This window comes from Paenarthrobacter nitroguajacolicus (assembly GCF_031455195.1).
Classification (GTDB): domain Bacteria; phylum Actinomycetota; class Actinomycetes; order Actinomycetales; family Micrococcaceae; genus Arthrobacter; species Arthrobacter nitroguajacolicus_D.
The window spans coordinates 57,672-103,827 of record NZ_JAVDSH010000014.1 but is presented as its reverse complement, the minus strand read 5'-3'; the positions used below and the strand labels follow the sequence as shown (position 1 = coordinate 103,827).

The window sequence follows — 46,156 nt, the reverse complement described above, 5'->3', positions numbered from 1 at the left end:
ACGGGGGTGCGCAATGATCCAGCCATAATTTCAACCAATCAATAAAACAATCGGTATCAACAAACTTGGCACACTATTGAGTTCTCAAACAACAGGTCACTATTCCAAAGCACTACCACCAGCCTCAACTGGATCGCTCCGGAGCAACTTTTCAAACTTACCCGATCAACCAGATCTTGGCAAATCAACGTTTCCGTGATTTCTGATCCAGTCTTCGGCCCCACCCAACTCAGGCACGCTCGGAAGCGCACCATATTTCAGGCTGTTTTGAAGGAGGTTGGCCTCCGCGGTTCTCAGCTCCAAGCTGTCTCACTCGCGGCGACTCAGAAGACATTACACGTCAACGACCCCGCACACAAATCGCCCCCAACACCCAGCTCTTCCCCTGCAAACAAGGGCCAAAACCCCCCAAACCTCCTCCCCACCACCAAAAACAACCCCGCATCAGGAGGAGTGAGGCCCGTCACAACAGTCTCCACCCACCACACCGCACGCCAACAGCGAACCACCCCACCGCCGTCGAACGCCAAAGGACCTGAGCGAGCGCCGGGCCCAACCCGGCGGGACCTGAGCGAGCGCCGGGCCCAACCCGGCGGGACCTGAGAGAGCGTCGGAAGGCGGCGGCGGTTATCCGGCAGCGCGCATCCTGGGGAGGAACGACCGAGCGCGCCGAGGATCACCGCCCCCGGCACCACTCACCACGCAACCGCCTCCCTCCGCCACACCCGGAAAGCACGCTTAAACACAAAAAGGGCCGGCAACCATAACGGTTGCCGGCCCTTTCAGAGCTTCGTGATTACCAGGAAGACTTGGTGATGCCCGGGAGCTCACCACGGTGAGCCATGTCGCGGAAGCGAACACGGGAGATACCGAACTTCTGGAGCGTGCCACGGGGACGGCCGTCGATCTGGTCGCGGTTACGCAGACGGATCGGGGAGGCGTTGCGGGGCAGCTTCTGCAGGCCGAGGCGTGCAGCTTCGCGTGCTTCGTCAGTCGCGTTGGGGTCAACCAGGGTCTTCTTCAGTTCGAGACGCTTGGCAGCGTAACGCTCAACAATGACCTTGCGCTGCTCGTTGCGAGCAATCTTGGACTTCTTTGCCATGTGTTTAGCGCTCCTCTCGGAATTCGACGTGCTGGCGGATCTTGGGGTCGTACTTCTTCAAGACCAGGCGGTCAGGGTCGTTACGACGGTTCTTGCGGGTTACGTAGGTGTAACCGGTGCCCGCGGTGGACTTCAGCTTGATGATCGGACGTACGTCCTTGTCCTTTGCCATTAGAGCTTTACTCCTCGTGCCAGGATGTCAGCAACGACTGAGTCGATGCCGCGTACGTCGATGGTCTTGATGCCACGGGCTGACAGGGTCAGCGTGACATTACGGCGCAGGGACGGAACCCAGTAGCGCTTCTTCTGAATGTTCGGGTCGAACCGACGCTTGTTGCGACGGTGCGAGTGCGAAATGCTGTGTCCAAAGCCCGGCTCGGCTCCGGTCACTTGGCAGTGTGCTGCCATGACTCTCCTCCAAAGTTTGAATGTAACGGCGTGCAGATGTTCCTGCGTTACCGTGCGACAGGCAGCGTCCGCATCCGGCCCAAACCATTTCGGTAGTTTCCGCAACTGGTGCGGCGAAGAAGGTTGGCCTCAGGACAGAGCAGTGGAAACCACTGAAACATGTCCTGGGATACCGGGCGAATACAGGAATGCACGCAACTTGAGCCCCTAACTACCGGCCATCGGGAGGTCAGTAGACTGACACTCACCGCCGACCGGAGCAATTGCACACGATCCGCACTACCTAGCGCCTAACTATTCTACGGGCCAAGCCAAATTAAGACCAATCAGGCATCATACGCCCCCTAAAGCTCTTTCACAGCAGAACCAAAGGATGCTTGGCGAGTCTTGAGTCATGACCTCGTTATTGAACCCTGATACGTCAGCGGACAGCATGCCGGCGCCGCCACCGGCGGGGCGGCCACCCGCCGTCGACCGCTTCCGTACCCAATCACGACGGCGGCTGGCCCGGGCAGATTTACTCGGGGCCGCGGGTTGGTTGTCGGGTGCTGCGGCGGTGGCTCTTTGGCTGGCCGATGGCGGGGCCAGCGGCTTCTCGAGCTTCGCTGGAACCATGACTGCCCTTGGTATCGTCGCTGGACTGATCGGCATGGACCTTGTTCTTTTGATGCTGTTACTGGCGGCAAGGATTCCTGTGGTCGACAACGCGATCGGACATGATCGTGCCTTGGAGATCCATAAATCCCTCGGGAAGCCGGCACTCTATCTTCTCCTGGCGCACGGGCTGTTCGTAGCTATTGGATACGGCGCCGCAGAAGGACTTGACCCGTTGAGCGAGTCCATCTCGCTCTGGATCAACGTTCCTGACATGTGGCTGGCTTTTGTGTCCATGGCACTGTTCATCGCTGTCGTGGTGACGTCCCTGGTGGCGGTCCGCCGCAAGTTCCCTTACGAGTTCTGGTATGTGGTGCATCTGCTGACGTACGCGGCTGTTGGTACTGCCATCCCCCACCAGTTCAGTGTGGGCGGGCTGTTTGCCGAAGGGACGTGGCAACGCTGGTATTGGCTGGCGCTGTGCATCGGCACGGGGTTGGCACTGGCCTGGTTCCGCGTATACCAGCCCCTAGCAGCAAGCTTCAGGCACCAACTCACTGTCAGTCGCGTGGTCCGGGTTTCACCGGATGTCTTCAGCATCGAAATGACGGGCAGGAATCTGGAGCGCCTATCCGGGGCTGGCGGCCGGTTCTTCTTGTGGCGCTTCCTGGCACCTGGCCAGTGGTGGCAGTCGCACCCGTTCAGCCTTTCCGCGGAACCAGTCCCCGGAGACCGAAACCGACCCGGCAAACTGCGTATCACTGTCCGCAACCTGGGCGAGGGTTCTGCCCGCCTGGCACGCATCAGGCCGGGAACCAAGGTGGCGATCGAGGGACCTTACGGCTTGTTCAGCACCGCAGCCCGATCCCGCGATGACGTGGTGATGATCGGTGCCGGCATCGGGATCACGCCACTGCGGTCGCTGTTGGAAACCACGCCGTTCGAACCTGGTCACGCGACCGTCCTGATCCGCGGCCATGACGAATCCGAACTCTTTCTTGGGCAGGAAATCATGGCGCTTTGCCAAGCCCGGGGCGTCACCCTCTTCCACCTGCTGGGGCCACGTTCGCACGGCGATCACGCGTGGCTTCCGCGGGAGGTGGCCCAGGCCGGTTTTGGACTCCACTCCTATGTTCAGGGCATCGCGGACGCCGATGTGTATGTTTGCGGCCCGTCCCCTTGGGCGGCGTCCGTTATCCGGGACGTCGAATTGGCAGGCGTCCCCGCGGAGCAACTCCACTACGAAAGGTTCGACTGGTGAGAATTCGAGCAGCCTTGGCAACCGCCGTCGCATTGGCAGGCATTCTTCTGGCCGGCTGGCAGTCCGGCTCGCATATCGCCGAAACCGGCGCGGCGACCACCACCAGCCTCAGTAGCAGCGCAACGAGCGGCGGCACAAGTTCCGGCGGAGGCACCAACACCGGGTCCTCCTCCTCAGGAACCGGCAGCAGTTCCGGTAACACCGGAACCGGCAGCAGTTCCGGCACCAACACGGGAAGTACGACGGCGGCAACTTTCGACGGCACGCAGGTCCAGACCCGCTTCGGGACCGTGCAGGTTCGGGTCACCATCCAGGACGGCAAGATTACCGAAGTCACACCCCTCCAGCTCACGGATGCGGAACGGAAATCCGCGCAGATCAGCAGCCGGGCCGCGCCTGTGCTGAGGTCTGAAGTACTGCAAGCCCAATCAGCCAACGTCCAAACCATCGGCGGCGCGACTGTCACCAGCGACGCTTACCTCACTTCCCTCCAGGCGGCCCTCGATGCAGCAAACTTCTAAAGTGCAGCGGCTCCGGGCCCGTACGTTCCCCAGCATGGGCACCGTGGTGAGCCTGACCGTGGCAAGCACAGCGCCGGCCGAGACCGCCGTCGACGAGGTCGAGTCCGCCGTCGAGGTCGTGGAAGGAATTTTCACCCACCTGGACCTGACGTTCAGCCTTTACAGGGCAGGATCGGAGGCGAGCCGTTTGGACCGCGGTGAGCTGACCCTGGCGTACGCCTCCGAATCAATGCAGGAGCTTTACGCCGAAGCATCCGAGTGGCGGCTCGCGACGGAAGGGGCCTTCACGGCAGAGCGGCCTGATGGCGGTCTGGACCTGTCCGGGATCGTGAAAGCACATGCCATGCGCGAAGCGGCGTTATCGCTGAGGGCACTTGGGTTGCGGGACTGGTGCGTCAACGCCGGCGGGGACGTGCTGGTGAGTGGGTCGCCCGATCCCGGCCACTCAGCCCCGGACACCAAGGAACCGTGGCTTGCCGGCATCGTGGATCCTTTGGACCGGCAGGCGCTATTGGGAGCTTTCCCCTTGAAATCCATGAGCGCCCTGGCAACGTCGGGGTCAGCGGAACGTGGGGAACATATCTGGGCGGTTGGCTCGAACAGGCCGGAATTCGCGCAGGTGTCCGTTGCCGCATCGGACATAGTGACTGCCGACGTCCTTGCAACGGCCATCGTTGCCGGTGGCGCGGGCGCCTTGGATCGGGCCGTGGACAGGTGGGGCGTTGAGGTGCTCGCGGTTCGCCGGGACGGAACCCTTCTTTCGACGCCCGGTTTCAGGAAAGCCGCTTAGAGCGGCCTGACCAGTTGGGCGTACTTCGGGCTCAGGCCGTCCCCCGAAGAGACCCCCCGCAGGCGGCGCGATACCCAGGGTGCAGCAGATTCCCGCAGCCATCGGGCGTTGGCCTTGAGGGACTCCACCCGGTTCGCCAGCCGCAACGGGGCCAGTTCCGGCACCTCGATCACGTGCTCGTGCTCAAGGACGTCCAGCACCCGCTTTGCCATATTGACGTGACCGGCAGTGGACATGTGCATCCGGTCCTCGCCCCACATGCGCCAGTCGTCGTATTCGTCGAATCGCCAGTAGTCCACCAGCAAGGCGCCGTGGTTTTCTGCGATTTCACGGACCAGTTCGTTGTAGATCGCCGTACGCCCGCGCATGGCGCTGAAGACTTTTGAGCCTTTCGCATCAAAGCCAGTGAAGAGGACTACGGTGGCGCCCGTCGCGCTCAACTTAGCGATGCCGGCGTCGTACTCCTCCAAGAGCGAATCGATATCAATCTTGGGCCGCAGGATGTCGTTGGCCCCCGCGTACAGCGTCACCAGGGTTGGATTCATGGCGACGGCGGCATCCACTTGCTCTGCCATGATCTGGCGGAGTTTCCGGCCGCGGATGGCGAGGTTAGCGTAGCCGAAGCCCGCGTTGCTGTGGGCGAGCTGCTGGGCCACAACATCGGCCCAGCCGCGAACGCCGTTGGGACGGGTGGGGTCGTCGTCGCCGACACCCTCTGTGAACGAGTCCCCCAGTGCAACATAACGGGCAGAAAAATCCATGCCGTCAGTTTGCCACTTCACCTGTCACGGCCACAAAGCAGCGTTTATTCGTCCGCTTAGGAGTCCCGAAGGATCCAGTGGTTGTTGTCCAGCCGGGCCACGATCTTTTCACCGATGCGCGCGAGGTCGGCGACGTCGTCCGGGCTCAGCGAATCCAGCATCAACGTGCGCACGGATTCCACGTGTCCCGGGGCAAGGGACACGATGGTGGACATTCCTGCGTCGGTCAGGTGCGCGACCGTGACGCGGGCATCGCCGGGGTGCGCCTGCCGTTCGACCCAGCCGCGTTTCTGCAACTTGGTGACCACATGCGAGAGCCGCGACAAAGAGGCACTTGTCCGCGCAGCGAGCTCGCTCATGGGGAGGTAACGGCCTTCAGTTTCGGAAAGCATGGCCAGCACGTTGTAGTCGAAAAGGGAGAGCTTACCGGCCGACTGCAGCTGGGTGTCCAACGCCGAGGGGAGCAGGGTGTTGATGCTGAGCAGCGCCAGCCAGGCGCGGCGTTCGTCGGCGTTGAGCCAGCGGGGTTGAGTCATGCACCCATCTTATGAGAATCCACAGCTTCCTTAGGTCTCCTTGGCGGCCCAACAGATAGGCTGTGCGCATGTTCGTTGTCTCATTGACCTACAAGGTTCCCGACGAAATTGTCGACTTTCACCGACCCGGCCACATGGCCTGGCTTAAGGAAGCGTTCGACGGCGGGATCTTCCTCGCGTCGGGCCGTCGCGTCCCAGCCACGGGAGGCGTGCTTCTGTCCAAAGTTGACCGGGCCACGCTGGACGCGTCCTTGGCCGAGGACCCGTTCTACAGCAATGGCGTGGCCGACTTCGAGATCATCGAATTCACCGCCACCAGCGTCGCTGAAGGCTACGAAAACCTGCTCGACAGCTGAACTTCCCGGGCTTTTGCGGTACCCAGCCGTTCGGGCAGCACCACGGGCATCAGCTCCGGCCAACGCGCACCCAAGTGGTCGCCGCTTGAGACGCCCCGGAGCCGACGCGAGAACCACGGTCCGACGTCGCGCTTCAGCCAGGCGACGTCGTCGACGATGTTCTTAGCCAAGGACCCCTGACGGGGAACGGCGAGCGCTGGCGGCTGGAGCGAGTGCGGCGCACGCAGGACCTCAAGGACCTTTTTGGCCATATAACTGTGGCCGGGAGAGGCCATGTGCAGGCGGTCCGGAGCCCACATACCAGCGTCCTGGAACTTCTCGAAGCACCAGTAGTCCACCAGGAGCGTCTGGTATTTCGCGGCCAGCCGTCGAATGCTGCGGTTGTAGATAGCCGTGCGGACCTTGAGGGGCTCAAGCAAAGGAGACAAGGGGACGTTGTAGCCCGTGAATAGCAGCAGGGTAGCTCCACTGGCTTTGAGGCGGCTCACGGCATGCTCGTAGTCCCGCATGAGCTGGGCCATGTTCAGCCTTGCCATCAAGAGGTCGTTGCCGCCTGCGTAGAAGCTGACCAACGTTGGACTCATGGCCAGGGCGGGCTCGATTTGTTCGTCGATGATCCGCTGAAGCCGGCGCCCTCGGATGGCAAGGTTGGCGTACTGTGTGCGGTCATCGTGCCGGGCGAGTTCCTCGGCCACCCGGTCCGCCCAGCCACGGCAATTGTTCGGCAGCCTAAGGTCGATGTCGCCAACCCCCTCTGTGAAGGAGTCTCCGAGTGCCACGAACCTGGTCTGTTCCTTCACTGCATTGCCTCCCGGTCTTGCACCAGCTTCTTCAGCCCGCCTTTGCGTGGGACCTTCACAGGCTGCGGCCAGCGTGGGCTGAGGGTGTCCCCCAGCGTGATGCCCCGCAGTTTGCGTCCGAACAAAGGCACCACCCAGTCGTTGACCCAACGGCGCTGCCGGCGTTCCCATTCGCGCACTGACATGCGGGTAGGCGGGTCCCACTCCTTGGGCGAGATCTTGTGCGGCACGTTGAGGTGGTCCAGGACCTGGGCGGCCAGGTATTTGTGGCCGGCCTTGGACATGTGGAGCCGGTCCGGGGCCCACATCCGTGAATCCTTGTAGGCGTCGAAGCACCAGTAATCAACCAGGACGGCATCGTATTTGGCTGCGATGTCGCGAACGCGTTGGTTATAGAGGGTGTTGCGCTTCTTGAAGGGCTCCAGCACGGCGGACACCTTCACATCAAAGCCGGTGAACAGCACCAACGTAGCGCCTGTTCCGCTCAACCGCGCGACCAACAGTTCGTAGTCATTCAGGAGCGCATCCATGTCGGTTCCGAAGTCGAGGATGTCGTTACCGCCGGCGTACAGCGTGATCAGCGTCGGTTCCATGGACAGCGCGGGCTCGAGCTGTTCGTCGATGATGTGCCGGAGCCTCTTGCTGCGCACGGCCAGGTTGGCGTACTCCCAGCCCGGCTCGGCCTTGGCCAACTTCTCGGCCACCCGATCGGCCCAGCCACGGACCCCATTGGGCAGGATCTTACTCGGGTCCCCCACGCCTTCGGTGAAGGAATCCCCCAAGGCGACAAACCGCCGTCGTACGTTCTCCCCAGCCACCACCTGCCCGACGCTACCGCCGCGCGGTTAAGTGCGAGCCAACCCCAAGTGAACTCGGGAAACGGGATGTGAGAGAGCGTCAGCGGGAAGCAGGAGGCATGTGAGAGAGCGTCGGAAGTGGGCCGGTTGGCGGGCATCCGGCAGCGCGCGTCTAAGGGAGGAACGACCGAGCGCGCAGAGGATGGCTGCCAAGCGGCCACCCAGCGGAGAGGATCAGCCCTCGGCTTTGCCCCGCCGCCAGTACCCCATGAACGCAACTTGCTTGCGGTCGATGCCCACATCCCGCACCAGGTACCGCCGCATTTCCTTGATGACGAACGCCTCGCCTGCAATCCAGGCGTAGAACGGCAGCGCGCCGGCGGGCAGCGTGGGGTTCTTGGTGGCTTCGATGGCTGCGGCGTCCATGCGTTGGGGGGTCTCCCAGAGGATGTCCTGGTCCACGTTGACGTCTTCGGGCTCGGGGCCGGCGGCCGTCCCGGTCCCTTTGAGGCCTACCCAGCCGGGCACTGGTACGGCTTTGGCCACGGCTTCTTTGAGGAGCTCGCCGTGCGGACGGGATCGTCCGATGGCCGCACCTCGGGCCAGCCACGTGATTTCGATGTCGGCGGCCGTGGAGATGTCCTGGAAATCTGCCGCCGAGGGTACTTCGAGGAACGCGTGGCCGGTCATGTCGGCGGGGAGGCTTTCCAAAATGGCGCTGATGGCGGGCACCGCGGTTTCGTCGCCCGCGAGGAGGACACGCTGGGCGAGGCCGGGTCGCCATTCGATGCCACCGTAGGCGCCGGCCGTGGTGCACTGTGCTGCGCGGTTGTTGGGTCCGATGATGGTGAGCGCGTCACCGGGTTTCGCGGCTACGGCCCAGTTGGCTGCGGGCCCGCCGTGGCCGTCGTCGTCGAAATGCATGACGAAATCGATGTCGATTTCGGGGTACACGGCGTCGAGTCTTTCGGAGCGGACCGTGTAGGTGCGCATGTCCCCGCGGACGGCGGGATCCATGGCCAGCCATTCCCGGTACCAGCCGGCTTCTTCCATCTTGAAGGGTGGCAGCGGAATCTGCTGCCCGGAGGCGTCGAAGGAGGGAATCATCAGCTTCACCCGCAGGTCCAGGGTGTCCCCTGCTACGCCAAAGTCGCGCAGGGAGTAACCGCCAAACGTGATCCGGCGGAAGTTGGGGCTCAGCTCCTGCACGGCCGTAACGGTGACGTCGAAGGCGAGGGTCATGGGTTCCACTGCGGCACTTGCCTTAGCCTGGGTGGGTTGTGCACTCATGAGGCGATCTCCAGTTCGTTGGTTGAAGCGGGGCGAGCATGGTGGCGTCCGATGGGGACGATCAGCGGTGTACCTGAAATTGGGTCCGGAACCACACGGGATTCCAAGCCGAAGACGTTGAACACGAGTTCCTCGGTCACCACTTCCGGGGCGGGACCTTCGGCTACGATGCACCCGCCCTTCATGGCGATGACGTGGTCTGCATAGCGGGCGGCGAGGTTGAGGTCGTGAAGCACAATGGCCACCGTGGTGCCGCGGCTACGGTTGAGGTCGGTAATCAGGTCCAGGACTTCAACCTGGTGCGCGAGGTCCAGGTAGGTAGTGGGTTCGTCCAGGAGCAAGACGTCGGTTTCCTGGGCCAGGGCCATGGCGATCCACACACGCTGGCGCTGCCCGCCGGACAGTTCGTCGATGCTTCGCTCAGCGAGTCCAAGCGTGTCGGTGGCGTCGAGCGCGCGCTGCACTGCGGCGTCGTCCCTCGCGCTCCAGCTGCGGAAGAAGCCTTGGTGCGGATACCGCCCGCGGCCCACGAGGTCGCGCACGGTGATGCCGTCAGGGGCGGTGGGGTGCTGCGGAAGCAGGCCGAGCGTGCGGGCGAGTTCGCGTGCGGGACGGGTGTGGATGTCCTTGCCGTCGAGCGTCACGGTGCCGCCGGCTGGCTTCAGGAGCCGTGAGAGTCCGCGAAGGAGCGTGGATTTGCCGCAGGCGTTGGCGCCCACGATCATAGTCACTTTGCCCTCGGGGATCTCAGTGGTGAGCCCCTCCACCACCTTGCGTGCCTCGTATTGGAGCGTAAGGTCCTTGGCATTAAGGACGGCCATCTCAGGCCTCCTTTCGGTTCGACGTGACCAGCAGCCACAGCAGGAAGGGTGCACCGAGGGCGCCTGTGATGACGCCGACCGGGAGGACGGTTCCGTCGAGGATGACGGGGGCAATATTGGAAGCGAAGAAATCTGCGAGCAGCACGATCAGCGCACCGGTGAGGGCCGACGCCGGGAGGCTGGGTTTGCGGACGACGCGGCGGGCGATGGGGCCGGCGAGGAACGCGACGAATGCTACCGGGCCGGCCGCGGCGGTTGCGACGGCGGCAAATCCGACGGCGGTCAGCACCAGTCCCAGCCGGGTTGCGTTGACCTTGATGCCAAGTCCGGCTGCAGCGTCATCACCGAGTTCGAGGATCCGCAACGGGCCAGCCAGTGCAATGACAGCAGGGATCAGGACCAGCAACGAGACTGCGAGAACTCCGGCACGGTCCCAGGTGGAGGAGTTCAGGGAGCCGTTGAGCCAGATGAGGGCGTCGGCGGCCGTGCGGATATCTGCGCGGGTCATGAGGAAGTTGACCACCGCGTGGAGGGCTGCGGCGATCCCCACTCCGGCGAGGATGAGGCGGTTGCCTGCCGCGTTGCCCCGGCTGCCACCGCCCGAGCCTGAGCCAGTGCCTCGGGAGATTGCGTAGATGATGGCTGCGACACCGAGCGCTCCGCCCAGCGCAGCCCAGGAAACAACAGCGCCGGACGCGCCGAAGATCACGATCGCCGTCACGGCTGCCGCGCTGGCGCCGTAGCTGATGCCGATGATGTCCGGGCTTGCCAGCGGGTTCCGGAGCATGGTTTGGAACAGCGCCCCGGCAAGGCCGAACGCGATGCCGATCATGGTTCCAACTACGGCGCGTGGCAGTTTGTGCTCCATGACGATGAAGCTAGCGCCGGGGATTTTCTCCCCACCGGTCAAGTGGTTGATGACGATGGTGAAGAAGTCCGGAATGGTCACTGTGTAGCTGCCCAGGAGGACGTACACGGCGAACACGACCACGAGGGCCAGCCCAAGGAAGAAGGTGGGGCTCGGTACTCGCCGAAGTGACAATTGATGAAGGTGTTTGGGGGCAGTAAGTTCCAACTCGGTGGGGAGCTTGTGGACGGTGCTCATAGCCCGGCCCCCTTGCCACGGCGGATGAGCCACACGAAGACAGGCGCGCCGATGATTGCGGTCATGATGCCCGCCGGAACCTCGCCGGGGAGCAAGATCACGCGGCCAATAATGTCGGCGGTGATGAGCAGAATGGGTGCCGAGACCAAGGAGAAGGGAAGGATCCAGCGGTAGTCGGGTCCAGTAAGGGAGCGGACGGCGTGCGGGATGACCAAGCCGAGGAAGCCGATCGGTCCAGCCAGCGCAGTGGCTGATCCGCAGAGGAGCACAATGCCTAGTCCGGTGATTCCGCGGGCCAAGGCGACGTTCTGGCCGAGGCCACGGGCGATGTCGTCACCCAGGGCGAGGCTGTTCAGGACGCGGCCACCCGCGAGGATGATCACTGCCCCGACGGCAAGAAACGGCAATGCGGGGAGGAGGACGGACCAGTCACGACCTCCGATGCTGCCTACCTGCCAAAAGCGGAAACGGTCGAAGGTGTCCTGGCTCGAAACCAGAATGACGTTCATCAGAGAGAACAGGCCGGCGCTCAAGGCCGCACCCGCGAGGGCGAGTTTGACCGGCGTCGCACCGTCACGTCCCAAGGACGCAACGGCATAAACAACGACGGCGGCCGCTGCGGCGCCGATGAAAGCGAACCAGATGTAGCCCGACAGCGAGCCGACACCGAAAACGTAGATACCCACCACCACCGCGAGGGCTGCACCGGCGTTCAGTCCAAGGATGCCGGGGTCGGCCAACGGGTTGCGGGCCACGCCCTGCATGGCTGCGCCGGCCAAGCCAAGTGCGGCTCCGGCCAGGAGTCCAAGGACGGTGCGGGGAATACGGGCGATAACTACCGCGTGGTTGCCGTCTGCGGGATCGAAGTTGGTGAGGGCTTCCCACACGGCGTTAAGGGGAAGTCCGCGTGCGCCGATCGCCAAGGAGGCGGCGCATACTGCGGCGAGTACGACGACGGCCACCAGCAGCCACGCAGAGCGCTTGGCTGTGGCACCCCGGGAACCGGTGACAGCTCCGGTTCCCTTGCCATCAGGGGTGATGCCTCCCGGGCCGGCCGCCACCAAAGTGCCGTCGCCCCGCCCCTGAAGTGCCGTCGTCGTACTCATCTTCATCGCAGTTACTTACCTGCTGCGTCTGCTGCTTTACCCAGCTGCGGCAGGAAGGTGTCCAGCGCCCACGGCAGGCTCAGCGGCGAGGAAGCCGAGATGGAGAGCGTCAGGGTCTGGTCCGAATCGGCAACCAGCGCGCCCTTCTTGATGGCGGGGATCTGGCCGAGCAGCGGGTCGGCCTTGATGGCGTCCGCCGTGGTGGCATCCGGAACCCAGGTCACGAAGACGTCGGACTCGAGCTCGTTGGCCTTCTCAGCGGACCACGGGATGAAGAATTCGGTCTTGCTCTTGGTGTTCTGCTCCACCACCGGAGCGAGTTTCATGCCGATTTCCGAGAGGAAACGGGGACGGTTGTCGATGGCGGTGTAGACGTTGGCGCCGTCACCCTTGGCGGGCTCAAGGTTGCCGTAGATGAAGGTCTTGTCCTTGATCTGCGGGTACTTGGACACCTTGTCCTCGACGGTGGCTTCGGTGTCTTCGATCAGCTTCTTGGCTTCGGCTTCCTTGCCCAGTGCCTTGCCGATCAGCGTGGTGCTTTCCTGCCACGGCGTGCCGTAGGCGAGCTCCGGCTGCGCCACAACGGGGGCGATTTCGCTGAGCTTCTTATAGTCAGCTTCTTCCAGGCCCGAGTAAGCGGCCAGGATAACGTCCGGGTTGAGCTTGGCGATTTCGGTGAAGTTGATGCCGTCTGCCTCGGAGAACTGGACCGGAGCCTTGTCGGTTCCAAAGCCGGCGCCGAGCTTCTCCAGTGCTGCGTCCTTCCACGGGGTGGAGCCCTTGTCGTTATTGCCCCATTCGTTCTTCGGAACGCCAACCGGGACAACGCCCAGGGCGATCGCGACGTCATCGTTGACCCACGAGACAGTGACTACGCGCTTGGGCTGTTCCTTGATGGTGGTCTCACCAAAGACGTTTTTGATGGTTACCGGGAAAGCTGCGGATTCTGCCTGCTCGGTTGCCGGAGTGGAGGTTGCCGGGCCAGTGGAGCAGCCGGTGAGGGTGAGGGCGACGGCGGCAAGCGCGGCCGTCGCGGTACCTGCTGTTTTGAGCAGGGCGCGGCGTGGGAGAAGGGAAGCCACGGGACTCCTTAGGTAAGTGATGCGAACCTAAGTAAGGCTAGCCTAGCCTGACGAGAATTAAGAAACATTTACGTCACCTATTCCCAATTGAGGCGCAGATCACAGCCCCGACGCTCACTCACATCCCACCCCCTGCACCCCGCCCCTCACTCACATTGGGTGGACAGCGCCCCCCGGCTTTTGGGAGGATAGCGGCAGCGGACTACCGCTTCCACGGAAAACGACGAGGGGTTGAGCATGCGCACTGCATCAGTTGCTGCTGCCACGGTTAGCGAGGTGGCCACTTTGGCCTGCTTGGCACTCCCCCATACGTCGGCATCCCTCTAGGCATTTCAGGCATCACGGACCGCCCCGGCTTATAGCGGGCGCGCGTTGCTGTGCCCTTCGCGCTGATGACCGACGTACCGAGCCATCCCGCGCCATCTTCGGCGCGGGCGTCGACCATTTCCAAGGAAGCATTGCCATGCAGAAAATCACTGCCCAACAGGTCCGTTCATCCTTTATCAACGCCAGCCGTTCCGAGGCTGCGAAACTCAACCTCCCCTCCACCTTTGACACCCTCGACTGGGAGAACCTCGAGTTCCTGGGTTGGCGGGACGAGAAGATGCCGCAGCGTGGATACCTTGTAGTTCACCACCAGGGAAAGCTCACCGGAGTGCTGCTCCGGGCGCCTGAGGGTGGATCCGGGAAAAGACGCGTGGTGCTTTGCGAACTGTGCCGCGACGTGTTCTCCAAAGAGGACGTCTACCTGTGGGTCGCCAAGAAGGCCGGGCAATCCGGCAAGGACGGGAACACGGTGGGAACCCTGATTTGTGCTGAGTTCGGCTGCAGCGCCAATGTGCGCAAGGAACCACCCGTCAACGAGATCAACCCGGACCCGGCCGTCGTCGTACTCCGGCAGATCGCCGGGCTGGAGTCCCGGACGGCGCTGTTCCTTGACCGGGTCCGCGGCGACTCAAAGTAGCGCCCAGGAACAACGCGGGGTCACTTTTGGCCCATAAAGGGCCTCCCAAAGGGCCATAAGTGACCCCGCGTTGCTTTTCTAGCGCAGGACGATGTCCACAGGGTTTGCCTCTGACCGCCAGGCCCCAGGCTCGCCGGGTCCGGCGATGACTGGCGCTGTGAGCACACCCGAGCGGTTGGTCCGCTTGTCCCGCAGGATTTCAGTGACGGAGCCAAGGTGCCGGGACAGGTCGATCACGTTTTCAGGAGCAGCCAACAGCAACTGGAAGCCGAACTCGTGAAGGGCCTTGATGCCGGCACCAGCGAACTCCTCCGAGGCCAGCACGAACGCTTCGTCCATCATCACGGTGCCGTACGTCGTGAACCCCTGCTCTGCAATGCCCAGCTGGTAGCTCAGCGCAGCAGCCATGATGAACGCCGTAAAGCGCTGGCGCTCACCGCCGGACATGGAGCCGGTATCAGCATGCATGAAGACTTCGGTCTTCTTCTTGCCGGCCTTGCCGGACTTCGCAGGCACCTCCCGGTGTTCCTTGCATTGGATGAACAAATGCCCGCGAACGTCCAGCACCTCGGCACGCCACCGACGATCCTCCGGCGTCTGCGATCCGAGCCGCTTAACCAGGGTTTCGAGCGACTTATAGCGGGCGGTGAGCTCCGCATCGTCGTCGTTTTCGGTTGTCGGCGAAGCGCCGCGTGACGGCCGGGTGTGCTTGGCCTTCAAAGCGTTCTGGATTGCGTCCTTGAACACCTTGGCGGTCGGGGGGAGGGTCTGCTTGATGTCCAGTTCCAGGAAGCTGCCCTCATGGAAGTTCACCTGCGACAGAATCCCGTTGAGCGGGAGGATGCGGCTGGTGATGCTGCGGCGTTCCTCATCCAGCAAATGCAGCAGCGTGCTGAAAGACTCGTGCGTGCGCTGGTTGAAGAACCGCCGGAACTCGGCTTCCTGCGCCGGCAAACCATCGCTCACGATCGCGTGGTAGCGGGATTCGAAATCGCCGGCAGCGCCGATTGACGTGCCGTGGTCCGCGCTGATGGCACTCCCCCAGTCGCGGACGAAAGCCTCGAACATGCGAGTCAGCCGCTCGGCTGTCGCCTGGCCGCGCGACTCCGCACCGCGAAGCTCATCGAGCAGCGTGTTCCGGACGCTGTTTGCGAGATTGTCCAGCTCGTACAGCTCAGACACCTCCGCGGCACCCGCGAAGTACGGCTCCAGCGCGGTGACAGTAGAGGCCGACGGCGGCGCCTGCTCAAGCTTCAGCCTCGCCGCATCGAGCAGGCCGTCAGCGGTGGTCATCTGATGGTCAAGCGCCTTGTATTCGCTCTGCAGCACAGCGGCCGCACCTGTTGAGGACTGGTGCTTTTCGCGGACTGCCTCGATGGTGGCCCGCAGTGGTTCAAGGTCTGCCTGGGCTGCCAATGCATCCGTCAGGCGCTGTTCGATCCGGGCCAGCTCATCCGCAGCAACTGCCGCGGAAACCTGCTCCCACGGCCGCTCGTCTTCAGCAACCCGGCGGAGCGCTTCGAGCTGGCGGGCCATGCCCTGGTGTGAGTCTTCGCGACTCTGCGCCAACTCCGCAGCCTTGGCCAACTCGTTTTCGAGTTCTCCGACGCGGGCTGCGACAAGTTCGAGTTTCGAAGCGTTGTCGAAGCCGAGCACGTAATCCTGACGGCTGGTGAACCGGTCGTCCTTCTCCACGGTGTGCCGGTTGCGTTTCACCACCCCGCCCAGGCTGAGACCCTTGTCCATTGAGGCCAGTTCGTCCGGATTCTCCACGCACGGGTACGCGAAGTCCAAGGCGATCCGCTCGCGGATCCATTCCCCGGCGTCGGCATTGGCGCCCGAGGTGAGGATGCTCAACTTAGTCAACAGGTCGCCGTCGGACACGTCCTCCACAGCCAGGGCGCCGCCGGCCAGGGGTTTGGACACGTCCACCGCGCGCAGGGCCCCGCGGACGGTGTTGTCGTTCAAGTACCGGGTGACCGCCGCGAAGTGTTCGCCCGGAACCAGCAACGTGGTGGCCAGGTTCCGCAACGCGCGCTCGGCTGCGGGGCGCCACTGATCCTGCCCCTCGGCGAGGTCGATCAGCTCGCCGCCGAACGGCATCCGCTCTTCCGGGACACCAGTCGCCGCTGCGATGGCGGCCCGGTTTTCAATGCTCGACGGCGGCAGCAACGACTTGCGCGACCGCAACGACAGCAGTTCCTGCTGGGCAGCCGCCAGCTCACGCTTCTTGGTGGCATGGCCATCGAAAGCTTCAAAGCGGAGTTCCTTCAAGGCCTCCGAATCATCCTTCAACTCAGCAGACCGGGCGGCTGCCTGCTCATGCGCCTGATCCCAGCCCTCGGCGGACCATTCAAGGTTCAGGCCGGCGTCAGCCAACGCCTTCTTGGCCGAATCCTCCACCTGCTGGCGCAGCTTCAAGCCAACCCTGGCGTTCTCCAGCGACTGCTCTATGGCCGAAATGGCGTTGCCGCCCCGGTTGTTGTAGTCCAGCTCAAGGTCGCGGAGCTCCTTGGAGAGGGCATCCCGGACCGTACGCTCGGCGGCCAGCTCCTGCGCTTTGGACTGCGCAAGCTCCTTGAACCGGGCCAGCGTCTTGGCATGCACTGTGACGGCAAGCTGCTGCTTATATGCCTCAAACTCCTCGCCGGCCAACTCCCGGAGGCGGTTCGCGTCCAGCAACGCCTGTGCGTACTCCTTGTTCAACCCAGGAACCGGTGCCAGCTGGTCACGCTGCTGCCGGACGTCCTCCAGCCGCTGCCGAATGGACATCAGGTTGCTGAACTCTTCCACCACATCGTCCGCGGCCGCCAACGTGGTCGGCGCGTCAAGAACCTGCTCGCGGAAGAACGTGTTCACGCTGCCGCCCAAGCCCTTACCGGCCTGGATCACCCGAAGCAGCGGCAACGCCTGGTCCGAATTGATGCCCAGGAGCCTGCGGAAACGCTCCGCGAACGCCTTGTGGACATCGAACACCTGGCCGTCCGGAAAAATCCCCTCCAGCGCACCCTTGGTGAAGCGCTTCTGCGCTATCCCCTCGATGGCTTCAAGGTCCAAAGGCTTGCTGTCGATGACATAGAAACGCCCCACGCTGGATTCCGTGCCGTTTTTCGGCAGGTCAAACAGCGCGGACACCGTCACCTTCGTGCCGGCTGCGTTATCAAACGTCAGCGCGACGGCGGACCACGTGGCACCCGGCCGCTGGAAGGCACTGGCCGAGCTATCGCCCACCGCCTTATCACCGACCTTGCCGCGCATGTACGTGAACGTGGTCCTCTTGTCCTCCACAGCGCCGCCGGAACGCTGGGCCGCGGCCTCATTGGAGCGCGGGCGGGCATCGAATACGCGAAGCATGGCATCGAAGAGCGTGGACTTGCCAACGCCCGAGTTGCCCGTCAGGAGGGTGCCCTTGCGGTCGACGTGCATGGTGTGGGCGCCATGGAACGTGCCCCAGTTGACCACCTGCACCAACGCCAAACGCATCTGGCCGGGGTTCGTGAGCTCGCCGAGCGGGAGCATGCTTGCGATGGTCACTTGGCTTGTCCTTCAGTTGTTGCGTCCCCGGCGGTACCAGACACATGCTCCTCATGCTCGGTCGTTCCTCCCTTGGACGCATGCTGCCGCATGTCTCCGGCATCGCCGCTTGTGCGGTCCCCTGCCTCGGCGTCGTTCCCAGAGTCGTCGTCGTCGCTGGAGTCGGAGTCAGGGTCCAGGTCCAGGAGGGGTTCTGTGCCTGATTCGTCGGCGGCTACTGCCACGAGCGCTTCGATTTGGGCCGGGATGTCGCCGATGTTTTCGAAGGGCAGTGCCAGGGGCAGCGCGTTGCTGATCGTGTAGCTGTCGTCCAAGGGCGTGGGGAGGAGCAGTTGGCGGGCCAGGAGTTTGGTGATGGTGCGGGTGACCACGTCGGAATCGCGCAGGGCATCCTGTTGGCCGGCGGGGGTGTAGTTGGCCACCAGGTCCGAGATCTCCTCACGGGTGATCGTCGGGTCCGTCTGGGCAGTGACGTGGCGGTCCAGGAGGAGGCGGAGCCTCAACAGCACAATGGTTTCGACGCGGCTCAAGGCACGCTGCTGACGGAGGATGCTGGAGCGGGAGCTTGCGCCGATGATCTCCGGATCGACGGGGCGGAGGACAGCGATTTTGCGGTCGTGGTCCAGCTGCAAGGTGAGGAAGAGTTCCGAGAGTCGGCTGCGGAGAATCAACTGGTTGTCCAGCAGGGTGGTCCACAGCTTCTCCTCCCGGCCGCCATCAATGTACGGGCCTTTGAGGAGCTTCACCAATGCTTGGCGGACCTTCATGGGGAGCACGCCCGTATCGCCCGGGAACAAGGCAGCACCGTCGACGAAGGAGTCGCGCGGGGTGACCCGGAACGGATCGGCATGGCTGGCTTCCACGGTGACCCCCTCCGGTACGGTGACCTCGCCCGCGTCGGTGATATCCGTCGTCGTGATTTCCTCAGTCGTGATTTCCTCAGTCATCAGAATCCTCATTCAGCGTGACGACAGGCAGGTACGCAGTGCGGATGCTGCCGTCGATTTGTTCGAAGTCAATGTGTTCCCAGGCGGCGCGGTCGAAGGCAGCGCCCGACTGGAGTGCAACGGAGAGCAGGGTACGGACAGTGTTGATGTGCCGTTCCTCGGCGGGGAGGTTCTCCCATGCCTCGGCCAAGGTGGCGGATCCCGCCATCGCGGCCCGGACAACCGCGGGTTTGGCCTTGCCGGTGCGGGCCGAGCGAACCCGGTCCGAGTCGCTGAAAGCGATGGGATCGGCCAGGCGCGGAGGCGTGGCGAACTCGTCGGGGTCGAACAGCTTGACCATGGCCAGCGACTCGAACCCGGCGTTGAACAGGACAGGTCCACGGACCAGGCCGGGCCGGTCGCGCTCGTAGGGCAGTGAGCGGATAGCTTGCTCGGCCTCGGCGAGGACCTTGCGCAAGCTGACCGACTGCCGCACGTCGTCGCTTTGAATGTACGTGTTGAGGCTCTCCGAGAGCTTGCCGTAGATCCGCTGGATTTGGCTGTGCTGATACCGCAACTCCGCCACGAGGTTCTTGAGGGTTTCGCGATCCTCAGGGGAAAGGTCGTCCGCGAACTGCCGGCTCAGCACTTCGCCGATTGCCGACCGGAAGCGCAGCTGCTGCTGCGGGTCTTCCAGGAAAGCCGTGAAAGAGCGGAAAGTGCGTCCCTCGGGGCTTTGCCGCAGCCGCTTGTCGGCCTCCAGGACCTGGGCCATGGTGGCACCCTTGCTCAACGACTCCTCGATGATCTGGTTGCGGAGTTCGCCCACCAGTTCCTCGATACGGTCACGCATCTTCTTGTAGTCCGCGGGCAGGCTGGCGGCGAGGTCCAGGATGTTGCCGGCAGCTTCCACGGCTTCCTCGTCGTCAAGCAGGCCATCGAACTCGCCTGAACTGATGTCCTCCACGAGTTGCTGGCGTTCCTGGATCTCCTCTTCGAGGGCTTCCAGTCGGGCGCTCTGATCCGGGTTGGTCTCGTTGGCGAGCTTCTCCACGTCGCCCAACAGGGTGCCCAGCCGCGAACCATTGAGCGTGGACCGCTCGCTCGACAGGCTGTCAAGGAATGCCAGCACGCGGGCCGCAGGTTCTGTGACTTCGTAGACGATCTGGCCCGACTGGTTGCGACGGGTCAGGAATTGCTTGCGGGTCCATTCGTCACCGAACAGCTTGCCGTTCTGCTGGCCGCCCAGCGCCGGGTCCTGCCGGCGGAGCTGCTCAAGGAAGGCGTCGACGTCGGCATGGAACTCTTCGAGCGGAAGCTGCGGCCGGGTGCGGGTGAAGGATGCCTGAAGCACCGCGATCACCCACGGCGCGGACCGCGTCAGAGCCCATGCCGGGCCCTTGGTTAACAGTTCGAGATCACGGAGCCTCGCACCGATGGCGTCCGCTGAGGACATGGCTGAACGGGACAACTACTCTCCTTCAGCTGCTGCGAAACCTGGCTGGCAGCGGAAACTGCCCCGTACAAGGTTAACGCAGAGCGTCGCGGGGGCGTCGGGCGGCACTGAAGTACCGCCGTCGAACGCGCGGCGCGGGCCGCTGTCGCAACCATTCCGTAACCTACCGTCTGGTATGGTTTCGATCCCGTATCAACGCGTCCGCGGCGCGCGTCTGCACTGGCCGGAATGCGCCCCCACCCCTAATGTCAGAGCATCGACGCAGCCACGCCGCGCCGTCCCACGCACCGTCGCCCCGGGGGGAACCATGGATCTCGATGTCACTGCGCTTGAAACTGGCACGTACGTAGTTCTTGGAACACTATTTTTCGCCGTACTTTTGGCCGCTTTCATAGCGGCCGCTGCAATGGCGACCATCATCCTTATTGGGACCATGGGCATGGCCTGGTACGCCGTGAAGGGCGTACTGGGAGGCCTCGTCCATGGCATCAACTTTGCGTGGGACAGCCTGGTCCACCACGCTGGCCAAGTGGAAATTCCGGCCGAATTCCAGCCGCAGATTTCCCCTAGCACGGGTAGCTACTCGCGGGTAGCATTGAGGGACAGCTGAAGGGTTCCCACCCGAGGCGGACCCTGGCTCCATCCGGCACAACCGGCTAGAGGAGTTACCCCATGACGTCCGCCACTGATAACAGTCTCACTGCCGCAAGCGTCAACGCCACCGCGGAAGAAGCCCGCGCCGTCGCTGAGGCCGCGCGTGAAACGGAATGGAACCGGCCCAGCTTCGCGAAGGGCCTCTACCTGGGCAGCTTCGACCTCAGCCTCATCCATCCGTGGCCGCAGGCCAAGGCAGAGGATGTGGACCGGGGCGAAGAGTTCATGGAACGCTTGGTCGCGTTTGCCAAGACCATGTCGGGGCGGGTCATCGAGCACGACGCCCGGATCCCGGACGACTACCTGGCCGGGCTCGCGGATTTGGGCGTCTTTGGCATGAAGATCCCCCGCGAATACGGCGGTCTGGGCCTGTCCCTGGTCTACTACGGACGCGCCCTGGCTTTGCTGGGCTCAGTGCACCCGAGCCTCGGCGCGCTGATCTCGGCACACCAATCCATCGGCGTTCCGGAGCCCGTCAAGGAATTCGGCACAGCCGAGCAGAAAAAAGAGTACCTGCCGCGCTGCGCCGCCGGCGCCATCACCGCGTTCCTCCTGACAGAGCCCGACGTCGGCAGCGACCCGGCGCGCATGGGTGCCACTGCCGTACTGGCCGACGACGGCGGGTCCTACCTTTTGGACGGCGTCAAACTGTGGACCACCAACGGCGTGATCGCCGAACTGGTGGTGGTCATGGCCAGGGTCCCTTCGCACACGGATGCCGATGGAACGGAGCACAAAGGCGGCATCTCCGCCTTCGTTGTTGAGATGGACTCCCCCGGAATCACGGTGGAAAACCGGAACGCCTTCATGGGCCTGCGCGGTATTGAAAACGGTGTGACCCGTTTCCATCAGGTCCGTGTGCCCGCCGCGAACCGCCTGGGCAGGGAGGGCCAAGGACTCAAGATTGCCCTCACCACTTTGAACACCGGCCGGCTTTCCATTCCGGGGCTTTGTGTCGCCGCAGGAAAGTGGAGCCTGAAGATCTCGCGTGAATGGTCCAACGCCCGGACCCAATGGGGCCGCCCGGTTGGTCAGCACGAAGCCGTGAGCAAGAAAATCGCGTTCATTGCCGCAACCACGTTCGCTCTGGAAGCCGTGTTTGAGCTGTCTGCGGAGATGGCCGACGCCGGACTGAAGGACATCCGCATCGAAGCGGCCCTGGCCAAGCTGTGGTCCACGGAACTGAGCTGCCGGATCGCCGACGAACTCGTACAGATCCGTGGCGGCAGGGGTTTCGAAACCGCCGAGTCCTTGGAGGCCCGCGGGGAACGTGCCGTACCTGCCGAGCAGCTGCTCCGAGACCTCCGCATCAACCGCATCTTTGAAGGTTCCAGCGAGATCATGAAACTCCTGATCGCCCGCGAAGCCGTGGATGCGCACCTTGCCGCGGCTGGCGACCTCGCCGCGGCGGACGCGAGCCTGCAGGACAAGGCGAGGGCCGCCGTCGGAGCCTCCGGTTTCTATGCGCGTTGGTTGCCCAAGCTGGTAGCTGGAGCCGGCATGGACCCGCGATCCTTCTCGGAGTTCGGTCGCCTCGGCAAGCATTTGCGATTCGTGGAGCGGTCCTCCCGGCGACTCGCCCGGCAGACCTTTTACGGGATGGGCAGGTGGCAGGCGAAGCTCGAGTTCAAGCAGGCGTTCCTGGGCAGGATCGTTGACATTGGTGCGGAGCTGTTTGCGATGGCCGCCTGCTGTTCACGGGCCGAGATGATCCTCCGAACCAACCCGGCGGAGGGGGCTGGCGCGTTCGAACTCGCTGATGCCTTCTGTGAACAGGCCAGGGTCCGCGTGGACGAGTACTTCGACCAGTTGTGGCGAAACACCGACGACGGTGACCACCATCTCTCCCGCAAAGTGCTCGCCGGCGACTACGTCTGGCTGGAGGAAGGCGTGCTGGACCAGTCGGAGGGCACCGGGCCATGGATTGGTGATGCCGCGCCGGGCGTTTCGACCAAGGAAAACCTGCACCGCAAGTACCGGTGAGTCCCGCACCTTGGCCGGGGCTGTCGGGCAGCGGCGTCAGCGCACGTCGCCGTCAACGTAGAACCAGCGCTTGCCCTCCCGCACAAAACGGCTGAGTTCCCGCTGGAGCCCGCGTTCGCCGTCGTGCCTGTAGTGGGCAGCGAACTCCACGGTGCCCTTCGAGTCCAGGGGACCGCCGCTTGATGTGTCCAGGATGTCCAGGCGCCGCCACTGGATGTCCGGGTCCAGGTCCATGGAGTCGGGGCGGGTGGAGGCGTGCCAGGTCCTGAGCAGGTATTCCGGATCCAGGACAACGAACGCCGAATACCGGGAGCGCATGAGTTGAACGGCCGTCGGTGCATCGGACTCGCCGCGGTGAAAACGCCCGCAGCAATCGTTGTACTGGTCCCCGGAGAGACACGGGCACGCTCCGCTGCGGAGGCGGGTCAAGTCAGGGGTCACGGAGTCCCAATCTGAGGCTGTAAATGAGAGCTGGGCAACATATTTTCCCATGCGAGATAACAGCTTTGAAACAACCCGCCCAGAGTGAGGGGCGGGGCGTGATTCCGTCGGTGCTGGACCTTAGGCTAGGTAAGCAAGCGAGGTGGGCAATGCGCGCATCACAAAACGACAGCCAGGGGGGCTACGTGGAGGATCCGACAACACTCGCCATCAACCTGACGTACTTGGGAACGCTGGGACTCGCTGTCCTGATGTTCCTGGGTCTCGGGTTGATCGTCATTATCACTCTGGTGGTTGCCGGAGTTGGGCGGCTACTGTCGATCATTCTCCTGGCGATGGTTGGAATTTTCCCGAAGAAGGCCACGACCCCCATCGTTCATTTGCCTCCCCACCCTGCCCGGGTCCCGGCTCATGAAGGGGCCGACGTCCTGGAATCGGCCTTTAACACCGCCCCGTCTCCCGTGGCACCAGCCAAAGCCCCGGCTACTGTCTCTGTCCCCACACCCGGAGCTCCCGGGGCACCTAAGCGGGACCTCCTGGGAGACGTCCGACGGCGGCTCTCCGGCGCGTCCGCCGCTGTCTCCGGCGCGTCCGCCGCAGTCAAGGACGGCGCGTGGAAAGCCAAAGTGGACCCCCGCAAGCTGCCCAAGCCCGCGGAAGTGAAGTCCGTGGTGGAACACCAGACCGCTCACCATCCGATGGTTGTGGCTGCCGCCAAGGAACCACCTGTCCTGGCTAAGGATTGGGCAGATGCCGTGGCAGAAGCAGACCGCCGGGCCGCCGCACGCGCGAAAGCCGGTCAACCGCCGGCCATTAAGGTCACCGTCCGGGATCTGGATGACTCCGCCCCGTCGCCCAATGGAAAGACGCCTGCCCCGAAGAACCCGGAATCGCCAGGCGGTGCATCCAAGCCTGAGGCCTCCCCTAAACCGGGCACAGGAAACGGCGCCAAGAAAACGGGCCCGAACACTTCCAAGAATGGAAAGTCTCCGAGCCCGATCCGTAAAGGTTCGTTGAGCGCCAGCCGCAACTCTTAGTTGAGGCCTTAGGCGGCCAGCTGCCGGAAAGCCGCGCCGTGGTAGATCAGCGGCTTTGATTCGTGGTTGATGGTGGTTGCCTTGACCTCCAGGACAACGATTGCGTGGTCCCCGGCCGGTGTCTCGGACACAACTTCGCATTCGAACCCCAGCACCGCACCGTCGATCAGGACTGCGCCCGAGTCACTCACGCTGGTGTCCAGTCCGGCGAAGCGATCGCGCGTTTTCGAGGCCAGCTGGAGTGCGGCACCTTCCTGTCCTTCAGCGAGGACGGAGACTCCCAAACGCTGCGCCTGCCGGAGCTTCGGCCAGGTTGTGGAGGAGTTCTGAACTGCGAACATCACCAACGGCGGCTCGAGCGAAACACCTACAGTGAACGACGATGCCACCAGGGCTTCCGGCGTGAAGTCCACCATCGCGCTGAACGCTGCGACTCCTGACGGGAACTGCGCAAAGGCAGCCTTGATGGCCGCCGTTTCTTCCACTGTGGTTTGTGTCATTCCGCTGTCCCCTTCGTGTGTGGCTTGAGTTCCCTTCCCATAATTCACCTGCGCGGGAGAACGGCAATATTTGTTGATCCGAAAGACATTTGTGTTGCCGCATGTCAAGAAATGTCGCGGAATATGGCTCCTTCCGTTACCTCGCAAGACGAAAAACGAAGAAGTTCTACCGCTTGCGTTTATGCCGTCGACGGCCGTGTGTAGCCTCGATTGAACATCCCAGCACTGCCCCTCCACAGGAAGCCAACATGAGCCTCAACGAGCTACGTACGCTTGGGCGCACTGGCGCCCTGATCAGCCCCCTCACACTGGGCACCCTGAACTTCGGCACCGGCGCCGCGCCCACAGGTCCTGCCGAGAGCATCCGCATCATCAAAGCAGCGCTCGACGCCGGTATCACCAGTGTGGACACCGCGGACATCTACTCCCAAGGCGAGGCCGAGACCGTGGTTGGCCAGGCCATCCACAGCCGGCGCGACGACGTATTCCTTGCCACAAAGTTCCATGGTCAGATGGGTTCCAACCCTGCCCATGCCGGAAATTCCAGGCGATGGATCGTCCGGGCTGTGGAGGACAGCTTGCGGCGCCTGAACACGGACCGGATCGACCTTTATCAGGCGCACCGGCCGGACTACAACACCGACCTCCTTGAAACCATCACTGCGCTGAACGACCTCATCCGGCAGGGCAAGATCCTGTACTACGGCACGTCTGTGTTCAGCCCAGCCCAGCTCGTTGAGGCCCAGTGGATCGCCAACACCAACCACCTGACGCCGCCCGTGGTCGACCAGGTTCCCTATTCGCTGTTGGTGCGTGCCAACGAACGCGACGTCTTCCCCATCACCCAGCAGTACGGCGTCGGGGTTTTGAGTTATGGACCGCTCGACGGCGGCTGGCTGGCAGGTGGTTACCGCGTTGGCTCCGGGCAGCCGGAAAGTTCGCGCTTCTCAGCTCTTCCCGGCCGTTTCGATGTAAACGCTCCGTTCAACCAGGGCAAGCTGCACGCCGCCGATGCTTTGGCCCAGTTGGCAGCACGGCACGGATTGACCCTCATCCAACTCGCTGTTGCGTTCGCACTGAACCACCCTGCCGTGACCAGCGTGATCATCGGGCCGCGCACCGAAGACCATCTGACCGACTACCTCAAGGCAGCGGACGTGGTCCTGAGCGAGACGATCCTCGACGAAATAGACGACATCGTGGCGCCCGCCGTCAATTTCCTGGAACGCGACGCCGGCACCGTCGCGCCGCATCTTGAGTACCCGGAACTACGACGCCGGTAGTCGCCCTTCCGTTGTGAGGCCCGCTCCGCAGAGTATTGGGCTCGTTTACCCTGCAAAGTGGGCCTCACAACGAGCTATTGACGGAGTTCCGCCCGCGGCGTGATCCTTGTCCTAAGTGCTGCGGCACTCCGCAGCGTTTAGCTTCCAGTAGAACGCCGCCGTCCCATGTCCAAGCACCACGTCAAGCAAAAAGCCTCTACTTCCGGCCAACCCACCGACGGTCCGCTGACCCACGAGGAACTGCAACTGTCCGGGCGGAACCACTCCATGCCATTGGAGGCCCTGCACGACGACATCACCCCGGCCGGCCTTCACTACCTGCTCATCCACTTCGACATCCCCCACGTGCCCGCTGAGACCTGGTGTTTGCGGTTGGGTGGAGCTGTTGAGCGCAGTGTTGAACTGAGCCTCGAAGACATCAAAGCCCGGCCTGCCGTCAGCATGCCTGTCACGTTGGAGTGCGCCGGTAATGGGCGGTCGCTCCTGCAACCTCGTCCGCTTAGCCAGCCCTGGGGCTTAGGGGCAGTAGGCACAGCGGAGTGGACGGGAACTCCCTTGGCACCCCTGCTGGAGGAGGCTGGGTTGGCGAGTGACGCCGTCGAGCTTGTCTTTACCGGTGCTGACAGCGGCATTCAAAACGGGGTCGAAGAGCCGTATGCGCGCAGCCTGTCGATAGCCGGGGCCATGCATCCCGAGGTCATGCTGGTGTACGCCATGAACGGAAGTCCGTTGCCACCGCAGCACGGATTTCCCCTGAGGTTGCTCGTGCCGGGTTGGTACGGAATGGCGAGCGTGAAGTGGTTGACGTCGATCGAAGCTGTGACATCCCGGTTCATGGGATTTCAGCAGGCCGTCGCCTATCACTACCTGCAGGGGCCCGACGGGCCCGGCCTGCCCGTGACGCATATCCGCGTGCGCTCCCTGATGGTTCCTCCCGGCATTCCTGATTTCTTCACACGTCGCCGCGTGGTTGATGCCGGACCAGTGATGCTGCACGGCCGGGCATGGTCAGGTCACGGCGAAGTGGAGCGGGTCGAAGTGGGGATCGACGGCGAGTGGATGCCCGCACACGTGGATCCGGCGCTGGGTGATTTTGCATGGCGACACTGGTCCATGGTGTGGGTCGCAAGCCCGGGTGAGCACGTACTGCGGTGCCGGGCGATGGATACAACAGGTGCGCTGCAGCCCACGGAGCAGGTGTGGAATTACCAAGGCATCGGGAACAACATGGCCCAGCGGGTTGAAGTGACGGTGCGGTAGTTTGGGTTGGACAACGCGCTTCAACCGGCGCAGATGGGCAACATGGTTTGGGGAAGCGATTGAGCCAGCACTTGGCAGGCATGGCCCTTCCAGCAATAACTTTGGGCACCGGATTACGCCCACCCGAGGATGTCCAGCGCTTGGTTGGGTGGGCACTGGACATGGGCTACCGCTCGTTCGATACGGCTGCGCTGTACGGTACTGAAGCCGCTATTGGACGTGCCATCCGCGACTCCGGCATCGATCGGCGCGAGCTGTTCATCACGGTGAAAGTGCGCGGAAATGAGTACGGGAGCCGGGAGCGCGTTCATCAGGCAATCGAACGGAGCCTCGACTCGCTCGACACCAGCTTCGCTGACATGGTTGTTCCGCACTGGCCCCTGCCCATGCTCAGGGCCTTGCCCTCCACTTTCACCCAGATGCTGGACGCACGTGAAGAGGGGCTGGTTCGCGGCGTTGGGGTGAGCAACGCTTCCGCAGCAATGGTCCGCGCCGTAAGAACGGAGACAGGCGAGTGGCCGGCTATGAACCAGCTTCACCTATCGCCGATCGTTGGGCAGGCGGATTTCACCCGCTTTGCTGGGACGGTCCCGGTCCGGATTCAGGCCTACCGCGTCTTGGAAGCAGGTTCAGGGCTCATGCAGAGCCGTGTCATTTCGGAGCTCTCGCAGCAGTACGGCTGTTCACCCGCTCAGCTGCTGGTCGGGTGGCAACTCGGACGGGGCCACAAAGTGGTGCTTGGAGCCAGCAACCTAGAGCAACTGCGTGCCAATCTTGACTCCCGTCCGCTGCAGTTAACGCCCGCAGACAGTCATCGCTTAAGCCGGTTGGACCGGTTCTCCTTGGCTAAGCCGGATCCGGTGACTCACTTCGAACTGTAATGAGGCTGCCTGTGGGTTGCTCCATAAAAGGTGAAGTACGCGGGGACGTCCAGCAGCGGCGGCCGATCAGTGCCCATCAGGGCGGCAGCTCCGACGCCGGTGATGGCGGCAGATGCCGACTCAATCCCCCCGATGACATAACGCCACGGGCCCTGTGAAGTCTCGTCCTGGGCAACGTCAATCAAGTTATCCGTGAAATCAATGACGGCCCCCGGATGACCGTCCGATGCGCTGTGCCACAGTTGCCCATAGGTTTCCTGGTCCCCGGTGGCAACTGCCAGGGCGAGACGGGCGGCCTGACCCCTGGAAGGCGCGGTCAAACGTTGTGTCATCATGTTCACGATCCGCGCCGTTTGGATAGCCTCTTCAACGCAGGGCCGGCCAATCACCGCCGGAATGTCGGCTGCGAAAGCCCCCTTCTCCAGGAAAAGGCTGACTGTCTCGCTGGCTTCCGGGAGTATGCCTTCCAAACCCGCAACGTTCACCGCCCCCTCTTTCGGCCATGCGTGCTGCAACGCATGGCCCAGTTCGTGGAGCAAGCTCAGGAGGTTCTGAAACGACAACTCCAAAGCCTTGCCTGCCGAACGCGTCACACCACACGAAATTGCAGAACTGGCAGGAATCCAACCGCCGAAAAGAGACACCCGGTTTCGCACCGGCTGCGTATAGTTCTGCCTGAACCTGCGCGACGTGCCTGCGAACTCTACCCTGATGAGGGCAAGCTGGGTCTCGGCCTTGGACAGCGAGACAGACCAGACCTCGGGGCCCGCGGGCGCAACTGTCAATGAGACATCGGCCGTCACCGCCATAATGTGCTGGGCCACCTGAAATGCCTCTTCGACAGAGAAAAGGCGGGACTTTTCGCCGCGGATTTTCCGCTGAAGTACGTAGGGTACGTCCGCGTACAGATCAGCCGAAGGACCTGTAGCAGCACGGAGAAGCTCCACATCGTGAATCGCAGCCTCGTGAAATTGGGCCAAGACCTCACGAAGTTCCCGGTCTGGAAGCTTGGTCTGGTGGCCTTCTGCCCAAAGGGCACGCTGTAGATCCCCGGCATGATCACGTGCAATCCGGCTCCATGCCTCGACCAACCGTTTCCTGGTCAGGCTGGAATCTATCGTGGCCAAGAGCTGACGGTACGTCACGGCGGGATCATCGGCGCCACCTCCTGAGACCAGCGAACCTACCAGCGTCCGTTGCCGGCTACGGATTTCCCCGATAATGGCAGCCGTCTGCCGTTTGCTGGAAGCCGGTGAACCGGCGTCGTTGACCATCTTCTGTTGCAGCTGATCCCGTAACGTCCTGCGCGCAGCATCCATCGTGGAAGACTCAGGAGCGGCGTCGTCCAACCATTGAATGAACGCCAGGTCATCCTTTGCATTCGAATAGAACAGATCCCTGATGTCCTGCAGTTCTGCCAGGTCTGAGTCCCGGTGTACTTCACGGAGCGCAAGGAACCAGGACTCAACCACATTATTGATGGCAAGGACGTCCGCTATTTCAGCGTCGGATCCGATGCGGGATCCAGCCCGGATGGCACGGAGCGCGTACAGTTGCCGCATCCGTTCAGCGATGGAGTGCCTGTCCGGAAGCGCGAAGGGGTCTAATCCATAAGCCGCGGCCAGCAGGCTGCTATGCGGTGAATCAGCGGAAGGCACCGCCGGAACCTCCGTCCAGGCGGAATGAGCCTCCATTGGCAATGTCGCCCAAATCGAAGCCGCAGGAAATCAGACGGGCGCACTCCGAAGGTTCGATGAACCTTCTGATCCTGGACTCCGGGTTGGCCCGCGCCAACGTTCGTGAGACGAGCTCGCCAATTCCCACCTTGTACTTGACTGACGCAGCCGCGAACTCCTCACCACGCTGTTCACTGTTCAGCGCACCGAAAATCACTTCGAAGACGGCCCCACCACGGGTCCGGCATAGGTCCGTGAGGGCACCCGTTAGAACTTTGAGCGCGGCTTTGCCGGCAGCATAACCAGCCGAGCCGGCATCCGGCGTGTAGATCGCTTCCGATCCAACAACAGCGATGGATAAAGGGCTGTCCGACTTTTCAATCAAAAGCCTGAGAATGTCATATCCACCAGCACCGTTGACCAAGAGCGACTGAGTGATGCCATCCCGTCCGCCTGAAGAAGGGTGATCCGACCTGGGGTCGAAGGCCGCAGCAAAGATGATCTTGGAGGGGACCACATCAAGGGACTCGACAGCCTGCCGGCGCGCTCCGCTCTCCGTTAGGTCACACTCGATCCATCTCATGCCCTCCACGGGTTTGGGCTCGGACGCGCCGGAATGCATGCCAATGACGGCACTGCCCTGCTGGATGAACAACTTGGCCAGGTCAAAGCCCAGGCCGCGGGAAGCACCAATGATGAGTACCTGGTTATTCATCATCACTTCCTTGCTTCACAGCGAGCAGCATCCCGTGCTCCGTGCCGAGGAACGATGCAGTGACCCGCTGTGACTTGGCGAGGGCGCCCACCACTTGACGGATTGATTCCCCCAAGCGGTCATCTTCGCCACCTTCATGGGCTGCGTAGCTTCCACCGGCAAAGGCATCATCGATCAGGAGCGCCCCTCCTGCCCGCAAAAGGGGGAAGGCAGCCTTCACGTATTCGACGTATTCGGTCTTGGCACCATCAATGAAGATCAGATCAGCACTGTCCGGTGCCATGCGGGAAAGGGCCGTCACGGCATCCTCCGTGGATATCCGGACCCTGTCATCCAGCCCGAACCGCGACACATTTTCCCGGGCGATCTCTGCTGATCTCGGATCGATCTCGAAGGAAATAAGCTGGCCACCCTTTTTAAGCCCCCGCGCAAGATGGATGGTCGAGTATCCAAAAAGTGCGCCGATTTCGATGACCAGTTGCGGCCGTGCAAGCAGGGTGAGGCACTCAAGAAGCTTGGCAGCGTTGTCGTCCACTTGGATGGGTGGAAGCTGCTCATCAACTATCGCCTGCCTCAACATGCTGGTCAGTTCCGGGTCCCGGGCTGGAAGCATCGCAGCAATGTAGTCGGAGGGATACTCACGCGTAGAGCTCATCGGGTTTCCTTTGTCAGATGCTAAGGGGTCTTGGGTGTCCGCTCCCACAGCCTGCTCCAGGAAGGAAATCAGCTTCATGGGATCCGGTGCCTGGTGGGGTTCGTTTCCGAGGATCCTTCCGAACCAGGCTGCGGGCGGGGTCTGATCGTGCGACGCAGACCCATGACGTTGCATCCACGTCCCGGCGACCTCCGACATCGCCCAGAACAGTCCATACTCCGCACCGGGACGGGTTACAGGAATCGGCCATGTCAGCCTATGCAAGGCCTCCAGGTACGTTGACGCATGAATGGCCGGGTCGGAATCAGTGACCTGCCGCCACACATCCTGGTAATCAGATTCCGGATGCATCAGCCATTCCCGGTCCAGTTCCATGACCAGTGCACGCAGGGGCAATTCCTTGAGCGCCTCAAGCCGGAGGATGCCCTGCCACTCAACCAGGCCCTTGCCGGACGGTTCCCCAGCCGCAGAAAGAGCGCACGCGCCCCATCCGGCATCGAAGACCGTCCATTCAAGCCAGAGGCTCAGCAGGTCTATTTCGGTTTCTCCAGCCGATTCAAGTCCGTGCCTGAGGGGCTCACGGGAAGCTGTGAGTCCATGATGCATGGCGTGGCCCAGCTCGTGGAGCGTGGCCTTCAAATCCCGGAGGTGCATGACAAGGCGTCCATCAGGGCGCGAAGAACACCGCAGGCCTACATGCGCTGTGGGTACTCCGGGACCGGTCAGCGGGGTGGCTCGCCGTGCCGACTCCTGGAAATCAGGATTGCGGCCGTTCAGAGGCCAGATGACGACGCCGGAAGAGGGCACCTTCCCGTCGGAGGAACCCCCAAAGAGAACTTCCCATCGGTCGCCGGCAAAGGAGGCACGCACCGTCGAATCGGTGGTGACTTCCAGCCGTCGTCGTATTTCTTCGATGACTCTGCCAACGTCAAGCATCGGTTCCCGGGTCCTGAAGGCAAGCGCCATCATCTTGGCTGGCGTTTCCTCCATGGCAAGCTCAGCACAGGAGACCAACGATGAGGATGCGGAAGAACCGTATGTGCCAAAGATCCTGGACGTGGCGTCGATGACTGCTCCGGAAAACGTCTCAACGAAATTGTCTGCCGCTATGCCTCGGGATGAAGGATCAGAGGCTTCCGCCCTCAGGCTGCGGACTGCAACCGCCAAGTCGTGGACGGCCCGTGATTCCACATCCAGTGCGGTGTCCCAAGCAGCGCGGATCGCAATGCGGTGTGAGCGCGTTGGCGCGTGGGCAAGGGACCGTTCCACCGTGACAAACGCGGGCAGCCTGTCGTCTTCGGCGGGAGGAACGCCACCCCCGAAGGTCCAGCGTCGTTCTTCTTCACGGAGCACTCTGGCGGCTTTCTCAACAGCCACCCTGGAATCGGCCGGCCCACCCAGTGACCCGCTCGGTTGTCCGTTGAGCGAGGCACGGAAAGCGTGGTCGAAGAGGTCGTCATTGGCTTCGAGGAACGCCATCAGATATGCGGTGTTGTTGCGCTCCACCAGGCTGTCCCCGGACGCGGACATTCGTGAGTTCCGCTCTTGCAACCAGTTCCGAAGGCCAACCTTGTAGCCGGGCTCAGTCATTGCCGCCACGTTCGTCATGATCATTGCCCACTTTCCGGGTTGTCCAGTCTGGGATGTTCAAAGCGGTAGCAATCGCCGTCGTAGGAAGCCACGTACAGGCTGCCGTCGCCGCAAGGCATGGGTGACGTGTGCACCTCGGTGGGGTGATCGGGCCGCCCAATAATCTGCGACGACTCCCATAAGAACCCTCCGATGGATGCATCGAGACAGCAAACAGTTCCCCTGTCGCTGGTGAAAAGCACCGTCTGGTCCTCACCCATGACCAGGGATGTGTACTCGAAGAGCCCACCACCCGACCATTGCCATTCCTGGATTCCTGCCACTGCGTCCACCGCTACGATTCCCTGGCCCCGGACGGGCACAATGACGAGTTCCCGCGACGATGCGAGGCTGCCATCGATCCGTCCACCCATCCTCAGGTCTGCCAGCGGCTCTCCGTTTCGGGTCCATCGATGGAGGACTCCTTCTGTGGTTGCGCAGACCACCATGTCCTTGCAGATCGTGGGCGACGACCTGATGATCCCGCTGGCCCTGGCACGCCACTGGAGCAAACCGCCCGCTTGCAGGCAGGCCACATCGTCGTGGTCCACCACCACCACGTCTCCGGACTCGAAAACCACGGGCGAGGCGTAGGGCGCACGGCCGTATGCATAAGAGTTCTTATATGTAGCGGACTCTGTGTTGAAGGTCCACTCCACATTTCCCGATGCCACATCGAGGGCCACCAGGCAGTGGCCGAAAACCGGGACATAGGCCTTCCCACCGTCAGGTGAAAAAGCGATGGTGCCCAGGACCGGGCCGGAGAGGGCCACCATCCACACAGCACGGCCCCTGAGATCGAAGCGGACAACCATCCCACCCGTGCTGGCAACCAGGAAATCCACAGTTCCCGGAACAGCAACAGGGGAAGAGTAGATTCCTGCGTCCAGACGGCGAACCCAGAACTCGCGCTGCATGGTCGTGTTCAGGAACCGGACACGGCCGTCCTCTCCTCCGATGACCACACCTATGCCCGCCACAGGGAGGGGGCTCGCATTAAAGGCGACCGGAACGTGGTCATCCGAAAGCAGGCTTTTCTCGATGACGGTGCGGAGCGCAACCACCTGCGGTTCCCGACGGCGGGATCCCGACCAGGTGGTTTGGGCCGTGCATTCCATGGAGGTCTTGCCCATGGCATGCCGTGAATGGAGACCCAGTGTTGCTGATACAGCATCCAGCGTCATCTAGGCCCCTCCAATAATCCGGTATCCGAGCTGCCGGGTCCGCATGCTGTACCTCAGGGCCAGGAGAAGCGACGCGACTGCTGCGGATGCAACGGCCACCAGTGCCGATTCCCAGATCAGGATCCCGACGATTGCAATAGGAATGGTGACCAGGTACGTGACAACCGTCGATGGCAACGAAAGCCATGCAGCCCGTTGTTCCACCGTCAGGATCTCACCGCACAGATTCTCCACGACGTAGGCGGGAACCGCGATGAGATACGCGGCAGTCAGTAACCACACCAGACCGACGTCGACCTCGTCACCGCCCAAAACTTTTGCCAGGACGGGGACGGTCGCTGCCACACCCACAGCGGCGATAAAACTGGGCCACACAACATATTTACGCGAACGTTGCACGACGGCGTGGGCGTCTTGTTGGCTGCGGCCCCTGGAGTATCCGACAAAGACACCGACTGCGCTGAGGGTCGCTTGCGGTACCCGGCAGTAGAGAGTCCAGATCCTCGTTGCCACCGCTGCGGCGGCGACAGTGCCTACATCTAAACGGCTGATAAGCATGAAGGGCACCACGGCAGCCGCGTAGTTATTCATCTGCCTTAGTCCGACGCCGAGGCTCGTCGTGAACATCTCGCGGGTCAACGGAATGATCCGCTCTTGGTCGGTACCGGCAACTCTTTCCCCCCGGACGCGGGAGAAATGCCGTGCGAGGACAACAAACCCACAGGCGGCAGTCAGAACCTGGGCGATCACCGTCGCAATGGCCACTGCCATCACCGGGTTGGCTGCCAGGACTTTCAGCGGGCCGTAAACCAAAGCGGCGTTGAAGGCCGCGTTCAGCACAAACACCGTGGCGATGAGGACTATCGAAGCGCGTTGTCGCCCCACGATTCGGAGGGTGATCGAAACGGCAGCCAGGGCCAACGTGAATGGGATGCCAACCATCCGCACCGTCAAGTAGTCCGTTGCTATGGCAGCCACAGCCGGCTCCGAGCCCACAACGTCAAATATCAGTGGGACAGTCCGGCTGACCAGGATTCCGGCAGCAGTCCAAAGGGCGGCAACCAGAAGCAGGGCGGCAAACAATTTGGGCAACAGCTTGCTGGCGTCTCCACGGCCCTCGGCCCGGGCCAAGTTCACGGCAAAAACGTCGATGATCCCCGCAAAGAACGCCATGAACAGTGCGGTCACCAGATCGCCCAGACCTATACCAGCCACCATAAGTGCCCCAAACGGGGCCACAAAGGCCAAGTCAATGGCTCCATTTCCCGCGCTCAGGAGATCGACGGCGAACATGGTCCCGGCCAAGGAGACAAACGTCCGTGGCGAAAGGATGGTGTGGGACGCAGCGCCCGACGCCGCTGTGTCCTCAGTTGAATTGACCCGCTGCGACATCAGCTCAGCTTGCTGTCAGCTGCTGCCGCACGGCTACCAGCGCCGCATCGGTGCTTTTGTCCAACATGTTATCTACCGTGTCCAACACTTCAGAGGGGTCCGGAAGCATGCTGGCGAGGAGCAGATACCGGGCTATTGCCTTGTCCGCCATTCCTGCCTTGGTGTACTGCTGCGCTGCCTTGCGCAAGTGGTGGGTTACGTAAGGGGCTCCAAGGGAGGTGGCACGATCGTAGGTTTCTGCAGCCAACTCAGCCTTACCGAAAGCTGCGAGCACATCTGCGTACTCACCGGCGCTCACCGACCACAGCGGATCCCAAGCGACCAGGTCCTTGGCAGCCTGAAGCGCCTTCTCCTCGTCACGTGAGACGTATAGATGTTCCTTCACGGAAGATTCAAGGTATGTCTTGTGCAGATTGCGGGCGAAGGGAGCATCGCTGTCTTCCATAGCCCTCTGAGCCGAAACAGCCGCTTCATTCATCAGTGCACGAGTGCGGGAAACGTCACCGATCTCGGCAGGGATCATCGCCACGCCGCGGTACCAAGCTGACGTCGAAACGGCGGGTATCTTCTTTCCTTGCTCCAGAACCACCGTGTTTCCTGTTCTGGCGAACCACTCAAAATCTTCTTTGGTGACTCCGACGCCCTTCAGATACCACACGACGGCGATGCTGCATGCGTCGAGCAAGCGGTGGGGCGGGACCTCTTGGGATGCAGCCGTCCTGCGAACCTCTGACATGAGGTTCACGTCCAGCCCACGTCCTTGGGTGCGGTTTCCAATAATGTAGCGAAGCAAAGCAGCCTCGAACTGGAAACGTGCTCCCCGCTCTCCTGCCCGCGCCAACACGCTATGTGCAAGGTCGAAACGCGACAAGGTGACCAAAGCGCTGGCTAGGACTATAACGTCAGCATCATCCATCGTCTCAACGCGGTCCATACGATCGCGAAGCTCGCTCAGGCGTTCACCTCCATGGGCGCGCAGCGTCTTCACGTCGGAGTAGTTCAGTCCGTGAAGGTCGCACACCTCCCGAACCACGTCCGGCTCGAAAACCTGCCCTATGGGGTAGTAGTAGTCCCCTGGGATGGTGGCCGAGAACGCCGCAACGTTCTCGCGTGAGAATTCCACCACCTCGTCCTGCTGCGAGGGCAAATCAAATTTTATAATTGTCTCCGTGAAAGAGTTCCAATGATCCCATCCATCAATCTCCGAAATATTAAGGGCTTGGCTGATGGATTTCGCCTGGGTGATACGTGATATCAATCTGTGCTCCTCATTTCAGGACGTCAAAAGTGAAATTGCACCCATTAGCAAATCGGCTGCCCGCATGGCATCAGACAACACGGCGGGTTCCCGCGCTCCGCGCTCGGCACTGAACTCCACAACATCCAGGCCAACTATGGGATTGTTGCGCAGGACCACCTCCAAGACCCTGATGAGGTCGGTTGTGTCCATCCCAAGATGCGCAGGGTACCCAGTGGAACCCATTTGGGCCTGTTGAATGACATCCACGTCAATCGACACGTAGGTTGGCATCTCAGATCCGAGCGCCTCAACCAAACCCGCTTCATCCCGAAGCAGTTGGGACGTGGCAGGAATGATGCCCGCACTGACATCCATGCGCCCTGATACCTCTGCCGTCGACGCCGCGCTGATCGCGATAAATGGATCAATTCCCACCTGGAGCACGCTTCGACGACCAAGTTGCTCGCCGACATGGGTGATGACGTTTGTGTTGAACAAAGGGTCCACACGCGTAGAAGTCACCGGTTCCCACAGTTGAATGTCCAGGTGCTGGTCGAACTGAATAACCCGGACTGGTGGAGTTCCCCTGGCTATGAGACCGCCAACGACTCCGGCAGTAATGCTGTGGTCACCCCCAATGACGCAAGGGATAGAGCGCGGATCCAAGCGAGCCACGACGCCGTTGATTTCTTCCGCCACTTCCTGGGCAGAGGAACCCTCCGGAACGATGTCCCCCAGATCAACGGCTGCAAAACCAGTCCGACCGGTTTCCGCGTTCATGAGGCAGCCATCCGGGTAGCCCCAGGTATACCGCCGGGAAGCGGCGCGAAGGAACGCCGGGCCATTTTCCGCGCCGTGATGAGGTGAGCCCACCGAGGACGCCACACCCAGAACCGCCACGCGAGCACTGCCAAGATCACTTGGGTCAGCGCCGACAGGAAGTCCAGCAAACCCGCGGGGAGGTTGTTTAAGCATCACGTTCCGTGTTGGTAGGGCGAAGATGGGCCGGTCGGGCGCTTGCCCAACCGGCCCACTGAATTACTTGGCCAGGATGGCTTCGAGCTCAGCATCAATCGACTGGACGGCCACAAGACCTTCGGTTGCGGATTCGGTACCGAATTCCTCTTCGAAGAAGATGCCCGGAGTTGCTGCACGGAAGAAAGCAGGGCTCTTCTCATAGTTCTTGTCAGTCATTTAATTCCCCTCCAATTAAAAAATCGCCAATCAGATTTTGATTGAACTCCAGCAATACGTACTGATCAGTACGAGAAACACGCTAACACATGATTTGGACTTGAAACAGAGGTTGCGCTGGATTTCTAAATCAACTTTATCGCATAACCCACCTGTATTTTTATTGCAAGTCAAGTTCTTCAATCTACGTCTATTGCTGGCGTATACGAGTTTTTGAATTGCTGCAAGTCAAATCTTCATGTCCGTTTGTCGACGGCGCCCCAAGCGTCCGCCGGCCTGTCGTGTGTCTGCCGCGCGCTCACCCCTGTCATCGGGGACAATTCATGGATGAGTATCCCGTCTTCAGCTCCAGCGAATGTCCGTGTTGACGCGTGGTTGTGGGCAATCCGCGCCTACAAGACCCGGTCAGCGGCAACAGCTGCCTGCCGGGCCGGGCACATCCGGATCAACGGGAACCCGGTGAAGGCCTCGCAAAGCGTCATCGTTGGCGACACCATCCGCGTACGTGAATCCGGCTGGGAACGGATTCTGGAGGTGCGGCGGCTCATCGCGAAGCGCGTCGGAGCCGAAGCAGCGTCGCACTGCTTTACCGACCACACTCCCCCTCGACCCGTAGCCCCCAAGCTCGGCCTGCCCCAGCGCGACCGTGGCGCGGGCCGACCCACCAAGAAGGACCGCCGGGACATGGAGAAGCTGCGGGGATAGCCCTTTCACAGTTTTCCACAGGCCGCTTTTTCTGACATGAAACCCGCACCCACCCCGGCCTAGACTGACCGGCACACCGCCGAACAGCAGCTGGGGAGCTTGTCATGTCTCGCGTTTCATCGTCTACGTTTTCGTCTCCGTACGCCCGGACTTCAGTCATGGGCATCGTCCTTGCACTGCTGCTGGGAGGCTGCGAGTACGGCACGACTCCCAGTGAACCGCCCTCCGCCACCAGTACGACGACGGCGTCACCCACCACCAGCGCGCCGGTTGCCTCGGTTTCGGCTACTCCGTCTTCTTCCGGTGCTTATAAGCCTGCCGATGCGAAGGGGAAGGCCCAGAACGTGCCGGTTCCCGTGATGCCGGAGCTAGCGAAGGAGAACACGAAGGCCGGGCTGGAGGCGTTTATTGGGTACTGGTACGCGACATACTCATATGCAACGGAGACTGGCGATCTGGGGCCTTGGAGTCTTTCAACCGACACGACGACGGTCTCGGGCGCCGCCTATAAGCGAGCTGTGGAGCTCAACTACACATCAGGCCGTTGGGTGGTCGGCGGTCGCATAACTACACCAGTCGTAGAGGTGCTCTGGAAGGACGGTTCAGACCCGCAGTCGGCGAAAGCGCAGGTTGTCCAGGAGCAAATACAATACTTTGACGCCGACGGGAGTCCGGGGCAGCAGACGACACCTGCCTACAACACTGCCGAGGCTGTCATGGTCTCTTATCGACACGGCCTTTGGCAGGTCGTCGACAATGGCTTGATCGTCGGTTAGCTGTGAGAGCGTCTCTACTTGCCCTACTCGGATCAGTTCTTCTGGTGACGCACACTTTGTTGATCGGCGTCCCATCATTTGCGGATGACGACCCGCACGTCAGCATCGGAAAACACGACACAGCCATAGACATCAACGCCAAGTTCACTCTCGATCCAGTCACCGGTGTTCCATCCACGAACATGGGCCCGAATGGTGCCGCCGAGGACCCGAACCAGTACATGGCCGATGTCCATTGCCGCTCGGGTGGTTCGGACACCCCGGACAGGGGTTGCCTCACCCTGGACTGCCCACCGAAAACACCCGGCGGAGAGCAAGGCACGCCCGTGATCTGGCGGCAGGCGCCGAAGTACATCACCAACCCGGTGTGGACAGACTACCCGGCGGTCAGCGGACCAACGTGCCTCTACGACGCCAAACCCGAAGACGTCCTGGCCAACATCGCCGCCCGGATCCTCAACGACTTCCGCCAACTCCCCGTCAACCCAGGAACCCTCGAAGTCCAACCCTTCCCCAACACGCTCAAAGGCGGACCCACCAACTTCTACGCCACACCAGGGCAACAAACCTTCGACCTCACCATCCTCGGCCAAGCAGTCCACCTCACCGCCACCCCCGCAAACTACACCTACGCCTACGGCGACGGCACCAAACTCGGACCCACACCCCTAGCCGGCTACCCCATACCCCAAACCCAATGGCTCACCACCGAGACCCGCAACAGCCACACCTACACCCAAACCGGCAACTACCCAGCCACCCTCACCACCAGCTTCACCGGAACCTACTCCGTCAACAACGGACCACCACTACCCATCAACGGAACCCTCGACCTCACCACACCACCCAAAACCATCCACGTCTGGAAAACCGAAAAAGCACTCGTCGCCGACACCTGCGAGCAAAACCCCACATCCTGGGGCTGCCCCAAAGCAGACCGCTAGCGAACCACCAATTGCTGACGACGGGCCCAGGGGCCTGGTGCCGCCATTCCCTTCGGACCCCGTGTCGACCATCTTCCGCAACCGATCTAAGCCGATCGACCAACCACACAAAACAGCTAGGAGTACCCGAATGATTCGAGACTTTCACCCCCGCAGTAGTACAGCCACGCGTCTTGGTACGGTGGCGATGGCAGTTTCCTGCCTGTTTGTTATCTGTGGGTGCCAAGGCGGCGAAGACCGACCCGGTTCGACAAGTCCAGCACCCCTTTCGACAGAGTTGTCGTCACCTATGCCGGCTTCGGCGCAAGGCGTCATTATTTCTGCCGATGGTTTGTATCAGCTGATGCCGGACTTTCATTGCCGCGATGACGGTCCGGATTCTGAGGACAACCGATGCCTGACGCTGGAGTGCCCGGCCACTACCGACAGCGAGGCCGAGGGGAGACCTGTCATCTGGAAGAAGGCGTTACGAACAGTGGTCAACCCAGGATGGCAGGACTGGGTTCCAGTAAGCGGTCCGACGTGCTTCTACGATCCCAAAGCCTGATCAAGGCTGCAGGAAGTATCCGTATCAGGGGGTAAGAGAACCAGGTATCGGGAGGGCCCATGAACAGCAGGAAGCTGAAGACCGCGCCCACAGCGACAAGAGTGACAACCACTGCGACGATCGGGTTCCTCAAGACCCAAGCTTGGGCTTTCTCAAATCCTCCTTGAGGCGAATCGCCCCCAGCAGCCAAGCGCCAGCCTCCGGCAAGGAGACCGCGACGATCGAGCGACTTCTCCACGGGGATGGTGGCATAAGGAATGACCGCCGAGACGATGGCAAGCAGACCGGTACGTGTGGACCATTTCTGGTTTATCCATGTGAAGGCAGCCGTGGCGGCATAGCAAAGGAACACGAATCCATGGATGCCTCCGGCGATACTCACCCCGACATCGGTGGTGCGAGTGACGTACTTAAGGAAGAGCCCGATCAGCAACAGCGTCCAAGTCACGGCCTCGGCAAAAGCGACGGTACGGAACAGGGTGCGCGGCTGCATGGGAGTCCTCAGGTAGAAAACGGGAGACGCATCATATTCTACGGGCTGTAGAACTTCCCGCGCGTCAACTGCCAACAACAATTCATTTTGCCGAGGGCAGCGCCTGCCCGTTCCGGATCCGGGAATCACCAAACTCGATTGCCACAGGAGCTATTTCGATAGGCTCTTCGTGTCGGGACTTTGCCTTGCCGACGGCAATATGGGGCAGCCACCGCGGTGATCTGTAGCCCAAGGCAGGTGAGCTGAGAATAAAGTCGTCGATGTTGTCGAGGCCAAGTTCGTCCAGAAGCACGTGGAGCCCCTGAACCAAAAGGGCCTGATAATCGTGGACTTCTTGGGGTACGTCCACTTCGAAGCCCATCAGGCGCCCACCGCCCAAGGGGATCAGTCGGTCTGTTTTGCCAAGGAATCCTTCCAGAACCGGCAGTTCGGTCAGCCAGCTCACGATTTCCGGAAGCACCTTATCCGCCGTCGAGAGTCCTCTGGTCCACTTCTCGATGTCCGCCAGAAGATGGTCCAGGATCCCGACGTGAAGGAGTGTCATGTGGAGTCCAGACGGTTTGCGGAGCGAATCGACGTAGCGTCCGAGCCCTTCATAGTCGGCAAGGCCGGCGCCGAGGCTAAGAACCGGCACCTCGACGGTGATGCGAAGCCCTTCCGGTTTGCCGCGAGCGGGTTCACTGGCCGTCATGGATCACATTATGCGCCGGATCCGAAGCGGGCGGGAGGTCGACAGCGTCAGCCGACCGTCCGCCGCCGAACGCTAACCCCTATTTCCGGGCTCGCGCCTGGACGAGGTTGGCGAACGGAAGCCTGCCAAAGGTGGCGATAAAGTCAGCGTGATAGGCGGCTTCGGCCGCATTTACCTCGGACGCGGGGAGTTCCTTCCATGCGATCACCAAGTCGAGGGCGTCCCGCAACTGCCAGATGAGTCGGGCATCCCACACGACGGTCGGACGCCCACGACCGTAGTCCATGAACTCTTGGATCTTCTTACGAAGCCCGCGATTGCCTTGGCTGCCGGCGCCGGCCTTGCCCACGTAAAGTACGGAAGCTTCCGGGAGCCACTCGGTTTCCAGCGCTTCCCGTTTGAGGGAGGGGTCCTTTTTCTTGAACGTCCCGGCAGTGCTCTTACTAAGGAATGCGGGCTCAAAATCTGCTGGGCGAAGGACCACGAAGATGCCGGGTCCCTGGGGAATCCGCATCGGATCGAGTTCGTCGAGCGGCCTGAACCCGGTGAAGCCATCCGCGGTGAGGGACTTTTTGGTGAAGAGCATGGTCCATTGTGACAAGCAGGGGTCACAATATCTCCGCCGGCCATGCTAAACCGGCGGATGGTGAGTTGTAGCTTAAAGTGATTTCGGCTGCTGAGCAGCCAACTCATCACTCCATTCGCATAATAGGGGGACTATTTGCGCGCCCAACCCAGGCTGCCCCACATCCATCATCCATTGCACCTCCCCTTGGGAGGCCCGACATCATGCGGAAACTAATTATTGGAGCAACAGCCGCTGTAGCCGTCGTTACCGGCTCGCTGATTGCTGCGGCCGCTGCGAACGCCGACTCTGGCACTGTCGTCAGGGTAGTTGACGGAGACACGGTGGTGGTTTCCATCAACAACAACGATCAGACGATCCGGCTGCTGAATATCAACACGCCGGAGACCAAGGACCCAAACAAACCCACCGAATGCCTGGGCCCAGAGGCCTCGAAGCATTTGGAGGAGGTACTTCCGGTGGGCAGCAAGGTCCGGTTGGAGTTCGACGTCGAACGCCATGACAAATACGGACGCACCTTGGCGGGTATCTTCAATGCCAAGAATCAGCTGGTCAACGCCGAGATCGCCCGTCGCGGACTGGGCGTTCCGATGGTCGTAGGCGAAAACCGCAAGTTCCTGCCGCCGGTCGAAGCTGCCTTTGAGGAAGCGCGTACTGCCAAGTCCGGGCTCTTCGCAGAGGACATCGAGTGCACCCTCCCTGCACAACTGACAGCTGCCAACGAAGCACTGACAGCGGCCCAAAGTGCGGCGCCAGCAACGACGTCGGCCGAAGCAGGAGCATCCGCTACTGGACTGGCAACTGCGATTCTTGCTGCCAAATCAGCCAAGGACTTGCTGTCCGCGGCGAGGGACACAGAAAACTCGATCCTCTGGGCCGCCTACTCTGCCAGCGAATCAACCGCCAAGATGACCGCCCTGACGGCTGTAATAACCCGGGCTGAGTCTACGCACAACCAGCTCAAGGATCAGGAGAAGACACTCGCAGCGGCCGAGAAGAAGGCCGAAGAGGAACGGGTGGCCGCTGCCGCGCGAGCGGAGGCAGAACGAAAGGCCGCCGCGGAAGCAGAGGCAGCAGCAAAGAAGGCTGCCGATGAGGCCGCCGCAGCAGAACAGGCGCGGGCAGCCGCAGCAGCTGCCGAGGCAGAGCGGATACGCAACCTCCCGGCACCCTATGTGCCTCCTGCCCAGCAGTACGTTCCGCCGGCCCAAAACTACGTGCCGCCGGCGCCACCGGCCCAATCGAATCCCTACCCGGGGTACACGGGTCCACGCTGCTACGCTCCCGGCGGCAAGTCCTGGCGTCCCTGCTGACAAACCCGTAGGCCAGGCCTGGCGCCGCCGGATCCGGCGGTGCCAGGCCTTCGCTGTCGTCGGGCTCAGCGCCTCAAAAAACGCACTAAACTCGCATGAGTGATCACAGGTGAAATCAAGTCCCAAGTAGACAAAGTCTGGAATACGTTCTGGAGCGGCGGTATCTCGAACCCGCTGGAAGTCATCGAGCAGATCACGTACCTTCTGTTCCTCAAGCGCCTGGACGAGAACCAGACTCGGGCGGAGAAGCAGGCCAACATCTTAGGCGAGCCGATCGAGAACGCAGTGTTCCCCGAGGGTGTTGACCCCCAGGGCCGCCCCTATTCGGACCTCCGCTGGTCGAAGTTCAAGGACTTTGGTCAGATTGAGATGTTCACGGTCTTCCAGCAGAACATCTTCCCGTTCCTCCGAACTGAGCTGACCAAGCAGTCCAACGGCGAAGACTCCACTTATAGCCACCACATGAAGGATGCGCAGTTCAAGATTCCGAACGCGGGTGTCTTGAAGCAGGTGGTGGATGTCATCGACTCCATCAACATGGAGGGCCGCGACACCAAGGGCGATCTCTACGAGTACATGTTGTCTAAGCTGGCATCGGCGGGTACCAACGGACAGTTCCGAACCCCACGGCACATCATCGACCTCATGGTCGCGATGACAGCACCCCAGCCGCTCGAAGCCATCTGTGATCCGGCCGCTGGCACCTGCGGCTTCCTGGTTCAGGCCGGCGAATACCTCCGTAAGAACAACAGCAATCTCCTCACCAATGACGAGACCAGTAAGTTCTTCCATCACGAGCAGTTCCATGGCTTCGACTTCGACTCCACCATGCTCCGCATCGGTTCAATGAACATGCTCCTCCATGGTGTCGAGAACCCGGACGTCTCCTACCGCGATTCCCTTGCCGACCTGCACTCTGTCGAGGAAGAAAAGTACAACGTCATCCTCGCCAACCCGCCGTTCGCTGGCAGCTTGGACTACGAGAATGTGTCCAAGGAGTTGCTGAACGTCGTCAAGACGAAGAAGACTGAACTCCTCTTCCTGGCACTGTTCATCAAGCTGCTCAAGCCGGGCGGACGAGCTGCCGTTATCGTCCCTGACGGCGTCCTGTTCGGCTCCACCGGCGCGCACAAGTCCCTCCGCAAGACACTGGTCGAGGGGCACAAGCTCGACGCCGTGGTCAAACTCCCGTCCGGGGTCTTCAAGCCCTACGCCGGAGTCTCCACCGCCATCCTCTTCTTCACTAAAACGAACTCCGGCGGAACCGCCAACGTCTGGTTCTACGACGTAAAATCCGACGGTTTCAGCCTCGACGATAAGCGCACGCCGCTCGGCTCTTCCGACCTTGAGGACGTCCTCTCGCGTTGGAATCAGCGCACGACGACGGAACTTGAGCGGGCGCGCACGGACCAGTCGTTCTGCGTTCCAGTTTCGGAGATTGAGGCGAACGACTACGACCTTTCTCTGAACCGGTACAAGGAGATCGAGCACGAAGAGATCGAGCATGCTGTCCCAGAGGAAATCTTGGCTGCGCTTGACGAGCTCGAAGCTGAGATCACCGAGGGCATGAATGACCTGCGGGAGCTGCTGAAGTGAGCCCGATTTTTGGAGATGTACTTAGCCAAGGCAACAAGACAGAGCGCATTTCCGATCCTTCCAGAGAGCTGTTTGTTACCCTAAAACTAAACGGCAATGGCGCGATCAAGCGTAGGATCGGCGAAGGCAAAACTCCTCAGCCCTTTAGCGGTTATCGGGTAAGGGAAGGCCAATTCATATACTCACGGATTGATGCCCGCAACGGAGCGTTCGCGATCGTCCCTCCTGAACTTGATGGAGCTGTAGTTTCTAAAGATTTTCCAGTGTTCGACCTCGACAGACAGCGGATCGATCCGCAGTTCCTGATTCGTTATGTTTCCACGGATCAGTTCGTCGATGAGATTCGCTCACTGAGCTTCGGCGCAACCAACCGTCAACGCGTCAAGGAAGAGGTATTTCTCAAGCTTCCTCTCTTTCTGCCGCCCATAAACAGGCAGCGACGGATCGCGGCGATTTTGGACAAGGCCGACGAGCTCCGAGCCAAGCGCCGCAAAGCCATCGCCCGCCTTGACGCGCTCACCCAATCGATCTTCCACTCCATGTTCGGGGACCCCACTCGTGATTCGAAATG

44 protein-coding genes and 1 pseudogene (1 of these 45 running past the window's edge) are annotated in these 46,156 nt (G+C 61.8%); 17 read left to right on the top strand and 28 right to left on the bottom strand.

Annotated elements, in window-relative coordinates:
* Positions 1-796: 796 nt before the first annotated feature.
* The 3 genes from rpsN to rpmB are packed head-to-tail and all read right to left on the bottom strand — an operon-like array spanning position 797 to position 1,510.
* A complete protein-coding gene (gene rpsN, locus J2Y68_RS21945; RefSeq protein ID WP_011776360.1) occupies positions 797-1,102 on the bottom strand; it encodes a 30S ribosomal protein S14 in 306 nt (101 codons plus the stop codon).
* A gap of 4 nt (positions 1,103-1,106) precedes the next feature.
* Positions 1,107-1,274, bottom strand: a complete 168-nt coding sequence (rpmG, locus tag J2Y68_RS21940; RefSeq protein ID WP_003798558.1) for a 50S ribosomal protein L33 — start codon at positions 1,272-1,274, stop codon at positions 1,107-1,109.
* Positions 1,274-1,510, bottom strand: a complete 237-nt coding sequence (rpmB, locus tag J2Y68_RS21935) for a 50S ribosomal protein L28 (protein ID WP_011776361.1) — start codon at positions 1,508-1,510, stop codon at positions 1,274-1,276. The genes rpmG and rpmB overlap by 1 nt, the downstream gene beginning before the upstream one ends.
* 394 nt (positions 1,511-1,904) lie before the next feature.
* Here rpmB and J2Y68_RS21930 point away from each other — a divergent pair, with 394 nt between their 5' ends.
* From J2Y68_RS21930 to J2Y68_RS21920, 3 genes are read left to right on the top strand one after another with little or no spacing between them, the layout of a single operon-like run.
* Positions 1,905-3,365, top strand: coding sequence for a ferredoxin reductase family protein (locus J2Y68_RS21930; RefSeq protein WP_309997076.1), 1,461 nt, complete (start codon positions 1,905-1,907; stop codon positions 3,363-3,365).
* Positions 3,362-3,886, top strand: a complete 525-nt coding sequence (locus J2Y68_RS21925; RefSeq protein ID WP_309997074.1) for an FMN-binding protein — start codon at positions 3,362-3,364, stop codon at positions 3,884-3,886. The genes J2Y68_RS21930 and J2Y68_RS21925 overlap by 4 nt, the downstream gene beginning before the upstream one ends.
* A complete protein-coding gene (locus J2Y68_RS21920) occupies positions 3,870-4,676 on the top strand; it encodes an FAD:protein FMN transferase (RefSeq protein WP_309997072.1) in 807 nt (268 codons plus the stop codon). Before J2Y68_RS21925 ends, J2Y68_RS21920 begins: the two co-directional genes overlap by 17 nt.
* Here the strand turns inward: J2Y68_RS21920 and J2Y68_RS21915 are convergent.
* Complete coding sequence (locus J2Y68_RS21915; protein ID WP_309997070.1) at positions 4,673-5,437, bottom strand: SGNH/GDSL hydrolase family protein; 765 nt, start codon at positions 5,435-5,437, stop codon at positions 4,673-4,675. The two genes, J2Y68_RS21920 and J2Y68_RS21915, sit on opposite strands and share 4 nt — an antisense overlap.
* Before the next feature lie 56 nt (positions 5,438-5,493).
* Entirely contained in the window at positions 5,494-5,973 is a 480-nt protein-coding gene (locus J2Y68_RS21910) for a MarR family winged helix-turn-helix transcriptional regulator (RefSeq protein WP_017198795.1), read from the bottom strand.
* A gap of 68 nt (positions 5,974-6,041) precedes the next feature.
* Between J2Y68_RS21910 and J2Y68_RS21905 the strand changes: the two genes are divergently transcribed.
* On the top strand, positions 6,042-6,329 hold the full coding sequence (locus J2Y68_RS21905) for a YciI family protein (protein ID WP_309997067.1): 288 nt from the start codon (positions 6,042-6,044) through the stop codon (positions 6,327-6,329).
* Here J2Y68_RS21905 and J2Y68_RS21900 read toward each other — a convergent pair.
* The 7 genes from J2Y68_RS21900 to J2Y68_RS21870 form a co-directional block, all read right to left on the bottom strand.
* Positions 6,305-7,129, bottom strand: coding sequence for an SGNH/GDSL hydrolase family protein (locus tag J2Y68_RS21900; RefSeq protein ID WP_309997065.1), 825 nt, complete (start codon positions 7,127-7,129; stop codon positions 6,305-6,307). The genes J2Y68_RS21905 and J2Y68_RS21900 overlap by 25 nt on opposite strands.
* A complete protein-coding gene (locus J2Y68_RS21895) occupies positions 7,126-7,947 on the bottom strand; it encodes an SGNH/GDSL hydrolase family protein (protein WP_309997062.1) in 822 nt (273 codons plus the stop codon). Before J2Y68_RS21895 ends, J2Y68_RS21900 begins: the two co-directional genes overlap by 4 nt.
* A 213-nt stretch (positions 7,948-8,160) precedes the next feature.
* Positions 8,161-9,216, bottom strand: a complete 1,056-nt coding sequence (locus tag J2Y68_RS21890) for a siderophore-interacting protein (RefSeq protein ID WP_309997059.1) — start codon at positions 9,214-9,216, stop codon at positions 8,161-8,163.
* Positions 9,213-10,037: an ABC transporter ATP-binding protein gene (locus J2Y68_RS21885; RefSeq protein ID WP_309997057.1), complete on the bottom strand. Its 825-nt coding sequence runs from the start codon at positions 10,035-10,037 to the stop codon at positions 9,213-9,215. Before J2Y68_RS21885 ends, J2Y68_RS21890 begins: the two co-directional genes overlap by 4 nt.
* Position 10,038: 1 nt before the next feature.
* Positions 10,039-11,142, bottom strand: coding sequence for a FecCD family ABC transporter permease (locus J2Y68_RS21880; RefSeq protein ID WP_309997054.1), 1,104 nt, complete (start codon positions 11,140-11,142; stop codon positions 10,039-10,041).
* On the bottom strand, positions 11,139-12,254 hold the full coding sequence (locus tag J2Y68_RS21875; RefSeq protein WP_309997051.1) for a FecCD family ABC transporter permease: 1,116 nt from the start codon (positions 12,252-12,254) through the stop codon (positions 11,139-11,141). The genes J2Y68_RS21880 and J2Y68_RS21875 overlap by 4 nt, the downstream gene beginning before the upstream one ends.
* 5 nt (positions 12,255-12,259) lie before the next feature.
* Positions 12,260-13,330: an iron-siderophore ABC transporter substrate-binding protein gene (locus J2Y68_RS21870; protein ID WP_309997049.1), complete on the bottom strand. Its 1,071-nt coding sequence runs from the start codon at positions 13,328-13,330 to the stop codon at positions 12,260-12,262.
* 463 nt (positions 13,331-13,793) lie between these two features.
* Here J2Y68_RS21870 and J2Y68_RS21865 point away from each other — a divergent pair, with 463 nt between their 5' ends.
* Positions 13,794-14,294, top strand: a complete 501-nt coding sequence (locus J2Y68_RS21865; protein ID WP_309997046.1) for an FBP domain-containing protein — start codon at positions 13,794-13,796, stop codon at positions 14,292-14,294.
* A 78-nt stretch (positions 14,295-14,372) separates the two neighbouring features.
* Here J2Y68_RS21865 and J2Y68_RS21860 read toward each other — a convergent pair whose 3' ends face one another.
* From J2Y68_RS21860 to J2Y68_RS21850, 3 genes are read right to left on the bottom strand one after another with little or no spacing between them, the layout of a single operon-like run.
* Positions 14,373-17,828, bottom strand: coding sequence for an ATP-binding protein (locus tag J2Y68_RS21860; RefSeq protein ID WP_309997043.1), 3,456 nt, complete (start codon positions 17,826-17,828; stop codon positions 14,373-14,375).
* Complete coding sequence (locus tag J2Y68_RS21855) at positions 17,825-18,775, bottom strand: DUF4194 domain-containing protein (protein ID WP_309997042.1); 951 nt, start codon at positions 18,773-18,775, stop codon at positions 17,825-17,827. The genes J2Y68_RS21860 and J2Y68_RS21855 overlap by 4 nt, the downstream gene beginning before the upstream one ends.
* Positions 18,768-20,225 carry a DUF3375 family protein gene (locus J2Y68_RS21850; protein WP_211710654.1) on the bottom strand — a complete coding sequence of 486 codons (1,458 nt, stop codon included), beginning with the start codon at positions 20,223-20,225 and terminating at the stop codon, positions 18,768-18,770. Before J2Y68_RS21850 ends, J2Y68_RS21855 begins: the two co-directional genes overlap by 8 nt.
* A gap of 292 nt (positions 20,226-20,517) precedes the next feature.
* On the opposite strand from J2Y68_RS21850, the gene J2Y68_RS21845 reads away from it, so the two are divergent.
* Together J2Y68_RS21845 and J2Y68_RS21840 are read left to right on the top strand one after the other, a co-directional pair.
* Positions 20,518-20,820 carry a hypothetical protein gene (locus J2Y68_RS21845; RefSeq protein WP_309997040.1) on the top strand — a complete coding sequence of 101 codons (303 nt, stop codon included), beginning with the start codon at positions 20,518-20,520 and terminating at the stop codon, positions 20,818-20,820.
* 62 nt (positions 20,821-20,882) lie between these two features.
* Positions 20,883-22,847, top strand: coding sequence for an acyl-CoA dehydrogenase family protein (locus J2Y68_RS21840; protein WP_309997038.1), 1,965 nt, complete (start codon positions 20,883-20,885; stop codon positions 22,845-22,847).
* A 36-nt stretch (positions 22,848-22,883) separates the two neighbouring features.
* Here J2Y68_RS21840 and J2Y68_RS21835 read toward each other — a convergent pair whose 3' ends face one another.
* On the bottom strand, positions 22,884-23,339 hold the full coding sequence (locus J2Y68_RS21835) for a YchJ family protein (RefSeq protein ID WP_309997037.1): 456 nt from the start codon (positions 23,337-23,339) through the stop codon (positions 22,884-22,886).
* A 98-nt stretch (positions 23,340-23,437) separates the two neighbouring features.
* Here J2Y68_RS21835 and J2Y68_RS21830 point away from each other — a divergent pair, with 98 nt between their 5' ends.
* The gene (locus J2Y68_RS21830; RefSeq protein ID WP_309997035.1) at positions 23,438-24,325 is read left to right on the top strand and encodes a hypothetical protein; all 888 of its coding nucleotides are present in this window, start codon (positions 23,438-23,440) and stop codon (positions 24,323-24,325) included.
* A gap of 8 nt (positions 24,326-24,333) precedes the next feature.
* On the opposite strand, the gene J2Y68_RS21825 is transcribed toward J2Y68_RS21830, so the two are convergent.
* Positions 24,334-24,825 carry a flavin reductase family protein gene (locus J2Y68_RS21825; protein WP_211710657.1) on the bottom strand — a complete coding sequence of 164 codons (492 nt, stop codon included), beginning with the start codon at positions 24,823-24,825 and terminating at the stop codon, positions 24,334-24,336.
* Positions 24,826-25,073: 248 nt separating this feature from the next.
* Here J2Y68_RS21825 and J2Y68_RS21820 point away from each other — a divergent pair, with 248 nt between their 5' ends.
* The 3 genes from J2Y68_RS21820 (at position 25,074) to J2Y68_RS21810 (ending at position 28,249) form a co-directional block, all read left to right on the top strand.
* Positions 25,074-26,108 carry an aldo/keto reductase gene (locus tag J2Y68_RS21820; protein ID WP_309997032.1) on the top strand — a complete coding sequence of 345 codons (1,035 nt, stop codon included), beginning with the start codon at positions 25,074-25,076 and terminating at the stop codon, positions 26,106-26,108.
* A gap of 165 nt (positions 26,109-26,273) precedes the next feature.
* Positions 26,274-27,368 carry a sulfite oxidase gene (locus J2Y68_RS21815; RefSeq protein ID WP_309997029.1) on the top strand — a complete coding sequence of 365 codons (1,095 nt, stop codon included), beginning with the start codon at positions 26,274-26,276 and terminating at the stop codon, positions 27,366-27,368.
* 59 nt (positions 27,369-27,427) lie between these two features.
* Entirely contained in the window at positions 27,428-28,249 is an 822-nt protein-coding gene (locus J2Y68_RS21810; RefSeq protein ID WP_309997026.1) for an aldo/keto reductase, read from the top strand.
* Here the strand turns inward: J2Y68_RS21810 and J2Y68_RS21805 are convergent.
* The 8 genes from J2Y68_RS21805 to J2Y68_RS21770 all read right to left on the bottom strand — a co-directional run bounded on the left by J2Y68_RS21805 (position 28,234) and on the right by J2Y68_RS21770 (position 37,934).
* Entirely contained in the window at positions 28,234-29,907 is a 1,674-nt protein-coding gene (locus tag J2Y68_RS21805) for a hypothetical protein (protein WP_309997023.1), read from the bottom strand. The two genes, J2Y68_RS21810 and J2Y68_RS21805, sit on opposite strands and share 16 nt — an antisense overlap.
* Complete coding sequence (locus J2Y68_RS21800) at positions 29,894-30,640, bottom strand: SDR family NAD(P)-dependent oxidoreductase (RefSeq protein WP_309997022.1); 747 nt, start codon at positions 30,638-30,640, stop codon at positions 29,894-29,896. The genes J2Y68_RS21805 and J2Y68_RS21800 overlap by 14 nt, the downstream gene beginning before the upstream one ends.
* Positions 30,633-32,909, bottom strand: a complete 2,277-nt coding sequence (locus J2Y68_RS21795; protein ID WP_309997019.1) for an O-methyltransferase — start codon at positions 32,907-32,909, stop codon at positions 30,633-30,635. The genes J2Y68_RS21800 and J2Y68_RS21795 overlap by 8 nt, the downstream gene beginning before the upstream one ends.
* Entirely contained in the window at positions 32,906-34,108 is a 1,203-nt protein-coding gene (locus J2Y68_RS21790; RefSeq protein WP_309997016.1) for an outer membrane protein assembly factor BamB family protein, read from the bottom strand. Before J2Y68_RS21790 ends, J2Y68_RS21795 begins: the two co-directional genes overlap by 4 nt.
* A complete protein-coding gene (locus J2Y68_RS21785; protein WP_309997014.1) occupies positions 34,109-35,500 on the bottom strand; it encodes an MATE family efflux transporter in 1,392 nt (463 codons plus the stop codon).
* 4 nt (positions 35,501-35,504) lie between these two features.
* Positions 35,505-36,647 (bottom strand): hypothetical protein, encoded by a 1,143-nt coding sequence (locus tag J2Y68_RS21780; protein ID WP_309997011.1) that lies wholly within the window; start codon positions 36,645-36,647, stop codon positions 35,505-35,507.
* A gap of 126 nt (positions 36,648-36,773) precedes the next feature.
* Positions 36,774-37,640 carry an arginase family protein gene (locus tag J2Y68_RS21775; protein WP_309997009.1) on the bottom strand — a complete coding sequence of 289 codons (867 nt, stop codon included), beginning with the start codon at positions 37,638-37,640 and terminating at the stop codon, positions 36,774-36,776.
* A gap of 138 nt (positions 37,641-37,778) precedes the next feature.
* Positions 37,779-37,934, bottom strand: coding sequence for a hypothetical protein (locus J2Y68_RS21770; RefSeq protein WP_309997006.1), 156 nt, complete (start codon positions 37,932-37,934; stop codon positions 37,779-37,781).
* 327 nt (positions 37,935-38,261) lie between these two features.
* On the opposite strand from J2Y68_RS21770, the gene J2Y68_RS21765 reads away from it, so the two are divergent.
* The 3 genes from J2Y68_RS21765 (at position 38,262) to J2Y68_RS21755 (ending at position 40,359) form a co-directional block, all read left to right on the top strand.
* Positions 38,262-38,639 (top strand): RNA-binding S4 domain-containing protein, encoded by a 378-nt coding sequence (locus tag J2Y68_RS21765; RefSeq protein ID WP_309997002.1) that lies wholly within the window; start codon positions 38,262-38,264, stop codon positions 38,637-38,639.
* 104 nt (positions 38,640-38,743) lie between these two features.
* A complete protein-coding gene (locus J2Y68_RS21760) occupies positions 38,744-39,415 on the top strand; it encodes a DUF6318 family protein (protein WP_309996999.1) in 672 nt (223 codons plus the stop codon).
* Between the two features lie 44 nt (positions 39,416-39,459).
* Entirely contained in the window at positions 39,460-40,359 is a 900-nt protein-coding gene (locus J2Y68_RS21755; RefSeq protein ID WP_309996996.1) for a hypothetical protein, read from the top strand.
* Between the two features lie 581 nt (positions 40,360-40,940).
* Here the strand turns inward: J2Y68_RS21755 and J2Y68_RS21750 are convergent.
* The 3 genes and pseudogenes from J2Y68_RS21750 to J2Y68_RS21740 all read right to left on the bottom strand — a co-directional run.
* A pseudogene (locus J2Y68_RS21750) lies at positions 40,941-41,399 on the bottom strand (DUF3817 domain-containing protein); the annotation flags it as partial.
* Between the two features lie 82 nt (positions 41,400-41,481).
* Complete coding sequence (locus J2Y68_RS21745; RefSeq protein ID WP_309996993.1) at positions 41,482-42,090, bottom strand: hypothetical protein; 609 nt, start codon at positions 42,088-42,090, stop codon at positions 41,482-41,484.
* A 79-nt stretch (positions 42,091-42,169) separates the two neighbouring features.
* Positions 42,170-42,676, bottom strand: coding sequence for a hypothetical protein (locus J2Y68_RS21740; protein ID WP_309996990.1), 507 nt, complete (start codon positions 42,674-42,676; stop codon positions 42,170-42,172).
* Between the two features lie 203 nt (positions 42,677-42,879).
* Here J2Y68_RS21740 and J2Y68_RS21735 point away from each other — a divergent pair, with 203 nt between their 5' ends.
* The 3 genes from J2Y68_RS21735 to J2Y68_RS21725 form a co-directional block, all read left to right on the top strand.
* Entirely contained in the window at positions 42,880-43,989 is a 1,110-nt protein-coding gene (locus J2Y68_RS21735; protein ID WP_309996988.1) for a thermonuclease family protein, read from the top strand.
* A gap of 99 nt (positions 43,990-44,088) precedes the next feature.
* Positions 44,089-45,585 (top strand): type I restriction-modification system subunit M, encoded by a 1,497-nt coding sequence (locus tag J2Y68_RS21730; protein ID WP_309996985.1) that lies wholly within the window; start codon positions 44,089-44,091, stop codon positions 45,583-45,585.
* Positions 45,582-46,156: the 5' portion of a restriction endonuclease subunit S gene (locus J2Y68_RS21725; protein WP_309996982.1), read on the top strand. Its footprint extends 565 nt past the window's final position; the window shows 575 of its 1,140 coding nt (coding positions 1-575); its start codon is at positions 45,582-45,584; the stop codon falls past the right edge of the window. Before J2Y68_RS21730 ends, J2Y68_RS21725 begins: the two co-directional genes overlap by 4 nt.

Bases quoted from the DNA above. Each gene is read 5' to 3' on its own strand.
- J2Y68_RS21745 (WP_309996993.1), bottom strand. From the start codon at position 42,090: ATGACGGCCAGTGAACCCGCTCGCGGCAAACCGGAAGGGCTTCGCATC.
- J2Y68_RS21790 (WP_309997016.1), bottom strand. From the start codon at position 34,108: ATGACGCTGGATGCTGTATCAGCAACACTGGGTCTCCATTCACGGCAT.
- J2Y68_RS21820 (WP_309997032.1), top strand. From the start codon at position 25,074: ATGAGCCTCAACGAGCTACGTACGCTTGGGCGCACTGGCGCCCTGATC.
- J2Y68_RS21800 (WP_309997022.1), bottom strand. From the start codon at position 30,640: ATGAATAACCAGGTACTCATCATTGGTGCTTCCCGCGGCCTGGGCTTT.
- J2Y68_RS21905 (WP_309997067.1), top strand. From the start codon at position 6,042: ATGTTCGTTGTCTCATTGACCTACAAGGTTCCCGACGAAATTGTCGAC.
- J2Y68_RS21830 (WP_309997035.1), top strand. From the start codon at position 23,438: ATGCGCGCATCACAAAACGACAGCCAGGGGGGCTACGTGGAGGATCCG.
- J2Y68_RS21855 (WP_309997042.1), bottom strand. From the start codon at position 18,775: ATGACTGAGGAAATCACGACTGAGGAAATCACGACGACGGATATCACC.
- J2Y68_RS21740 (WP_309996990.1), bottom strand. From the start codon at position 42,676: ATGCTCTTCACCAAAAAGTCCCTCACCGCGGATGGCTTCACCGGGTTC.
- rpsN (WP_011776360.1), bottom strand. From the start codon at position 1,102: ATGGCAAAGAAGTCCAAGATTGCTCGCAACGAGCAGCGCAAGGTCATT.
- rpmB (WP_011776361.1), bottom strand. From the start codon at position 1,510: ATGGCAGCACACTGCCAAGTGACCGGAGCCGAGCCGGGCTTTGGACAC.
- J2Y68_RS21735 (WP_309996988.1), top strand. From the start codon at position 42,880: ATGCGGAAACTAATTATTGGAGCAACAGCCGCTGTAGCCGTCGTTACC.
- J2Y68_RS21795 (WP_309997019.1), bottom strand. From the start codon at position 32,909: ATGATCATGACGAACGTGGCGGCAATGACTGAGCCCGGCTACAAGGTT.
- J2Y68_RS21840 (WP_309997038.1), top strand. From the start codon at position 20,883: ATGACGTCCGCCACTGATAACAGTCTCACTGCCGCAAGCGTCAACGCC.
- J2Y68_RS21770 (WP_309997006.1), bottom strand. From the start codon at position 37,934: ATGACTGACAAGAACTATGAGAAGAGCCCTGCTTTCTTCCGTGCAGCA.
- J2Y68_RS21815 (WP_309997029.1), top strand. From the start codon at position 26,274: ATGTCCAAGCACCACGTCAAGCAAAAAGCCTCTACTTCCGGCCAACCC.
- J2Y68_RS21890 (WP_309997059.1), bottom strand. From the start codon at position 9,216: ATGAGTGCACAACCCACCCAGGCTAAGGCAAGTGCCGCAGTGGAACCC.
- J2Y68_RS21885 (WP_309997057.1), bottom strand. From the start codon at position 10,037: ATGGCCGTCCTTAATGCCAAGGACCTTACGCTCCAATACGAGGCACGC.
- J2Y68_RS21845 (WP_309997040.1), top strand. From the start codon at position 20,518: ATGGATCTCGATGTCACTGCGCTTGAAACTGGCACGTACGTAGTTCTT.
- J2Y68_RS21920 (WP_309997072.1), top strand. From the start codon at position 3,870: ATGCAGCAAACTTCTAAAGTGCAGCGGCTCCGGGCCCGTACGTTCCCC.
- J2Y68_RS21915 (WP_309997070.1), bottom strand. From the start codon at position 5,437: ATGGATTTTTCTGCCCGTTATGTTGCACTGGGGGACTCGTTCACAGAG.
- J2Y68_RS21930 (WP_309997076.1), top strand. From the start codon at position 1,905: ATGACCTCGTTATTGAACCCTGATACGTCAGCGGACAGCATGCCGGCG.
- J2Y68_RS21835 (WP_309997037.1), bottom strand. From the start codon at position 23,339: ATGGGAAAATATGTTGCCCAGCTCTCATTTACAGCCTCAGATTGGGAC.
- J2Y68_RS21765 (WP_309997002.1), top strand. From the start codon at position 38,262: ATGAGTATCCCGTCTTCAGCTCCAGCGAATGTCCGTGTTGACGCGTGG.
- J2Y68_RS21760 (WP_309996999.1), top strand. From the start codon at position 38,744: ATGTCTCGCGTTTCATCGTCTACGTTTTCGTCTCCGTACGCCCGGACT.
- J2Y68_RS21880 (WP_309997054.1), bottom strand. From the start codon at position 11,142: ATGAGCACCGTCCACAAGCTCCCCACCGAGTTGGAACTTACTGCCCCC.
- J2Y68_RS21910 (WP_017198795.1), bottom strand. From the start codon at position 5,973: ATGACTCAACCCCGCTGGCTCAACGCCGACGAACGCCGCGCCTGGCTG.
- rpmG (WP_003798558.1), bottom strand. From the start codon at position 1,274: ATGGCAAAGGACAAGGACGTACGTCCGATCATCAAGCTGAAGTCCACC.
- J2Y68_RS21875 (WP_309997051.1), bottom strand. From the start codon at position 12,254: ATGAAGATGAGTACGACGACGGCACTTCAGGGGCGGGGCGACGGCACT.
- J2Y68_RS21785 (WP_309997014.1), bottom strand. From the start codon at position 35,500: ATGTCGCAGCGGGTCAATTCAACTGAGGACACAGCGGCGTCGGGCGCT.
- J2Y68_RS21865 (WP_309997046.1), top strand. From the start codon at position 13,794: ATGCAGAAAATCACTGCCCAACAGGTCCGTTCATCCTTTATCAACGCC.
- J2Y68_RS21825 (WP_211710657.1), bottom strand. From the start codon at position 24,825: ATGACACAAACCACAGTGGAAGAAACGGCGGCCATCAAGGCTGCCTTT.